The sequence below is a fragment of the Vibrio sp. 10N.222.55.C6 genome, from assembly GCF_041473395.1.
Taxonomy (GTDB): Bacteria; Pseudomonadota; Gammaproteobacteria; order Enterobacterales; family Vibrionaceae; genus Vibrio; species Vibrio crassostreae_C.
The window spans coordinates 1-40,459 of sequence record NZ_JBFRSD010000044.1 but is presented as its reverse complement, the minus strand read 5'-3'; the positions used below and the strand labels follow the sequence as shown (position 1 = coordinate 40,459).

Annotated in this window: 40 protein-coding genes; 14 read left to right on the top strand and 26 right to left on the bottom strand. The window is 45.0% G+C overall.

The genetic code is table 11. From position 1 onward, the window contains the following. Positions 1 to 112 precede the first annotated feature (112 nt). Positions 113 to 346 (top strand): phosphonate metabolism protein, encoded by a 234-nt coding sequence (locus tag AB4486_RS21280; protein WP_372118540.1) that lies wholly within the window; start codon positions 113 to 115, stop codon positions 344 to 346. 108 nt (positions 347 to 454) lie between these two features. Here AB4486_RS21280 and AB4486_RS21275 read toward each other — a convergent pair whose 3' ends face one another. Both AB4486_RS21275 and AB4486_RS21270 read right to left on the bottom strand, forming a co-directional pair. Beyond that, complete coding sequence (locus AB4486_RS21275) at positions 455 to 1,789, bottom strand: MATE family efflux transporter (RefSeq protein ID WP_372118537.1); 1,335 nt, start codon at positions 1,787 to 1,789, stop codon at positions 455 to 457. Between the two features lie 262 nt (positions 1,790 to 2,051). Further along, positions 2,052 to 3,026 carry an AraC family transcriptional regulator gene (locus AB4486_RS21270; protein WP_017071579.1) on the bottom strand — a complete coding sequence of 325 codons (975 nt, stop codon included), beginning with the start codon at positions 3,024 to 3,026 and terminating at the stop codon, positions 2,052 to 2,054. 92 nt (positions 3,027 to 3,118) lie between these two features. Here AB4486_RS21270 and AB4486_RS21265 point away from each other — a divergent pair, with 92 nt between their 5' ends. Then, on the top strand, positions 3,119 to 4,474 hold the full coding sequence (locus AB4486_RS21265) for a serine hydrolase (protein ID WP_017060556.1): 1,356 nt from the start codon (positions 3,119 to 3,121) through the stop codon (positions 4,472 to 4,474). Between the two features lie 66 nt (positions 4,475 to 4,540). Then, a complete protein-coding gene (locus AB4486_RS21260; RefSeq protein WP_017064910.1) occupies positions 4,541 to 5,332 on the top strand; it encodes a hypothetical protein in 792 nt (263 codons plus the stop codon). Between the two features lie 87 nt (positions 5,333 to 5,419). Here the strand turns inward: AB4486_RS21260 and ppsA are convergent, their stop codons facing one another. Then, positions 5,420 to 7,792: a phosphoenolpyruvate synthase gene (gene ppsA, locus AB4486_RS21255; RefSeq protein WP_372118535.1), complete on the bottom strand. Its 2,373-nt coding sequence runs from the start codon at positions 7,790 to 7,792 to the stop codon at positions 5,420 to 5,422. 178 nt (positions 7,793 to 7,970) lie between these two features. Between ppsA and AB4486_RS21250 the strand changes: the two genes are divergently transcribed. Then, positions 7,971 to 8,804 (top strand): pyruvate, water dikinase regulatory protein, encoded by an 834-nt coding sequence (locus AB4486_RS21250; RefSeq protein ID WP_017060559.1) that lies wholly within the window; start codon positions 7,971 to 7,973, stop codon positions 8,802 to 8,804. Between the two features lie 159 nt (positions 8,805 to 8,963). Here AB4486_RS21250 and grxB read toward each other — a convergent pair whose 3' ends face one another. From grxB to AB4486_RS21235, 3 genes are all read right to left on the bottom strand, one after another. Then, the gene (gene grxB / locus AB4486_RS21245) at positions 8,964 to 9,596 is read right to left on the bottom strand and encodes a glutaredoxin 2 (protein ID WP_372118533.1); all 633 of its coding nucleotides are present in this window, start codon (positions 9,594 to 9,596) and stop codon (positions 8,964 to 8,966) included. Positions 9,597 to 9,943: 347 nt separating this feature from the next. Further along, positions 9,944 to 10,102 carry a hypothetical protein gene (locus tag AB4486_RS21240; RefSeq protein ID WP_004733064.1) on the bottom strand — a complete coding sequence of 53 codons (159 nt, stop codon included), beginning with the start codon at positions 10,100 to 10,102 and terminating at the stop codon, positions 9,944 to 9,946. 164 nt (positions 10,103 to 10,266) lie between these two features. Further along, the gene (locus AB4486_RS21235; protein ID WP_017060561.1) at positions 10,267 to 11,247 is read right to left on the bottom strand and encodes a Gfo/Idh/MocA family protein; all 981 of its coding nucleotides are present in this window, start codon (positions 11,245 to 11,247) and stop codon (positions 10,267 to 10,269) included. A 219-nt stretch (positions 11,248 to 11,466) separates the two neighbouring features. Between AB4486_RS21235 and AB4486_RS21230 the strand changes: the two genes are divergently transcribed. Together AB4486_RS21230 and AB4486_RS21225 are read left to right on the top strand one after the other, a co-directional pair. Beyond that, complete coding sequence (locus AB4486_RS21230) at positions 11,467 to 11,949, top strand: GNAT family N-acetyltransferase (protein ID WP_017064907.1); 483 nt, start codon at positions 11,467 to 11,469, stop codon at positions 11,947 to 11,949. A 2-nt stretch (positions 11,950 to 11,951) separates the two neighbouring features. Next, on the top strand, positions 11,952 to 12,725 hold the full coding sequence (locus AB4486_RS21225) for a murein L,D-transpeptidase family protein (protein ID WP_372118530.1): 774 nt from the start codon (positions 11,952 to 11,954) through the stop codon (positions 12,723 to 12,725). A gap of 104 nt (positions 12,726 to 12,829) precedes the next feature. On the opposite strand, the gene AB4486_RS21220 is transcribed toward AB4486_RS21225, so the two are convergent. The 7 genes from AB4486_RS21220 to AB4486_RS21190 form a co-directional block, all read right to left on the bottom strand. Continuing rightward, positions 12,830 to 13,567, bottom strand: coding sequence for a sulfite exporter TauE/SafE family protein (locus tag AB4486_RS21220; RefSeq protein ID WP_050645840.1), 738 nt, complete (start codon positions 13,565 to 13,567; stop codon positions 12,830 to 12,832). 160 nt (positions 13,568 to 13,727) lie between these two features. Further along, complete coding sequence (locus tag AB4486_RS21215) at positions 13,728 to 14,447, bottom strand: glycerophosphodiester phosphodiesterase family protein (protein ID WP_372118526.1); 720 nt, start codon at positions 14,445 to 14,447, stop codon at positions 13,728 to 13,730. A 56-nt stretch (positions 14,448 to 14,503) separates the two neighbouring features. Next, positions 14,504 to 15,814 carry a sn-glycerol-3-phosphate ABC transporter ATP-binding protein UgpC gene (ugpC, locus tag AB4486_RS21210; protein WP_102398603.1) on the bottom strand — a complete coding sequence of 437 codons (1,311 nt, stop codon included), beginning with the start codon at positions 15,812 to 15,814 and terminating at the stop codon, positions 14,504 to 14,506. Beyond that, a complete protein-coding gene (gene ugpE / locus AB4486_RS21205; RefSeq protein WP_372118524.1) occupies positions 15,804 to 16,646 on the bottom strand; it encodes a sn-glycerol-3-phosphate ABC transporter permease UgpE in 843 nt (280 codons plus the stop codon). Before ugpE ends, ugpC begins: the two co-directional genes overlap by 11 nt. A gap of 38 nt (positions 16,647 to 16,684) precedes the next feature. Continuing rightward, positions 16,685 to 17,566, bottom strand: a complete 882-nt coding sequence (locus tag AB4486_RS21200) for an ABC transporter permease subunit (protein WP_017071586.1) — start codon at positions 17,564 to 17,566, stop codon at positions 16,685 to 16,687. Between the two features lie 242 nt (positions 17,567 to 17,808). Continuing rightward, positions 17,809 to 19,101, bottom strand: coding sequence for an extracellular solute-binding protein (locus AB4486_RS21195; RefSeq protein WP_372118521.1), 1,293 nt, complete (start codon positions 19,099 to 19,101; stop codon positions 17,809 to 17,811). A gap of 295 nt (positions 19,102 to 19,396) precedes the next feature. Then, positions 19,397 to 19,999: a 2OG-Fe(II) oxygenase gene (locus AB4486_RS21190; RefSeq protein WP_017071587.1), complete on the bottom strand. Its 603-nt coding sequence runs from the start codon at positions 19,997 to 19,999 to the stop codon at positions 19,397 to 19,399. Positions 20,000 to 20,201: 202 nt separating this feature from the next. Between AB4486_RS21190 and AB4486_RS21185 the strand changes: the two genes are divergently transcribed. Continuing rightward, positions 20,202 to 20,990 (top strand): MBL fold metallo-hydrolase, encoded by a 789-nt coding sequence (locus AB4486_RS21185; protein ID WP_104216066.1) that lies wholly within the window; start codon positions 20,202 to 20,204, stop codon positions 20,988 to 20,990. 146 nt (positions 20,991 to 21,136) lie between these two features. Here AB4486_RS21185 and AB4486_RS21180 read toward each other — a convergent pair whose 3' ends face one another. Continuing rightward, positions 21,137 to 21,565, bottom strand: a complete 429-nt coding sequence (locus tag AB4486_RS21180) for a RimK/LysX family protein (RefSeq protein ID WP_004740039.1) — start codon at positions 21,563 to 21,565, stop codon at positions 21,137 to 21,139. Between the two features lie 32 nt (positions 21,566 to 21,597). Continuing rightward, the gene (rimK, locus tag AB4486_RS21175; RefSeq protein WP_372058078.1) at positions 21,598 to 22,503 is read right to left on the bottom strand and encodes a 30S ribosomal protein S6--L-glutamate ligase; all 906 of its coding nucleotides are present in this window, start codon (positions 22,501 to 22,503) and stop codon (positions 21,598 to 21,600) included. A gap of 602 nt (positions 22,504 to 23,105) precedes the next feature. Here rimK and AB4486_RS21170 point away from each other — a divergent pair. Then, positions 23,106 to 24,890, top strand: coding sequence for an SgrR family transcriptional regulator (locus AB4486_RS21170; RefSeq protein WP_372118517.1), 1,785 nt, complete (start codon positions 23,106 to 23,108; stop codon positions 24,888 to 24,890). Positions 24,891 to 25,077: 187 nt separating this feature from the next. Further along, positions 25,078 to 26,139: an MBL fold metallo-hydrolase gene (locus AB4486_RS21165; protein ID WP_029235615.1), complete on the top strand. Its 1,062-nt coding sequence runs from the start codon at positions 25,078 to 25,080 to the stop codon at positions 26,137 to 26,139. 111 nt (positions 26,140 to 26,250) lie between these two features. Here the strand turns inward: AB4486_RS21165 and AB4486_RS21160 are convergent, their stop codons facing one another. Further along, entirely contained in the window at positions 26,251 to 26,676 is a 426-nt protein-coding gene (locus AB4486_RS21160; protein ID WP_017060573.1) for a MarR family winged helix-turn-helix transcriptional regulator, read from the bottom strand. Between the two features lie 97 nt (positions 26,677 to 26,773). Between AB4486_RS21160 and AB4486_RS21155 the strand changes: the two genes are divergently transcribed. The 4 genes from AB4486_RS21155 to AB4486_RS21140 all read left to right on the top strand — a co-directional run bounded on the left by AB4486_RS21155 (position 26,774) and on the right by AB4486_RS21140 (position 30,123). Then, positions 26,774 to 27,265, top strand: coding sequence for a DUF2798 domain-containing protein (locus AB4486_RS21155; protein ID WP_372118515.1), 492 nt, complete (start codon positions 26,774 to 26,776; stop codon positions 27,263 to 27,265). A gap of 34 nt (positions 27,266 to 27,299) precedes the next feature. Next, positions 27,300 to 27,605, top strand: coding sequence for a DUF3861 domain-containing protein (locus AB4486_RS21150; RefSeq protein WP_017060575.1), 306 nt, complete (start codon positions 27,300 to 27,302; stop codon positions 27,603 to 27,605). A 205-nt stretch (positions 27,606 to 27,810) separates the two neighbouring features. Beyond that, positions 27,811 to 28,575, top strand: coding sequence for a hydratase (locus tag AB4486_RS21145; RefSeq protein ID WP_372103359.1), 765 nt, complete (start codon positions 27,811 to 27,813; stop codon positions 28,573 to 28,575). A gap of 189 nt (positions 28,576 to 28,764) precedes the next feature. Further along, positions 28,765 to 30,123, top strand: a complete 1,359-nt coding sequence (locus AB4486_RS21140) for a Na+/H+ antiporter NhaC family protein (RefSeq protein WP_372103357.1) — start codon at positions 28,765 to 28,767, stop codon at positions 30,121 to 30,123. Between the two features lie 201 nt (positions 30,124 to 30,324). On the opposite strand, the gene AB4486_RS21135 is transcribed toward AB4486_RS21140, so the two are convergent. From AB4486_RS21135 to AB4486_RS21125, 3 genes are all read right to left on the bottom strand, one after another. Further along, a complete protein-coding gene (locus AB4486_RS21135) occupies positions 30,325 to 31,485 on the bottom strand; it encodes a multidrug effflux MFS transporter (protein ID WP_102428768.1) in 1,161 nt (386 codons plus the stop codon). A 310-nt stretch (positions 31,486 to 31,795) separates the two neighbouring features. Continuing rightward, entirely contained in the window at positions 31,796 to 32,176 is a 381-nt protein-coding gene (locus AB4486_RS21130) for a hypothetical protein (protein WP_017064884.1), read from the bottom strand. A 155-nt stretch (positions 32,177 to 32,331) separates the two neighbouring features. Then, positions 32,332 to 34,044, bottom strand: a complete 1,713-nt coding sequence (locus AB4486_RS21125) for an RluA family pseudouridine synthase (RefSeq protein ID WP_017064883.1) — start codon at positions 34,042 to 34,044, stop codon at positions 32,332 to 32,334. Positions 34,045 to 34,335: 291 nt separating this feature from the next. Between AB4486_RS21125 and AB4486_RS21120 the strand changes: the two genes are divergently transcribed. Beyond that, complete coding sequence (locus AB4486_RS21120; RefSeq protein WP_016769103.1) at positions 34,336 to 34,788, top strand: NUDIX pyrophosphatase; 453 nt, start codon at positions 34,336 to 34,338, stop codon at positions 34,786 to 34,788. 17 nt (positions 34,789 to 34,805) lie between these two features. On the opposite strand, the gene AB4486_RS21115 is transcribed toward AB4486_RS21120, so the two are convergent. From AB4486_RS21115 to AB4486_RS21085, 7 genes are all read right to left on the bottom strand, one after another. Continuing rightward, positions 34,806 to 35,243, bottom strand: a complete 438-nt coding sequence (locus tag AB4486_RS21115; protein ID WP_371725209.1) for a bifunctional diaminohydroxyphosphoribosylaminopyrimidine deaminase/5-amino-6-(5-phosphoribosylamino)uracil reductase RibD — start codon at positions 35,241 to 35,243, stop codon at positions 34,806 to 34,808. A gap of 163 nt (positions 35,244 to 35,406) precedes the next feature. Further along, positions 35,407 to 35,961: a nucleotidyltransferase family protein gene (locus AB4486_RS21110; protein WP_372118511.1), complete on the bottom strand. Its 555-nt coding sequence runs from the start codon at positions 35,959 to 35,961 to the stop codon at positions 35,407 to 35,409. Beyond that, positions 35,961 to 36,248, bottom strand: a complete 288-nt coding sequence (locus AB4486_RS21105) for a putative quinol monooxygenase (protein WP_017066682.1) — start codon at positions 36,246 to 36,248, stop codon at positions 35,961 to 35,963. The genes AB4486_RS21110 and AB4486_RS21105 overlap by 1 nt, the downstream gene beginning before the upstream one ends. A gap of 955 nt (positions 36,249 to 37,203) precedes the next feature. Continuing rightward, positions 37,204 to 38,061, bottom strand: a complete 858-nt coding sequence (locus AB4486_RS21100) for a hypothetical protein (RefSeq protein WP_017083226.1) — start codon at positions 38,059 to 38,061, stop codon at positions 37,204 to 37,206. After that, positions 38,061 to 38,915, bottom strand: a complete 855-nt coding sequence (locus tag AB4486_RS21095) for an ABC transporter ATP-binding protein (protein WP_017079596.1) — start codon at positions 38,913 to 38,915, stop codon at positions 38,061 to 38,063. Before AB4486_RS21095 ends, AB4486_RS21100 begins: the two co-directional genes overlap by 1 nt. Continuing rightward, positions 38,912 to 39,283, bottom strand: a complete 372-nt coding sequence (locus tag AB4486_RS21090; protein ID WP_004729948.1) for a GntR family transcriptional regulator — start codon at positions 39,281 to 39,283, stop codon at positions 38,912 to 38,914. The genes AB4486_RS21095 and AB4486_RS21090 overlap by 4 nt, the downstream gene beginning before the upstream one ends. Before the next feature lie 223 nt (positions 39,284 to 39,506). After that, the coding region (locus tag AB4486_RS21085) for an EAL domain-containing protein (protein WP_372118508.1) at positions 39,507 to 40,459 on the bottom strand (953 nt) is incomplete at its 5' end.

Genomic DNA, 40,459 nt, shown 5'->3' with positions numbered 1-40,459 from the left:
ATTTTTACTTTAATTGGTATAACTTCCTTTTAAAATGGTCCCGAATGAAACTGAAGTACTGCAGTTTTAGGCTGGTGAAGTACTTTGATACAATGGAATGATTAACTCATTTATGTTGGTGCAGGGCCTGAACTGCTTGATTGTTTTCGTTGGCAACCGCTGCTTAAGGCGTACCGCCATACTCGATTGCGTTTGGCAACTGCGTCCTCGGTTTGATGCTCCTAGCTATGCCGAGCGATTAGAAAGCTTTGAATGGTGGCATTGGGATGATGAAACACTAGCAGAAATATTGCCACGATTCCAAAAAGATTGCGGTGAGTTTTTGGCTTACTTTGAGCAAGTCTAACCCCAATATATTTTAAGTCTGAAACTAAAAAAGCAGCCTAAGTGGCTGCTTTTTCGTTTAATAACTTTATAGCGGTTTAGCTGGCAAGCCGTTTAGTTCGCTAACTGATTAATTATAAAGCTTAGCCTCGACTTGCCCAAGTGCGCGTTGGTACATAAACCAAGCACATGTACCGGCAAGCACATTACCCACCATGGCACCCCAGAACAGGCCTTCAATACCAGCAAGCTGCGAACCAATCCACAAGCAAGGCAAGAAGAAGGCGAACAGGCGCAGTGCTGATATCGTTAAGGCAGTATAAGACTTACCAAGCGCATTCGAGATAGAAACCATCAGCATACAGATACCCAACGGCCCTAAACTGATAGGAACGATAAGTAAGTGGTAGTTCAAAATGGTCGAGACTTCGTCTTCGCTGGTCATGAGATTTGCCAACCCGCCAGAGAACATCCAAGTTACCAGTGCGATCACCAATTGGAATCCTAATACAAACATCACGGCAATCTTCACAAGACTACGTATGTTCCCTAGGTTCTTTTCTCCCAACATTCGGCCAATCATAGGTGGCATCGACATAGTCAGAGCAAGCACTGCAACAATCGAAAAGAACTCAAAACGTGAACCTAGCGCCCAAGCTGCAACGGCTGCTGTGCCGTAGCCTGCAAGCAGTTTGGTGGCGAGCATCGAAGAGACTGGTGGCAGTAGCTGACTGATCATCGCAGGCCCCATGATGTTTCCTATAGAACGAATACTCTTGCCGATATCAAGATCGTGCCAGTCGAATGTCATCCAATGCTTCTTAGTTACCTTAGGAGCAACGATAAAGATACCCGCACCGAACGCCAAGATGGTCGCAATCGCGGCTCCGTTGATGCCCATGTCGAGCGTGAATATGAAAATCGGGTCCAATATCAAGTTGATGATGCTGGTCGCGATCATCATCGAACCGGGCAGCATGGTATTACCATTGGCACGACACACACTGTAGAAAAAGTAGAGCAGTGCGCCTGTCCAAGAGCTTACCAGCCAATAGATCCAGTAATAATCAATGATCGGCAGTACCGTCGGTGGTGCATCGAGGAGTTGTAAAATAGGACCACGCAACAGATAGATGATGACCGAGAACAGCGCGACACTCACACTGCCCATCGCAACGACTAATCCGCCGAGCTGTTTGGCATAGCGTATCTCGTTAGCCCCAATAGCTCTCGCGATCACAGCCGTTGTCGCGATGCCTAGTCCGACTTGAATCCCGATAATGATCATCTGAATTGGTAGCGTGAAGCCTTGAACCGCGAGCGGCAGTACGCCTAACTGGCCAATAAAAGCACTGTCTACAAGTTGGAAGCTCATCAGGGAGAGCACCCCAAACAGCATTGGCCATGTCATTGTATAGAGTTGTCGGCCAAGAGAAGGCGAGGGAGTTGCGGTCGTAGAATTCATAACACTCTTATCAGTCTTGAAGGTAGGTTTGTCGTAGTGACAATCCACTCAATGAAGAATTGCGTAAAGGATAACGTAACGTTAGCTCGATACCAATAAATGTCATTAAATCTATCGATATTACCTTTGCACAGTTTCATCGGTATGTGAGCATTGTGCAATGCAACTTTATGCGTTCGCTTATTGAAATTTAAGGTGTCGTATCTTGTTTCTGAGTTTTATATTAGCGGATTGGGTCTAAAGGTTTTCCATTCGACTATTTCTAATGTTTCGCTTTATCCCGATAACTTGGTGGCGTGACTCCAACCCAACCTTTGAATGCACGATTGAAATTACTCAAGTCGCTGTAACCCACTTGCCAACTGATGTCTTGAACAGAAAGGTTGGTCTCTTCAAGTAGCTGTTTTGCTTTAGCTTCCCGAACTTGTTCTTTGGCTTGTTTAAAGAGAATGTTTTTGCTCTTCAGGTTTCTCTGCAGCGTTCGTTTTGTCATGCCGAGCATGGTCGCAAACCACTCAATATTGAACCAAGGTAGAGTCGCATAGGTGTCTATTAATATCTCGACAGCGTGATGCCAATCTTGGGTACTATTTCGTTCTGAAATGGCACGATAATCATCGGGCAGCGGAATCGAGAACGCACCGTATTGCTCTTCAAACTGAATATCAGAATCAAAGAAATGCTTAGGTAATTTACGTGCGCTGTTGTTCTTAGAGACCAACTTGGCGTGTGATGGTTGCCAGCGACTGTCAATGAACTTACGGCATAGGCTAATCACGGTCAGGGCGCGAAACCATTCTGCTTGTTCAAAACCTGAGGTCGATGGGTGATAGCAACTTCGATGACACAGCCACCACAATCCATCGCTTTTTTCCGTCCATATGGTGACGTGATTACTTAAGGTCGATATTTCAGTAATCAAGCAGCGTACCGCTTGCTCGAGAGAAGTGCATTGTTCAATTTTTCGGTCTAGCTCAGGTGACAATTGCTCTAGAGAGGCCTTACGTCCAACCTCAATCCCTATCGAATAGCCAAACTTACGCTCAAGGCCATGAATGAAGCGAATCACGTCTTGTGTAGGAAGCCATTGATTGGATTGTGTCAGTTCAATGGGTAGACCGCACGCAACGGCGACGGTGCGCCAATCCAGTCTATGTTTGTCACAATACTGAATATATGGAGCAATGTTACTGGTCGAAGTGAGCAGTATGCTGGTGGTGTTCGATGATGCTTTCATTGTTTTGTGCCTACCATTAAATGTCATCAAGTGACCTAATTAAGTGTAGCGCATCTCCCTATACTTTTCCTAACCCAAACAGGAGAACAATTATGAAACTTAAACACATTGCCGTTCTAGTATCGTTAGCGACCCCATCATCATTTGCTCTTGCAGCAAACCCAGTTGAAGAAGCTCTGAAAGTTGAAGGTGCTCAAGTTACCTTGACCGTGAAAGAGGCGAGCACAGCATTTACCCCAAGTTTTACTGACTCAGCTCGTGAGTTATTCAATAACTTTCATTGGCAGATGGGCGGCGACCACAGCGTTTACTACAACATGCACATGAGTGAGTTTCTACCAACGGCACTGGCGGCTCCAAACGAAGAGTACAAGCCTTTAGTCAAAAATATCGACCCACGACTCGCTGCACTGAAAGTTGATACTGAAAGCAAAGGTCAGTTGACAATGGATGAGTACTTGGCGGATGAACAGTTCCGTACCCAAGGCTTTATGTTGATTCACAAAGGGGAGATCGTTTACGAAGCTTACCCAGGTATGAAGCCGACAGATACGCACGTTTGGGCATCTACAGCAAAAACGACGGTTGGCACAGTGATCGCAATGTTAGTGGAAGAGGGCAAAGTCGACCCTGAAAAAGAGATCGCTGAGTATGTTTCTGAATTGAAAGGAACGAACTGGGATGGCATCACAGTACACCAAGTTCTGAACATGTCGACCGCGCTAGACAATGAAGAGACATTAGAGTCTATCTTGAACCCAGACTCTGATGTGGTGCGTTTCTTTGCGGCATCGTTTAACTCACCAAGAGCAAAAACGGGTGAGATGGAAACTTGGATGGAAGTGGCTCAAGGTGCACAGAAACTGGAAGGTGAAAAAGCCGGTGACCATTTCCGTTACGCATCTATCAACACCATGGTGCTGACTAAGTTAGTTGAAAACGTTGAGAACAAAACTTGGACTCAAGTATTCGAAGATCGTGTTTGGTCAAAAGTGCACGCACGTCAACCAATGCAATTCAACTTGACGCCAGATGGCATGGCGATCGCGGTTGGCTTGGTTTCATCAACGGTAGAAGACATGGCTCGCTGGGGAACACTATTTACACCTAGCTGGAAAGCGGTGGCTGATGAGCCAGTGGTGTCACAAGCTGTGATTGATCGTATCCGCAACGGCGGTGATCCAAAAGCATTCGTAGGTACTAGCAAAGAGAGCAGTTCACTGCACGCATACAACGAAAAAGCAGACTACAACGCATACCAATTTGATTTCATTTTCAATGACGGTGCAATGTCGAAAAGTGGCAACCTAGGCCAATTTATTTACATCGATCCTGCACGTGACTTTGTGGGTGTGATGTTCTCAACCAACCCATACCACTCAGGTTTTGGTGAGAATAAAGGCCCTGCACTAATGCGTTCGGCAGCAAAACTACTTGCTGACAAGTAATCTATTTATTACCTAACAGGATGTTCCAGGCTTCAAGGAGGAAGCAAACGACTTTCGAGAGATATAATGAAAAAGTTTGCTCTATTAATCCCGTTGAGTTTAGGTCTAGCCCTTCCTGCACATGCCGATTCAGATTCCGAACGTGTTATCGATCCTGCTGATGTCACTAAAGTTTATACTCAAGCTGCATTGATGCTGAATGGTAGTTCAGATATCCAATTTCAAGGGCAAGTTTCTGGCGGTTTAGAAAACGGTCAGCAGTTTGCCCTACTGGCCGAAGGGACGTTTGTCGATGAAAGCAACACAGCACTTCGCGATCCAGACAAATTCGGTACAGAGTACAGCAACTCTAGAATTCAGTACTTCCACGTCTTTGAAACGGGGACGAAAGCTACGCCTAAAGTGGGTCTTTCATTAGATTATATTAATACGCGCAACAGTATTAAAAATGACTTATTGTCGGTTGGCGGTGTTGTTGCGATTAACCCAGCTTATACCGGTGGATTCCTGGTATTTCCAAGAGCAGGACTGATGACTGGTAGTATGGAGATCCCTGGCGTCACTTCATCTAAAGATGATTTAACGGGATACTCGCTTGGTTTGATTACCGCGAAGCATCTCGGTGACTCTGGCGCTTATGTGTCTTTGGTTCCTGAGTGGCAAGATCTTTCTGGTGATGATATCGACATGCAAAACTTCTCATTTAAAACATCGTTAAATGTGCCGATGAACACTGCAAGAACTTGGTGGTTGAATACGCGCTATGACATTACCAAAGCGGATGTTGATGTGAAAGGTGTGTCAATGCCGAATGGTTGGCAAACCGAAGCTTGGGTTGGGGTGAGATACTACTTCTAGCGCTCTAGCCAGCTAATTTGCAAAGAACCTAAAAAAGCCAGTCAATGTGACTGGCTTTTGTCGTTTAGGTACTGCGTAAAACGTTACTTATTTATTAGCAACGTTACCTAGCTTCAACCACGTATCGATAACCGTATCCGGGTTTAGTGAAACAGAGCTGATGCCTTGCTCCATTAACCACTCTGCTAGGTCGTTATGGTCAGATGGGCCTTGGCCACAAATACCCACGTATTTACCCGCTTTGGTTGCCGCATCGATCGCCATTTTCAGCATTGCTTTCACGGCTGGGTTACGCTCATCGAAGAGGTGTGCCACATCGCCTGAATCTCGGTCGAGGCCAAGTGTCAGTTGCGTCATGTCGTTTGAGCCGATAGAGAAGCCATCGAAGTACTTCAAGAACTCATCAGCCAAGATTGCGTTCGATGGTAGCTCACACATCATGATCACTTTCAGACCTTGGTCGCCACGGCGAAGGTCGAATTTAGCCAGAATGTCGATAACCGATGCCGCTTCGCTTGGAGTACGAACGAATGGGATCATGATTTCAACGTTCTTAAGGCCCATTTCGTTGCGAACGCGTTTGATCGCTTGAGTTTCTAGCTCGAAACAGTCTTCGAATACTGGTGAGATGTAACGAGATGCACCACGGAAGCCCAGCATTGGGTTCTCTTCATGCGGTTCAAACGTTTTACCGCCGACTAGGTTGCTGTACTCGTTCGACTTAAAGTCAGACATACGTACGATCACACGCTTAGGCCAGAATGCAGAAGCGATAGTCGCGATGCCTTCTGTTAATTTGCTTACGTAGAAATCGATAGGATCTTTGTAGCCACGAATACGTTCGTTGATTTCCGCTTTTAGCTCATCCGTTTGTGCATCGAAGTTAAGCAGCGCTTTAGGGTGAATACCGATCATCTTGTTGATGATGAATTCTAGACGAGCAAGGCCAACACCTTCGTTCGGGATTTGTGCAAAGTCGAAGGCACGATCTGGGTTACCCACGTTCATCATTACTTTGGTTGGTAGCATTGGTAGCTCATCAACCTCAGAACGTTTGATTTCAAAATCGAGTTCGCCGTTGTAAACGTAGCCTGTTTCGCCTTCTGAACATGACACTGTCACGGTATCGCCATCGTTTAGGCTGCTTGTTGCTGTACCACAACCAACAATCGCTGGGATACCAAGCTCGCGAGCAATGATCGCAGCGTGACAGGTACGGCCGCCACGATTAGTCACAATCGCAGACGCTTTCTTCATCACAGGTTCCCAGTCTGGGTCTGTCATGTCAGTTACCAGTACGTCGCCTTCTTGAACTAGTGACATTTGGTCTAGAGAATCAACCAAGCGAACAGGGCCAGAACCGATACGTTGACCGATAGCACGGCCTTCAACCAAGACATCAGCCTTGTTGTTTAGCTCGTAACGCTCGATAACGTTTTGGTCGCTTTGAGAACATACGGTTTCTGGGCGAGCCTGAACGATGTAAAGCTTGCCGTCGATGCCATCTTTCGCCCACTCAATGTCCATCGGACGTTGGTAGTGCTTCTCGATGATCATCGCTTGTTTCGCTAGTTCTTTGATCTCTTCATCGTTCAGTGAGAACTCGTTACGCTCTTGAGTGTCGGTGTCGATGATATCGACTTGCTTGCCGATTTCTTGATTGGTCGAGTAGATCATCTTGATCAACTTAGAACCAAACGTCTTTTTAACGATTGGGTAGTGACCCGCTTCTAACATTGGCTTGTGAACGTAGAACTCGTCTGGGTTCACTGCGCCCTGTACAACCATTTCACCCAAGCCCCAAGAAGAGGTGATGAATACCACTTGGTCGAAGCCAGACTCAGTATCAAGCGTGAACATCACACCTGAAGAGGCTTTGTCTGAGCGAACCATGCGCTGGATACCCGCAGACAATGAAATGCCACGGTGGTCAAAGCCTTGGTGTACACGGTAAGAGATAGCGCGGTCGTTAAACAGTGACGCGTAAACGTGCTTGGTTGCTTCGAGTACCGCGTCGATGCCTTTCACGTTAAGGAAGGTTTCTTGCTGGCCTGCGAAAGAAGCATCTGGAAGATCTTCTGCGGTTGCCGATGAACGAACCGCTACAGACAATTCTTCGTTGTCTTCAATTAGCTCACGGTAGTTCTCACGGATGTCTTGCTCTAGTGATTCTGGGAAGGGTGCATCTAGAACCCATTGTCGAATCGTTGCACCTGTCTTACGCAGGGCGTCAACGTCTTCAACATCAAGTTCATCAAGTAGTTGGTGAATGCGCTCATCAAGACCTTTGTAATCAAGAAAGTCGTTAAACGCATAAGAGGTGGTAGCAAAACCATTAGGTACAGAAACACCAGCATTGGACAGGTTAGAAACCATCTCGCCCAGTGAGGCGTTCTTACCGCCGACTTTGTCGACATCTTCCATGGATAGGCCATTGAACCATAGGGTATTATTTTGCATTTATTTCTCCAGAAACATAGCAAGCATTGTAGGGATTTAAAGGCAAACGATTACGTATCAGTTTAAAAAAATGTAAATTATTTTCTAAAGCTGTGGGGGACGTAATAGTCAGCAGGGTTTTATTATCTATATTATGGTTACCATCCTACTCAAAATAATTTTAAACATTAAATAAAAAATGCAAATTGATATTCAAAGTCGTGATGTATTCTATGTTTCTGATGGAACGGCCATAACATGTGAGACTTTAGGGCATGTTGTTCTAGGTCAATTCCCTTTTAAAGCCAATGAAAAAACCTTTCCGTTTGTGGAAAGTGAGGACAAACTTTCTGATTTATTAAAAGAGATTGAAATTTCGTATCGTGATACCGGATTAGAACCGCTAGTGTTCTTTTCGATTGTGATACCTGATATCAAAACCAAATTGCTAGAAGCGCCCGCGCACTGTTATGACGTGTTAGAGAGCATCGTGCAGAAAGTACAGGATGACATTCAGATGGCGCCTGTTCCTAAGTTGCAGCGCTCACGCAGTGTAAACAAGGACTCGGTGAAGTATTTCGATCGTATTGCTGCGATTGAGTACACGCTCGCGCATGATGATGGCATCACGCTAAAAGGGCTGGAAGAAGCCGACATCATCTTGTTGGGTGTTTCTCGAAGTGGCAAAACACCAACAAGTTTGTATATGGCGATGCAGTTTGGCTTACGCGTAGCAAACTACCCATTTATCCACGATGACTTGGCACGCTTAAAGCTGTTGCCAGAGTTTGAGATCTACCGACATAAGCTGTTTGGTTTGACCATTGATGCAGAAAGGCTCACTGAAATTCGTGAGAACCGCTTAGCAGGCAGCGAATACGCCAGTGACTCACAATGTTTGTATGAATTGCAAACGGTAGAGGCGATGTTCCGTCGAGAAGCGATACCTTACATCAACACCTCTTCACTATCGGTTGAAGAAATTTCGACACGAATCTTGGAGCGAACAGGTTTGAGAAGGCGTCTGCTGTAAGACAAAGCCTTAGATAAATAGAATGGCCAGATATAAGAAAATCGAAGCTCGCAGTTTACACCTGAGAGCTTCGATTTTTTGTTTGTGCTCGTTGTAGTCGCTTGCGAGTCAGAGCTTGTTTTCTTAATCAGAGCTTGCTTTCTTAATTGAGATAGCTTTCTAGCGAAGTAAAGACAGCTTTAGCGTTTCACTTTTCTTTTCTAACCAGCGTTCAAGTGCTGGTGGCCAACTGATGCTTGGTTCTACGCAAAAGCCACGAAGCATCGAGAAATACACCGCTTGATCGACTAGAGGCAGTGATGACTCACCATTCTCTAGATCCAGTAAGAGTTCGGCATCTTTCAGTAATGGGTTAATCAGTTGAACGAACTGAGGCGTCTTTTCTAACAGTTCTTCAAAGTTAAAACCTTCGGTCTCTTTACTGGCACGCCAAGCTTCTTTGGCTCCAGCAGAGCGATATTCAGCCAAGTCGAGGTTCCACCAACGTGGGCGTCCAATCTGTTGAGTAAGAGGGAATGCGCGAGTTTGGAACACAGTCACTTGCTCAGATGGCACACGCTGCTCATCGCTTGATTTCAAGTCCATGAAGTACGCGATGATATCTAGGCTCTCTGCCATGATAGAGCCATCGTCTTTTTGTAAGACGGGTACCATCTTTTTACCGATCAGATCGATAAGGGTTTGGGCATCATCATAATCGACAGAAACAAGCTCAATGTTCAAGCCTAGCGATTGAGCAATGTAGGAGACTCTTGCACAGAAAGGGCAGTGATCGTAAATGTAAAGCTTCATAGCTTCCCTCATTCGGGTCATTCTTAGTATAAGATGATGCTAATGTACCAGAAACTTTCGCAGACAATAAGCCTTTGTTAACAAGAACTATTCACTGCGATTAAGTGCACGGGAATATCAAGAGAACGATGAGAATAAGCACCTAGTGTAGAAACTCGTTGCCTAATTCTATTGTCAGTTGAGTGCGGTTTTATTGTAACGAGTAAGCTAATGAGAAAGCTGGTGGGTAAATGACGGGCATAAAAAAGGCTCTGGCTGCTTACTCTAATGCAGAAGAGTGAAGTCAGCCAAAGCCTCAATTTTGTTACCTTTAGTAGAGTGACTACTAAAAGGGCAGAGTGGTTAAACTATGCTTTTTTAAGATCTTGCGCTGGGTAAGTAAGCGTCATTGCGCCTTCTACCGTTGTAACGTGAACGTAGCCGCCACCAGCACTTAGGCCAGTTACTACCATTTCACCTAGTTCAACACCTTTTGTTGCTACAACGCGATCATCAACTGAAAACACTTTACACACCTTCAATAAATTAAATAAATACGATAGATATCGAACGCGGATTAAAACAGATGGGACCTCAATCAACTAATCCGGTTATTTGTCGTAAAGATTAAATTTAGTTATGTATAAATAATTATGTATTAAAAATCAGTTTGTTAACTTACGCTGTGACGTTATTTATCCGCTGGATACACTACACCAACTTGTTGGCGCATCTCTGTAATTAACTTCGCAACCGTTAAAGCGCGCAGTTGGGCCTGCGCTTGTGTTGCGTTGTCGCCAGCAATGCAGCTAGCAAAGGCCTGCGCTTCGTAACTCATGGAGTTTTCGCTTTGTGCTTGAGTAAGGTTTTCTACCGTGCCATCGCGGTAGCGGATCTTAACGTCAGTACATTCAGCGATGTGATCGATGATGATCGCCCCTAATTCACCTTGGATCTCGCTTGGCGCATAAGAGTCGCTGACTTTGGAGTGCGCAAGGGTCACATCAAACTCAGGGTATTGGAAGATCGCACAGCCATGAGCATCGACACCTGAATCAAGTAGCTTTGCAGAAGCCTGTGCGTTTTCAGGTTTGCCAAATAGCGCGACTGTCGCGGCAACACAGTAAAAGCCAATATCGACCAATGAGCCGTTAGAAAAAGCTGGGTTGAAGGTATTTGGGTTCTCGCCGTTTAGGTATTTTTGGTAGCGCGATGAATACTGGCAGTAGTTGATGTGTGCTTTATGTACCTTGCCAATCTTTTCTAACCCAAGTTGAACTTGCTTAAAGTTCGGTAGGAATTGAGATTTATACGCCTCAAACAGCACCACACCGTTTTTCTCAGCGACTTCGAACATGCGTGTTGCTTCATCAATATTTGATGCAACCGGCTTTTCACAGATAACATGCTTGCCGTGTTCCATCATGAAGATAGATTGCTCGCAATGCAGTGAGTTAGGGGAAGCGATGTACACGGCTTCTACAGTGTTGTCATTGGCCAATGCGTCGAGTGAGTCATACGTGGTTTCAACGTCAAATTCTTGGGCGAACTGTGCCGCGCTGTCTAGATTTCGAGAGTAAACCGCAGCAAGTTGCATCGATTGAGATTCGTGCGCAGCTTGAACAAACTTTTGTGTAATCCAATTGGTTCCAATTACAGCAAACTTAATCATATAGGTATCCAGTCGTTAGTCGTCGTTAGTATATTGATTCTGCAGAGATAGTAGCACTCAACGGCTGGCAATGTGCCTGAGATTTACGGAACAATTTCCCTAAACATAGTGCCTAATATTAATGTTCAGCCTTCACAGAGCGTCTGAGTTGACCAGTGTAACGGTGCACAACTAAGCCATTTTTGCTAAGGTGTTATTGAATTCAAACAAGGTGATGATATGCAAATCCGGACGGCCAAGGTAACTGATATTAACGCGATCTTAGCGCTCTCTGAGCAGATAAACCGTCAACATCATCTTGGTGCGCCTATGGTATTTGCACCAGCGTCACAAGGCTTGGCCGACAGTGAAGAGTATTGGTTAGGTTTGATGCTTGACCCACTTGGCGCTTTCTTGGTTGCAGTAGACGACAAGCAAGTCGTTGGCTTTTTAGCGGGTAAGGTAACGCAGAACAAAGGCGTCAGTTTTATTCAGCCGCACAAGGTGGCAAGGGTCAATACGATTGTGGTGAACGATCAGGTTCAGAGCAAAGGTGCTGGTCGAGCGTTAATGAAGTCTTTTAATCAATGGGCGCAGGCGAGAGGAGCGATAGAACTTAGGTTGGAGGTAATGGAGTTTAACCAACAAGCTCAGGGTTTCTATGAGTCGTTAGGAATGGAAACTCAGTCACGAACCATGTCCATGCGTTTTGAGGAGATCTAAAGGTGCGTCTGTTTCTGCCTTTATCACTGTGTTTACTGTTTGTGGCTTCGAACGCGAATGCTGAGCAAGTCGTGGTCGAGAAAATAGTCTCTGACGCGACCGCTATCGAAACCATCGTATTCGAGTCTGCACCGGCTCATTCTCAACGTGTCTCAACGTCTTCATCTAACTCAACCTCTTCCACGAGCTCAAACTCCGAGCATGTGATTATTGTGGATGATGTTCTTAACAGTAGCCCTGATGAAAAGGTAGCTCAGTTTTCTCAAGGGTCATCGAAACGTCCACCTCAAAGTTCCTCTCGACAGTTTTACAACGTACCGGATAGCGTATCTGAGATAGATTCGCTGTCGCAAGTGGTTACGTTAGTTAAAGTCGATAAATCGAAACGTAGGATGTATCTGCTAAAAGGTGAAGAGGTGATTCAGGAGTTTCGTATTGCGCTAGGCAAACAACCGAAAGGGCATAAACGCTTTGAAGGGGACAACCGAACGCCGGAAGGGGAATACCAGCTCGATTATGTGATGGAAGAGTCGGACTTTTATCGCTCAGTACATATTAACTATCCGCAACCTTCGGATATGCAATGGGCAGAGCAAAATGATGTAGATCCTGGAGGAAACATCAAAATCCATGGCATCAAAAACGGCGAGCGTCGTTCGCCGAGCTTTATTCAAAGTTTTGATTGGACGGATGGCTGTATCGCGTTAACCAATCAAGATATGGATGAGTTTCTCCAACTTGTAAAAATGGGTACCCCTATCCATATCGAATGGTAGTCATTGGTACCCAGTTTTCTTAATCACTTTCCGCAGTCAATTAGCGCAATCAATTCGCGAAACCAATTCATAAAAGCAACGTCCAAAATTAAACGCTAAAGCCGTTACAGTAAGACTCGACCTGCACTGAATATTGCAATCACAATCAGCAATGCAATGGTGACTGGCTTAAACTTCGCTCCACCAAATCTTTCGAACAGTTTAGAACCCACATAACCGCCAAACATGCTGCTTGGTAGAAGCGCGAGAGTCAGCCAAACTACATCGCGGTCGACTAACCCAGCGATAGATGCCGAAACAAACGCAGTGGAATCAGCCAATACAAAGAAGGCTATCAGGCCTGCTCTGGCAATGTGCGGAGCGACTGGGCTTGCTAATGCATGAGTGCCAATTGGAGGTCCTGACATCGAAGCCGCGCCGTTCATTACACCTGCAAGGCTGCCTAGAATATAGGGAGCAAATCTAGGTTCGCTTTTGTACTGGAAACCTTTGTAGATCATAAGTGCAGACGCAAAAATGAAGGCACTGATGATCAAGATGATCGTGTCTTGGCTAACGGATTTAAGCAGAAGTAAGCCGACTGGTGTGAAGGCAAAACAAGGGATAAATACCTTTAAAACCCAGCGCCAGTTAACATGCTTTCGAACTTTAGGCAGTAATTGAACATTGCCTAGGAGATCGATCAACATGAAGACGGGAACCAGTTCGATAACAGGCTCGAATAACGCACTTAATGGCAATGCCACTAAGGTGAAACCGAAACCTGAGAAGCCACGAACAATAGCGGCGAAAATGAAGATTGCACCCAAAATTGGGAAGGTTGGACTAAAAATGAGATCCATAAATTAAGTAACCAATGAAGCTGTCTGTATAGAGCGAGCTAATGAAACCAAGTGAGTAGCGGAATGTACTCCTACTCACTTGTGTTTTCTACCTAATTTTAAGGTTTCCCGAGAGTTAATTTTAAAGTCTCTCGGGGTTGTTTTTGCGGTATTTGTTTGGTCAATTTATAGAGGTAAATTGATTCGGGAAATCAGTGAATACGGCATCTACTTTTGAGATGAATTTGAAGTGAGACGGATCGTTTACTGTGTAGCACCAAGTTTGAATGTTTGCTTCACTCAGTGTATCAAGATCGCTCTGATTCATATGCTCGTAGTTCATGTGACAGCTGAACACTTTAACCTCGTCAATCAACATCAAGTCGGCTTGAGTCAGTTGCTCGGTGATCAGACCTACGCGGTATCTCGGCAGGTGACGAGCCATTTCAGAAACGACTTGATGGCTGAAACTTGAAAGCAGCACTCTGTCGGTGTCTAGATTTGAACGAATCAACTCGGTATGCAGCAAATCAACGACATGAGGCGCTTGATGTCGACTGTCGACTTTGATCTCTAAATTCACGCTGAGATCATGCTGTTCAGCAAGCGCGAGCAACTCTTCCAACGTCAATATTCTTTCACCAGCGAACTGCTCAGACTTCCAACTGCCAAAATCGAGCTGACGCAGTTCTGCAAGGGTGTGTTCGTCGACACGACCCTTGCCATCGCTGCAGCGCTCAAGGGTGTGGTCGTGACAAACCACAAGTTGATCATCCTGAGTTGGCTGAATATCTACTTCAATCCATTTCAAGCCGAGTTTAGCGGCTTGTTCAATGCTTGCTTTGGTATTTTCTGGGTGAGTACCTGCTACACCCCGATGGCCTACGATGATAGACGACATAATTAATCCTTCTTAAAGACGCACCGTAAAAACGCATTAAATATCAGTGTACTCGATTAAGCGAGAGCCGTCGTTATGCTTGTCGTCTCTTCGCGTGACTCTTGTGAAGTAAAGTTATTCGGCTGAATACGCTTCCCACGACTGTCAAAAATATGCAGGTTGGATTTATTAATGCTTACTCCGAGCGGCAGTACTTGGCATAGTGTCGTTTCTGGCGTGACGGCGATAAAGGGTTGGTCGTTCACCAGGCCATGAACCAATTGATTCGGCCCCAATGGCTCAACCACACTGATACGCAGTTCGAGAGGCAAGGTGTTCATTTTTAATTCGGAACAAACCTCAGAGTGTTCAGGGCGAATGCCAAGCGTGATAGTCGCGTTCTTAACGTGCGCGTACTCTGGCAGGTACATTTGTTGATCACCGATTTCAAGATAGCCATCATCGAGCGTGGCAGTTAGGAAGTTCATCGCGGGGCTGCCAATAAAGCTTGCCACAAAGGTACTGGCAGGCTGGTGGTAAACTTCTCTTGGTGTGCCGACTTGTTCTATCTGACCTTTGTTGAGAACCACGATTCTATCTGCCAGTGTCATGGCTTCGACTTGGTCATGAGTCACGTAAATACTGGTTACGCCTAGCTCGCGTTGTAGCTTTTTGATTTCTAACCTCATGTGAGCGCGCAATGAGGCATCTAGGTTAGACAAAGGCTCGTCAAACAGGAACAGTTGAGGGTCGCGTACAATCGCTCGTCCCATAGCAACGCGCTGGCGCTGACCACCCGAAAGCTTGGCTGGCTTGCGATCTAGGTATTCTTCGATCTTTAGTGTCTTGGCGACTTTCTCAATCTTCTCTTCAATTACGTGTTGGCTGACACCTCGGTTCTTTAAACCATAAGCGAGGTTTTTGTATACCGTCATGTGAGGGTAGAGTGCGTAATTTTGAAAGACCATTGCGATATCTCGTTGAGCTGGCTTTTCGTTATCAACACGGCGGCCACTTAAGTGAATCTCTCCGCCAGAGATACTTTCCAGCCCCGCTATTGAACGTAGGATAGAAGACTTGCCGCAACCCGATGGGCCAACCAACACAAGAAATTCACCCTTTTCGATATCAAGCGAGACATCTTTCACTGCACGATGACCGTTCTCATAAGTCTTTACCAAGTTTTTGATGCCTAACATGGTAGGTGCTTTGTGCGTATGGTTGTGAGTGGCTTGGGTGTGCCCTAACGTTTGTTTTAACTTTGGCATCGGGGTGTCCTCTGTATTTTTGTGGATAGCTTGGTGAGAATGCAGGTGAGACATCTTGTACTCAGCGAGTGATTGAATGCGGTTATCGTTCATTTGATTTTTGTCGTTATTATTTTTCACTTTCTACTAGCCCTTTTACAAACCAACGTTGAAATACAACCACCACTAAAACGGGTGGCAACATAGCTAAAATCACCATGGCAAAAACATAGTCGTAGCGCGGTAAACTGGTTTCATTGATGTTGTTGAGTACTTGTTTGATGCCCATCACGATGGTGTTGTAGCCTTCGTCCGTGGTCATCATGATTGGCCACAGATATTGGTTCCAACCCACCACAAACATGATGATGAAGATTGCGGCAATCATGGTTTTAGACAGTGGCAATAAGATGTCGACAAAGAATCGAAATGGACCTGCGTTATCTAGCTGAGCGGCTTCTAACAATTCATCGGGGATGGTTTTGAAGAACTGCCTAAAAAAGAACGTCGCGGTGGCTGAGGCGATCAAAGGCAGAATTAAACCTGTGTAGCTATTAAGAAGCCCAAGCCCAGCGACAACCTCATAGGAAGGGATAATGCGCACTTCTAATGGCAGCAAAAGCGTCACGAAGATCAACCAGAACCAAGCTGTAGCATAAGGCAGTCTGAAGTAGACCAAAGCATACGCGGCCATCATCGAAATGATGATCTTACCGATCGCAAAACCTAGCCCCATGATCATCGAGTTGGCGATCATTTTGCTGGCGGTGACTTCGCCACTGAAGCCCATGCTTTTGTTCCAAGCTTCGCTATAAATGGCCGTAAAGTTATCGCCTGGCAGCCATTGCAGGCCCTCGCTGACAATGGTGTTCGGGTTATGCGTCGAGCTGGCGAAGATTAGCCAGATAGGGACCAACATGAACAGCATCCCAGCAATTAGAATTAGGTGGTCATAGACCTTATTACTTTTCATAAATAACTCCTGTCGCGTTAAAACCTAGCTGTGGTGGGCTAGTAGTGAACACGCTTTTCTACAACGCGAAACTGGATAAATGTAAGAGTGAGTACCAGTAGCAACAACACAACTGACTGCGCAGAGCTGCCGCCTAAATCTGCGCCAACAAACCCGTCTCGATACACCTTGTACACCAACGACGTTGTGCCGCCACCTGGGCCGCCATTGGTCATGGTGTCGATCACGCCAAAGGTTTCAAAGAACGAGTAGGTGAGGTTGATGACCAGAAGAAAGAAGCCTGTAGGTGCGAGTAGCGGGAAAGTAATGGTCCAGAAACGTTTTGAGTCGCTGACGCAATCGAGCATCGCCGCTTCTTTTACGGCGTAAGAGATCGATTGAAGCCCAGCCAGAAAGTAGATGAAATTCACCGAAACCTGTTTCCAAACCGAAACCAAAATCAGAGCAAACGTGGCATCTAAAGGGTCGGTTTGGAAGCTAAAGTCCCAGCCTATAACCGCAAATATCTCGGTAAACACGCCAATGTGTGGGTTAAACAAGAAAGCACCGATTACGCCTGCAATCGCAGGAGCAACCGCGTAAACCCAAGTAAGAGTGACCTTGTAAGCGCCTTGTCCGTGAATGATGTTGTCGGCTTTAACCGCGAGCAGCAGCGCTAAGGCAAGCGATAAGAAAGAGACCACGATTGCGAACATTAATGTGAAGCCAATCGAGTTCAGATACTCGCTCGATTCGAATAGCATCTGATAGTTTTCGAACCACACGAAGATGGAAGAGGTGCCCCAAGGGTCTTCTAGCATGAAGGACAGGTAAACTGCCTTTGCCGCTGGGTAGATAAAGAAAACCGCAATGATGAGTATCTGAGGCGCCAAAAATAGGTAAGGCAGCGGAGAGTGAAAGAATTGCTGACGTCGTTCCACAGGGTAATCCCCAAAAATTAGTGACTGTTATCACTGTTAGTTACGGTGAGCACTAGCGCTATAGCAAAGGAATGCATCCAGTTGAGTTGTAGTTTTTGGAGCAAGAAATGGCGCTAGTGAAGAATCTCCTCACACCTTGCCATTACGTTTTTAATGACGCAGTGACAAGTGGTGAGGAGCAATGAACGGCTTTGGTTTATTAAGCCTTTAGCTCAGTAATCTGCTTTGGTTAAAAAGCCAAATTAGTTCATCGTACGAGCGAAGCGTTTCAGCAGTTTGCTGCTCTCATCTTCGACTTTATCTAGGCTGTTCTCGACGCTAGAGCGGTCGGCGAAGATATTGTCGAATTCACGATGCATCACTTCACGAATTTGAGGGTAGTAACCTAAGCGGTAACCTTTAGTCCATTCGCCCGATTTTAGGCTTAGCTGCTTAACGCCCACTTCTGCATCTGGTTGTTCGTTGTAGTAGCCAGACTCTTTCGCTAGCTCATAGGCAGCCGTTGTTACAGGTACATAACCAGTGGTTTTGTGCCAGTAGACTTGAGTTTCAGGCTTCGTCAGGTAATCAAAGAACGCTGCTACACCTTTGTCTTGCTGTTGGTCATGGCCATTGAGTGCAAACAGAGCAGCACCGCCAATGAAGGTTAAGCCTGCGTCTGGGTTAACCGATTTCCAGTATGGAAGGTATGTGGTGCCGAGTTCGAAAGGTACGCGATTACGTAAGCCACCGAATGAGCCTGAAGAACCCATCCACATCGCCACTTCTTGGCGCTCGAAAGGGGTTTGGTTTGCATCCCAGTCGCTGCCGTAATACTTGTAGTAACCTAGATCTGACCACTCTTTCATCTTGCTAACGTGCATCATCATGTCTTTGGTGTTGAACATGATCTTAGTGGACAAGCCATCGTAGCCGTTGTTTTGATCTGCGACTGGCAGGTTGTGGCGAGACTTAAAGTTCTCGAACATGATCCACGGCGTCAGAGATTGAGAAAACGCGATGTGTCCTTCAGCCTTCAGTTTCTTAGCGACCACTTCTAGTTCTTCATAAGTTTTAGGCGCGTCTGCACCCACTTCCGCGAGAAGATCTTTGTTGTAGTAAAGAACCGGTGTCGAACTGTTGAAAGGCATACCAACCATCTTGCCTTGGTTGTCGGCATAGAAGTTACGAACGCCCGCTAGGTAGTCGTTTGAATTAAAGTTGTAACCCGACTCAACCAGAATATCCTGTACCGGTTTCGCGACGTCTTTCGCGTTCATGATGGTTGATGCGCCTGCATCGAAGACTTGCAGAATATTGGGTGCTTCACCTGCTCGGTATGCCGCGATACCGGCTGTTAAGGTCTCTGTGTATGAACCTTTGTAGATTGGCGTGATCTCGTAATCATCTTGTGACGCATTAAAGTCGGTCGCAATCTTATTGACGGTTTCTCCAAGCTGGCCGCCCATTGCGTGCCACCAAGTGACTTGAGTCGTTGCGAACGCTGGCATTGCCGCTGTCGCAGAAAGAACGCCTGCCAAAATTAGCTTATTCATCTTCTTTTCCTTTTGGATGAAATCGATGTAGAGGTATTGAATTAGAGTATTAACGAGACGGTAGGGGTGTCGTTTGAAGCTATCTTGAACAGGCCATATTTCACTTACGTGGCTAAACCGTTTCACTGATATGAAAGATTCGTTTCGATTTTATTTAAGAGTAAAGTTATTGATGGTTTTGATGTTGAACATGTTCGGTTTTTAAGACGTTTTATTGAACAACTGTTGTTCAATAAAAAAGCCTCTCGAAGGAGAGGCTTTGAATAAGCTAGAGCTTGTTATAATCGGCTTTGTTCTAGTGTGCGATATCGAGTTGGTTGTCTTTCACGCCGTTAATACGGAACCAACCTGCAATACTGAATCGCTCTGTGTTTGTCGGCAGTACCTCGTGTGGGAACTGTTCAGATAAGAACACAAATAAGCGGCCTGACTTTGGTGGAATGGTCGCGATGTGGTTGTCTTTTAGGTCGTAAACCACAAGTTCACCAGCGTCTTCTTCTGTCCACTCATCATTCATATAGAACACAGTGGTCAGGCGGCGGTTTTCATTGCCCTTGAAACAGTCTAAGTGCTTCTGGTAGAAGTCGCCTTTTTCGTATTTAGCAAAGTGCGCTTCGTACTCGAACAGACCCAAAAAGAACGCTTGGTTTGCCGCTAAACGAATTTGTTCCATTTTGTCTAGGAACAGAGATGCTGGCTGACCCATATCGCGGCGCACCCATTGAATCTTGTCACTACGAATGGTCGACTCTCGCGTTACTTCATCGTTACGGCCAATCCTAGCCTTTTTCCAGTTCTCTGGAATGCAATCCCTCAATGCCACCACTTCTTCTTGAGTTAAGAAGTCATCCCAAACGAAATAACCTTGGGTAGAAAGAGCATCGATTAATTGGTTCATGTATAGCACTCAGACAATAAATTAGAGGCGCATATATAGTCCTAATAACTTAGGTCAACAAATCACGTATTTTGTCGTCACGATAAAAGAGCGGAAGAGCATGGTACTTTGATGTGATTTTATAGTTAACAAATTTGTTACAAATAAATGTGAGTTTGCTATGGTGTAGGTCTGACCAGTTGAATTATCACAAGGAGTGGGTTTGCAGCTGCATACCATTAAAGGTTACATCCAAGACATGTACTTGGTGGAGTATCCGGACAAATTACTGTTGCTCGATGGCGCATGTCGAGCCGATATTCCGCATTTGAAGGCTTTTATTGAAACCGAACTTATGCGTGATTTTTCTGATCTCCACACGGTTGTGGTGACACACATGCATCCTGACCATGCAGGGGCAGCGCACAAGCTCAGAAAGCTCACGAGCTGTAACTTGGTGGCAGCAAACCGAGACAAAGATTGGTATCACGGCATCGATGGCATTTTGATGCACCTGACCGACTTAGCGCTTGCTAGGTGGATGGCGAACCGCTTAGGCAAGCCTAAAGCAAACCTATGGTATTCAAGAAAGTTAAAGCCGGACTACAAGCTGTCTGATGGGGATAGTATTCCAGGGTTTGATGATTGGTTGGTTCTTGAAACACCGGGCCATACCGACCGTGATCTCTCGGTCTATTGCCCATCACACAGCGTGGCTTATGTGGCCGATTTAATGGTCGAGGTTAAGAAGAAGCTGATTCCGCCGTTTCCTATCTTTCACCCTAATAAGTATCGAGCGTCTGTATCGCGCATTTATGACATGCAGCTCGATACCTTGCTGGTGGCGCATGGTGGGCAAGTCGATTTCAGTCAGAAGGCTTTTGAACACCTGTTGATGAGTGCCCCAAGAAGGCCTGTTACACATTGGCGAGTGACGAAAATCAAAACCAAGAAATTACTTTTATCGATTGGGCGATTTGGTTTTCAATCTCATGGTAAATCGAAGAAATAGATCAGAAGCTTGAATGCAAAGTCGTGTATTCAGAGCTGAAAGTAGAAATAGAAAAATAGATAGCAATAAGGCCAGTCATGAGACTGGCCTTATATCGTTGTGAGTAGCTTTAGTTATAACCTGTGGAGCGGTTACGATGACTCGGATTAGTGAGTCAGCAGGAATTCACCCGCAGGGTCAACAATCACTTTGTCACTCATGCCTTGACGTCCAAGCAACATCATGTAAGTCATGTCTTGACGGTTGCTTAGCGTGATATCGATCGGCCATTGTTGGCCACCGATTCTTAGCATGGTTTCAATCACGCAACGGTGTTCAACTTCGCCGTTAGATGATTTAATTTTCTTACTTGTTTTCAGTTTCGCCTTGCAGCGCACCGTCTCTTCTAGGTGATAAACGTCTGGGTGAAGGTCGAACTCTACGAATTTCTCACCATTTGATTTAACACATAGTAGATTGTCTACGTGTAGAGAAGAGGTTTTAGCCCCTGTATCAACACGTGTATGTAGTCCAGTTATCCCTAACTCTGGTAAGCAAAGTGCTTCGGTATTCCCTATGATCATTTTATTGTTCATTTTCTTTCCAATCATGAGTTATCGGTATTCAATCAGCCCTTGCCACGAGTACGGTTAGCGTTTGGTTTTGCATTCTTCTCGATGAATTCGAAAATCATGTCTGCTACATCTTTACCCGTTGCTTTCTCGATGCCTTCTAGGCCTGGAGAAGAGTTTACTTCCATTATTACTGGGCCGTTCTTAGATTGTAGGATATCTACACCACATAGGTTTAATCCCATGATTTTCGCTGCATTGATTGCTGTTGCGCGCTCTTCTTTGGTTAGTTTAACCAGCTGAGCAGTGCCGCCACGGTGCAGGTTAGAGCGGAATTCACCTTCACCAGCTTGACGCTTCATTGCAGCAATTACTTTGTTGCCAACAACAAAACAACGGATGTCTGCGCCATTTGCTTCTTCAATGAACTCTTGAACCAAGATGTTCGCTTTTAGGCCCATGAACGCTTCGATAACGCTTTCTGCTGCTTTGTTTGTTTCTGCTAGTACAACGCCGATACCTTGAGTGCCTTCAAGAAGCTTGATCACAAGTGGCGCGCCGCCTACGTTTTTGATCAGGTCTTGAATCTTGTCTGGGCGGCTAGCGAAACCTGTTTTTGGTAAGCCAATACCTTTACGAGACAACAGTTGTAGTGAGCGCAGTTTGTCGCGAGAGCGACTGATTGCTACTGACTCATTGATACAAAAAGTGCCCATCATTTCAAATTGGCGAACAACCGCAGTTCCGTAAAAGGTAATGGAAGCGCCAATACGTGGAATAACAGCATCGTATTGAGGTAGCTCTTCACCCATGTAGCGAATCTTCGGATTGTTACTCGCGATATCTATATCACAGTGCAACGTGTCGATAACATCGACCTGATGACCACGTGCTTCTCCAGCCTGCTTTAGACGAGCGGTAGAGTATAGATTTTCGTTGCGAGAAAGAATTGCGATACGCATGGCGTTTCCTTAGTTAATACCTGATTGGTAACTGCAAATAAATTAGTTGTTAGCTGAGCTTTCAGTTTTTTCTGAGGCTCCTTGCTTGCTTCGGGGCGAACCTTAAGGCTTTTCGTTCAACTAAGAAAACGAATTAAATTTGTCGAGTCGACAACGGAAATTTATCGATTGTGTGAGCTATTGGTACAGCAGGCTTGAGAGGGGAATTGGAATGGAAAAGCGAGTTGAGACCTAACTCATATTGGGGGTAGGAGCATATTAGGTTGTACCCAACTCGCGTTTACTCGGTGCTAAAAAGTGTACTAATAACGCCAGTTACATAGATCTAAAAGTGTTCGTAGTGCTTCTCTTTCGAGCTTACTGCAGGTGCTTTTTAGCTTGTTAAGATAGTATTTTCTCATGGTCATTACTCTCTCTGGTTAGGCTTTATTTACAACCTATGGTTTGTTGCTGACCCGTTCATTATGGATAATTAAGAGGAACTAAAAAACAGATGGTATTTTTATTGGTTGTTCCTGTTTTGGTCGCATTACACTACTTTTTGATGAATGTGTTTTATAATGAGCTTAATTAGGAAGAGCTATCTTTAAAAGGTTCACTATTTGTCTGATCTAAACATGATGCGTTACTACACGCGGCTAGAATCATTCGAGCCAAACATTTCTCATTCAGTCACCCTAGCCGAAGTAGCGGATATGCTGTTTACAAGCTTGCGTCACGCTCGAACTTTACTTGGTAAGATGCATCAAGCTGAATGGGTGGTGTGGGAGCCAAAAGTCGGTAGGAATCAACGTTCAAATTTGACTTTGCGCTTTAGTAATCAACAACTGACTCAACACGTTGCCGGTAAACTGATAGAGCAGGGTAAGTACGAAAAAGCGCTCTCACTTTTAGACAATGACCGCGCTGTATTTGGTTCTCTCCTTCAAGAAACCTCTGGCGCGACGATGCGTGAAGGATTGCTGCACGTTCAATTGACCTATAAGCGTAAGTTTGAAGACCTGTTCCCACATCATATTCACCGCAGTAGCGAACGCTTTTTGATCAGGCAAGTGTTCAGTTGCTTAGTCACTTGTAATGGTAAGGGCGAGTTGAAGCCTGAACTGGCACACCATTGGGAATATGATGCTGAAAAATTAGTTTGGACTTTCTATTTGCGCCCCGGCCTAACCTTTCACGATGGGCAACCCGTCGACGCCAAGCAACTCGTTTCGTTGTTTTCAGCCTTGCAACCCCTACCTTTCTATCAGATAGAGTTAGCCCATGTCGCTTCGGTTTACAGTGAACAGCCATTGAGGATCAGCTTTCAACTCACCAAAGCAGATACGGGCTTTGCTGGCTTATTGGCTGGCGTTAAGTATTCGATTCAACCTGCTGCGCAAGTCACACGAGAGCCATCGCCATTAAATTCGGTCTCTCATGCTGTGATTGGAACCGGCCCCTTCAAAGTGGTTGAGACCAATAATGAACGAATCAAGCTTGCCGCATTTGAACACTATTATGGTTGCCGCTCGTTAACCGATGAGGTGACTATCTGGCAGTTTGAGGAATCAATGACGGGCACTGCTCGTTTCGATGACAGCCAAATGCACGTATCGCCTTATGGAAATTCTTCTTGTTTCCATCAATTAGGGAAAAGCGATGCGGAACTTGTTTCAGCAGACACAGACGGCCTTCGTAGCCGAGTCGAGGATGGATGCTTGTTTATCCTGTTCAATCAGAACTCAGCGGCTAACCCACTAAATAATGAGCAGCGCAAATACCTTTCACAACTGACCAACCCACAAGCGATTTTGTCACAGTTGGAACATAACAAGGGCCTGTTTAGTGTCTCTTTAGCTCAAAATATACTGCCAAGTTGGCAGAAATTGTATCGAACGCCTTCGAAAGAGACACAACTTCCGAAAAAGATGAGTATAGCGGTTTACGATTATTATGCGTTGTATCGATGTGCGATTTGCGTATCTGACATACTCAAACGATATGGTGTGGAAGTTGAGGTGAACACCTACAGTTTTCGAGAATTGGCTCAGTTATCTCAGAGTGGCGAGTTAAAGGAGGACTTGGTGCTGTGTAACTTGAACCTCGATGACAATGCTCCGTCTTCGCTGTTCTCGTGGATGATGAACGATCCTGTTTTGCACTCTGCTTTAGGAGAGATGAACAGCGATTGGCTCAAGCAGCGCTTGGATAGTCATAAAGCATCCGTGGAACTGCCTAATTACTTGGCAGAGTTGGAGCCTGTTGCATCGACGTTGATTTCTGATTATTGGCTAGTGCCTATGTTCCATCACCTACAAACCGTGCGTTTTCAAGGGATTCTTAAAAACGTAGCCATCACCAACTGGGGATGGCCAGATTTCAAGAATGTATGGTCTGCTGATTAACCTTTCTGACTAGCTAAATAACTAAGTTAACTCGTTGCCAAAGTTGGTTTTTCCAAAATCGACTTTGACACGCTTACGTCTAGATAAATTAAAAATTACACTCTGTGGTTTACTTTTTGGTTTTGGTATGTAAACTAGTCAGTGTAGTTTTTGAGTTGGGTCTTTCCCAACGGTTGAAGAGATACCAATGAAAAAATATCTATTACCGATTTTAGGAGTACTTGCCGTGGTCGCTATCGTAAGCACAGGTTCACAATCAAATGACAATCTAGATAAGCTTCCAAAGAAGTTTGCTAACAGTGAGTTAGAGTACAAATCGGGCATGTCTGATATTTTTTCAATCTTGAAAGCGTATGTAACCGTGGAAAGAAATGAGCCAGTGCCACGTGCTGCATTGCCTTTGATTCCGATGACAGCCGAGCAATTGATCGAAGAGACAGAAGACGTTGCGTACCGCTTAGGTCACTCAAGTGTGATGATGAAGCTAGATGGCAAGCTAGTGATGACTGACCCTGTGTTCAGTGATCGAGCATCACCAGTGCAATGGATGGGGCCAAAGCGCTTTCACCCAACCCCAATCTCACTGCAAGATCTACCTGACATCGATGTGGTAGTGATCAGCCATGATCACTACGACCATTTAGACAAAGGTGCCGTGAAGGTATTAGCCGACAAAGTAGGGACGTTCTTAGTGCCATTAAGAGTGGGCGCACTGTTGGAAAAGTGGGGCGTGGATAAAGAGAAGATCATCGAATTGAACTGGTGGGAATCGGCAACGGCCTCAGACATTGAGTTCACGTTGACACCGACACAGCATTTCTCTGGTCGTGGCTTGCTTGATCGTGACCAAACACTGTGGGGCAGTTGGGTTATTAACGCTTCAGACAAGAAAGTCTTCTTTAGCGGTGATTCTGGTTACTTCAATGGCTTTAAAGAGATTGGCGACCGTTTTGGGCCGTTTGATTTAACCATGGTTGAAACGGGTGCGTATAACTCACTTTGGGCGGATATTCATATGTTCCCAGAACAGAGTGTTCAGGCACACATTGATCTGCAAGGTAAGGTGATGATGCCAATCCACAACAGTACCTTCGACCTTTCTATGCATGATTGGCAAGACCCAATGGAACAAGCACTGGCGATAAGCAAAGAGCGAGATGTACAAATGGTAAGCCCGGTGATGGGTGAACGTTTGGTGATCTCAGAGCCTGTACCTGTTCAGGCATGGTGGAAACTAGCATCGAATTAGAGCTGTCATCCAAATAGACATAGCTAAACCACTAAGCTGTACAACCCAACTTATACACGAAACGCCACCGATCTTACGATTCGGTGGCGTTTTTTCGTTTTATTTTTAAGATCAGCTTTCTAAGTTCTGCGCCATTTTCTTCGCAATTTTTCTGAATTGTTCTAACTCGTCTTCGGCCATGCCTTTGGTCATTCTCTTCAGCATGTCTCGATCGATATCCGAGACCTTACTCATGATCTCTTGACCCTTATCAGTCAGAACCAATAACTGGCTGCGCTTGTCTTCCGGGTTCGGAGACTTCTTCACAAGTTCCTGATTGATCAAGGCATTAATGAGCCGAGTGACCTGTGCTTTATCACGATCTAGGAAGTGTGCGATATCGATAGCGGTACATGGAGACTTCTTAGTAATGATCTTCATGACACGAATGTTCATAGGTGCGATCTCTGAGTCTAAGCTCTCAATCTGTTCGCTCATTTGACGTTTCAAAGAGTGCACTAGACGAAAGATTGATTCTAGCGATGTGTTATCAGACATAAACGATCCTTAGAAATATAGTTGACATTATCAACTACTGTATTTATAGTTGACATTATCAACTTAATTGTTCGTAAATTCAAGACAGGAAATAGATATGACGATTCAAGCAACTCTAACGCCAACTCTTCCTGAGCAAAAAGGCACACCGGTTTTATACAAAGTTTTGGTCATGATGAGCTTAATGCTGACGATTGGCGGCAGTTTAACGGCTGTGATGACTTACATGAATGTCGGATTCGGCGAGGAATTTATTGGCAACTGGCTTTCTTCGTTAGCCCTTGTTGTCGTGATCATGATTCCAATGGGCACGGTGATGATGGCTTTAGTCACCAAAGCCGTTGCTAGAGTGTTCACAACTTATAGCGAGAAAGTTCGCAACCTGATCGTAGGACTGATCATGGCATTCATAATGGAGTCCATGATGGCATTTGTAACAGCGGCAAATAACATTGGATTTTCGGATACATCGGCGTTTACCAGTGGATGGTTTAATGGATTTATTGCCGCACTTCCCATTGGCCTTGCGATCATGGTCGTGATGTCGATGACGGTTAAACCTAAGCTCGAACGATTCATGAAGAGCTAACCAAAACACTTTTTAAGCATTTTAGGAGGTCCAAATGAAAGCATTCACAGGCAAACACAATAACTACCGTATCACTATCGAAGAAGTGAACATCAAAGAAGATCGTGAACTTCAAACCATGCAGTTTGAAATTGAAGACAGAGAAGATATGTTCGCGATTGTTGAGAAGATCAAACATGACAGCGGCTTAGATGAGCAATCAGCAGCGCGACTAGGAGTGAGCATTCGCTTGTTAGGCCCATTGATGATGCAAGATAGAAAACACCCTCTGTTTGTTGATTTTATGCCTCACTTCAGAAACTTCATGCAGAATTTGAAGAAGACGTTGAAAGGGCAGTAAAGCCTAACCATCAGCAACACATCGAAAAGCCAGTAACGAACTTACTGGCTTTTTTACATTTAAATCAAAATAGTTTCAGTTGTTTGCGTCTAGAATATGCGAAAATTGATGGCTGAATTTTCGGTGTAGCACCGTTGTTGAATTGTCTATTCAAGCTTTAAGAAATCCGATATTATACTGGTCATAAAACTAAAGGTGGTATTATATGACAAATGTATTTAAACAAGCAGCTGAAGAACTGTTGAGTCGTCGTGTTGCTGGCACCAAAGCACCAAGATTGGACGAACAGTACCGTCCGAATAACTTGGAAGATGCGCTAAAGATCCAATCTTCAATGATCGATTTGAAAAGCGATAAAGTCGGCGGTTGGAAGTGCTTACTTCCTCTGGCTGAAGACAAGTTTGTTGTTGCGCCAATCTTCTCGGGCAGCGTTCAACAAGGCGAAGTTTGTGAACTGTTTGCTGACAACGGCGTAGTACGCGTTGAGCCTGAAATCGCATTTACGCTTGCTAAGAGCCTGCCTGCAAGCCAAGAAGGCTACAGCGAAGAGCAAATCAACGAAGCGATTGGTTCTTGCCACATGGCACTTGAGTTAATGCAGTCTCGTTTTGCGGATGACAGCGGCGCTGAGTTCTATGAAAAGCTGGCCGATGGCCTAGTAAACCAAGGTCTATTTATTGGCTCTGAGATTGATCGCGAAAAAGCGTTCACTTCTGCAGAGATCAGTATTGAAGTGACTCAAGGCGAGCAAGTTCAAGCATTCGACGGTAAGCACCCGAATACACTGCCACCAAGCCCAATTTACTGGCTGATTAATTACATGACACGTCGTGGTGTTGATTTCCAAGCGGGTGAAGCCATTATCACGGGCTCTTACTGCGGTATTGTAGAAATGGGATTCGATAAGCCAACGACCTTCCACTACGAAGGCATTGGTGAATACCAAGTAACGTTCAAGCAGAAACGCTAACTTCTAGCGGCGCACTATCTGTTATCGAAAGGCTGTTTACTGATGAGTAAATAGCCTTTTTTATTACGTGATGCTTAATAGGGTTCTTATTACTTTGCATTAAATTAGGCGTTTAGACGTCTAGACGTTGACAAGTTCTAAGTGTGACATTAGTCTGCTCACCTTCCTGTTCTATTGTGTTGTCGTTCCATGTCCAATTCAAAAAATTCTAACGCGGTAATTGCCCCTTCTGCAGTGGCGCTTATCCCTCTGATCGTTTTCCTTGCGCTGTTTATTGGCGTGGGTACATACCTGTCGCTACAAGGCGTCGATTTTGCTTTCTATCAGCTTCCAGCTCCGATTGCGGCTCTGCCTGCCGTGATGTTAGCGTTGCTATTGAGCAAAGATAAATTGAACCGTGCGATCGAGCAGTTCTTAGGTGGTGTGGGTCACAAAGACATTATTGCAATGTGTATGATCTACCTATTGGCGGGTGCTTTTGCGGCTGTAGCTAAAGCTTCTGGTGGCGTGGACGCGACGGTAAATCTTGGTCTATCTGCTATCCCAACGAGCATGATCCTACCGGGCATCTTCCTTATTTCGGCGTTCATTGCGACGGCAATGGGTACTTCTATGGGTACTATCGCTGCGGTTGCTCCTGTTGCACTAGGCATTGCTGACTCAGCTGGCATGAGTATTCCTCTAACCGCTGGCGTAGTGCTAAGTGGCGCTATGTTTGGTGACAACCTTTCTATCATCTCTGATACCACGATTGCCGCGACACGCTCGCAAGGCTGTGAGATGAGAGATAAGTTTAAAGAGAACATCCGCATTGCACTTCCTGCTGCACTTATCGCGATTGTTATCTTTGCTTTCAACAGCACGGCAACTCAGGTTCCTGAAACAGGTCCAATCGAGTGGCTAAAAGTCCTTCCGTACATCACTATCTTGATTCTTGCGGTATCGGGCATGAATGTCTTTGTCGTGTTGGCGATTGGTATCTTGCTGGCGGGTGGCGTGAGCCTAGGTTCTGTTGAGAACTACGGTATGACTGATTACGCTCAAGATATCTATGCAGGCTTCGGCAACATGCAGGAGATTTTCTTATTGTCGATGCTAATTGGCGGTTTGAGTGAGCTAATGCGTCGTCAAGGTGGATTGGCGTTCCTGACTAACTTAGTAAGTGGTGTGATTCGTGCGTTTGGCTCTTCACACTCTAAGCAAGCGAATGGTCGTGCGAGTGAGCTAGGCATTGCTGGCTTGGTATCTATGGTGAACCTATGTACTGCAAACAACACGGTAGCGATTATTGTGTCTGGTAGTGTGGCTCGTCAATTGGCGGAAGAGAACAATGTGTCTCCACGTCGTTCTGCAAGCTTGTTGGATATCTTCTCTTGTGTGATTCAAGGCGTGTTGCCTTACGGTGCGCAGGTATTGCTGTTAGGTTCGGTATTTAACCTATCGCCTTTGGATATTGTAGCTAACTCTTACTACTGTTTTGCTCTTGCAATCGTGGCTGTGGTTGCTGTGTTTATTAAACACCCAGCACGTCAAGTGGCTCAAGCTTAGTAACAATTGACCAAACTGAGTGCTCACTGGCTCTGATAAGAAGGCTCCTTAATAGGAGCTTTTTTGTGCGTGAAACTCATGGCTTGAAAATTCAATGTACGTCTTCAAATACAAGAAAACCGCCTATGTAGACGGTTTCTAATTTCGTTATAGCGGTTTTCAAGTTTATTGTAGTGTGAATGACAATTAGGCTTGAGAGCTTTAATTCAGCTTATTAGTCACGAACTCTTTGTTTCTGACCATTAGCCACATCAGGCCGCCTAGCGTACCGATGGATAATTGGATAAAGCCTAGGTTTTCAATCAGTGACTCTGGGCGGATTGAAACTAATACCATGCCAAGCGAGCCACAAATCATGCTGAAGAACTGTATCAGTGCGACGGCAGAGCCCGTGTCATGATCTTGTTGATTCAACATCAAGTTGGTCCCCGGTACTCGCATGATGATCGCCATTAATGTCGCTGGTGCAGCGATGAACATGAAGAACCAAGGGGACAGGTCGCCAATGGTTAGGGTGAAGATTCCCGCAAGCGCTAATAAAGCAAAACATCCTGAGATGACCTTTTGAACCGGCATTCGGTAGGACAACTTCATGTAAATTGTTGGACCAAATGAGGCGCACAGTGCATTGAATGCGAACGCGTAACTAAACTGTTGTTCGGTCAATCCAAAGTGATCGATGTAGATATAAGAACCCGCCGCAAGAAAGCCCATCAACGCCATCGGTATGATAGAGAAAATGACCAGCAGCTTGACGAACGAGCGGTTTTTCATGACCACGCCCATTCTTCCCCATGATCGGAATATAGAACCTTGGTATTTGTTTTCGAGTGTTTCTCGGTAGCAGCAAGCTAATACTGACGCAAATGCACCAAAAATGGCGAGCGTGACAAACATCATTCGCCAAGAAGCAATTTTCAGTAGAAAGGCACCAAATACAGGCGCAACCATTGGCGCGATGATCACCAGTGACATGATAGTCGCCATGATCTTTTCACGTTCTCGGCCGTCATAAAGATCTTTGACAATGGCGGTAGCGATAACGGTGATAGCACTGCCAGCAAAGGCTTGGAATACACGAGCACTAATCAACTGTTCGATGCTATTGGTCATCGCGCACAATATGCTCGCGACCATATAGCTCGCTAATCCAATTAATAGGATCGGCTTACGACCAAATTTTTCGCTGAGCGGCCCCCAGAACAAAAGACCGATGGCGTAAGTAACGAAGTAGCTGCTCAGGGTTAGGTTGACCATTGATCGGTCAGTATTAAACACCTCGACCATCTGCGGAAGCGCAGGTAAGTAAAGGTCGATGGTCAATGGAGGGAAAGCACTTATTATGACGAGAAAAAATAGCATACCGGTCTTTCCCAGTACTGGTTGTGGTCTCTTCAAGGTCGCTCTCCGTTGTCCAAGGTAGGTTTCTAATTGATGTGATATTGATATACAGAAGGTTAAGGCACGTCAGACAAGAAGGATAGAGTTGTTCAAGAATATGGTGAAAGTATCGATGAACTTATCTCTATGAGTCCGAATCTACGAAGTCGGTCTGTATACTGAATTGTATTACAAAACATTATTACTTTTATAGCTAACGAGTTCAATCAGTTAGTAGCAGGGTAGCTTGTGATCGCCAACGACACATTGTAATGATTATCGAGTTGGCTTGTTATCTTTTCTTTGGGCGCTTTTCGACTAAACCGTTACGCTCTAAACCGCGTCTAACACTGCTGCATAGCTTACCAAAGCGGCGCAGTTCCTCGAAGTTGGGGCCTTGGCCAATGGAAATACTGTGCTCCCAATACATTAACTCACTGTCGACCATCTCTAGTAGTTTCTTAGAGCAACCCGAGCAATTTCCTTTTGGACCACAGATAAACGTCTCTGACTCGTAAAGTGGGAGTTCGTTTTTAACTTCTTCAATTAAGTTAAGCATTGCCGAGTTTAAGTCTGGCTTTTTGGATGTAAGTGGCTTCAAGCTCGGTGCTTGAGTCGCAATTAATGGGGAAGTCAGTTTGTTAGGTTGTAAATTCAAAGCAGCTGATGACATATCAAAGGCCTCAAGGAGAGAAGAAGGTGGGCATGCTACTCTTCACAACAAAGTGAATCTTGATGTAGTGCAATAAGCGTGGATATATACCCAAAAGAGGTAGGAGCCACAAGCGGTTGTGACTCCTTATCAAAGCTCGGTACTAATGAGAGATTTTAGAATTCGGCGTCGAACTGGAATTCCATCCACTCTTTGGTGACTGGGTGGTGCAGCGCAAGTCTTTCTGCGTGTAAGTGCAATCGGTCGGCTTTATTGCCATACAAGCCGTCACCGACGATAGGCATGTTAAGGCCTTCTTGGTGTGAACAGTGAACACGCAACTGGTGTGTACGCCCTGTTTTAGGATGCAGGTAAACCTTAGTGGTTTGCCCGTTTCGCTCAATCACTTCCCATTTGGTTTCTGCTGGCTTGCCGTGTTCGAAGCAGACAATTTGACGAGGGCGGTCATACAAATCACCACGCAATGGCAGTCGAACATAGCCTTCATTTTCTGTTAGAACGCCTTCAATCATTGCCACGTAACGCTTTTCGACTTCACGAGTAATGAACTGCTTCTGTAAGCTCTTGTTCGCACGTCGTGTGAGAGCGAAGATTAGAATGCCAGAGGTCGCCATGTCTAAGCGATGAATCACAAATGGGCCTTCAACATCGGGATGCATTTCTTGAACACGTGTGTAGGCGGAATCTTTGATGGTTTTACCCGGCACGGATAGAAAACCTGCTGGCTTGTGTACTACCACGATGTGCTCATCTTGGAACAGAATATCCAGCTCTTTGCCTTCTGCTGGGTTCTCTAGCAATGGGTTTGGATCGACTTCTAGGCCTTTCATCATATGGCCTAAAATCGGCACACATTTACTCTGACAAGAAGCGTAGTATTTCTTGTGCTTGCGGATTTCCGACTTTGGAGAGCGGCCCCACCAAAATTCAGCCAATGCCAGTGGCGTGTAACCATGTAAGTACGCGTATTGCAGCAATTTAGGCGCAGCGCATTCGCCAGAGCCAGCTGGTGGTATCTTGTTTGGCGTGTTTTCAAAGATTTGGTTAAGGTCTTCAACGCTTCCTTCCGCATTTTGGAAAGCGTATTGTGAAAACAACTTGTGTTGAAGCTGATGAGAAATGTGTGCTCTTTGCTCTTTTAGCTCAGCCAGTTGAGTGTTGAACACATCAACTTTAGCTTGCAACACTTGCAGGGTCTGTTCCCAGTTAAGTTTTAGGTACTTCTGCTGGTTCTTGTCGGCAACACTGGCTTTGTTTAGCTCATTATTTAGCTGTTCGAAAGTTTGCTCATCAAGGTTTTCTTTACCTTGTTCACGTTGTTCTTTACGCGTTTTTCGGCCTTCAATAATCAATAGACGTTGAGCTTCAATCTCTTGCTCGGCTTGCGCTTTTTGCTGTGCCAGTTGCTCGCACAATTCAAGGTATTCAGTATTTGCTTGCAGCGCTTTAAACTCAGCGTTGACAGCCATCATGTCGGCTGTGTCTTGATGGAAAAAGCTGTCGCTGCTGAGCATGTCGAACACGGGCGGTACAAAGTGAGGCAGTAGGTTTTGGTCGGCGATTTTCCCTGAAAAAGCAGAGAAGTACCCCAATTCACCTTCAGGGCTTTTCACCAATAACACACCAAACATTTTGCCGCGACCAGCGTCAGAATCCAGTCCGAAGTCATGCTGCCAGTCGGTTTGAGTTTCTAGATATTGTTGAAGCTGATGAGAAGCGATTTCACACAGTGGGTGCGGTTCGTAGTAGAACGGGAATGTGAAACGCTCAGGCAACGAATATGACTCGATCGGCTGTTGAAAACGAGTGAAGCAATGCTCAGGTGTGTGGCTGTTTTCTGAGTCGTGCGTTGGTTTTGATGAGTGCATAGTCGTATTAATACTTATATCGTGGTGATAAATGGTTGTGAGTCTACTGTGTATGTTTAGAGACGTTAAACACAGTACAAGGCGGCGATTCTACTCTTTATCGAAAAGCGCCTCAAATAAGAAATGGTTCTATTACTGGATAGCTAAGCGAGACGGTTAATACTGAACCCATGAGTTATAGCTTGAACACCATTAATTGATGAGTAACTTCTCGTTTTTAATCATAGAAGACAATTTAACAAACCAAGGGTGGTAGCCTTGCTGCCCTCTTATGAAAACTAAGGTAACGTTATGATTCCACTCAATACTTCGATTGTTTCCGGTGTCGCTATTTCAGAGATCGACGGACAAATGAAAATGCTATTAATGAAGCGTGTTAAAGGCGAATTTTGGTGCCATGTCGCAGGCTCGATTGAAGCGGGCGAAACAGGTTGGCAGGCTATCGTGCGCGAATTTGAAGAAGAGACCCAAATTAAAGTGGAAGCTTTGTATAACGCGCAGTTTCTGGAGCAGTTTTACGAGGCGCACGTTAATGTAATTCAGCTAATCCCTGTGTTTGCGGTGCTATGCCCACCCAACCAAGCGATTGAACTGAATGACGAACACACCGAGTACCGCTGGTGTAATTTAGAAGAAGCAAAAGCGTTAGCGCCGTTCCCCAACCAACATGCCGTCTACGATCATATTTGGTCGTATTTTGTCGATAAGCCAGTCAATCCGCTTTACCGAGTGAAATTGAACTAATACTGGCTGTTTAAGATCTAGGACTTACCAAGGTAAGGGGTTAAAAAGGCGCTCACTTGCGCTTGGCATAACCCCACATCCACCTTCACGCCGTGCGATTCAAGGATGGCAACTCCACGACCATTATTACGAGGGTCTGGGTCTAGCATCGCCACGACTACGTGTTTTACACCTGCTTTAACCAATGTATTGGCGCAAGCGGGTGTTCTGCCGACAAACGAACATGGCTCTAAAGTTACGTAAGCGGTAACCCCTTCCATTGTTCCGTCCGTTTTGTCGTTATAGTTATTGAGTGCTTCAACCTCGGCGTGGTTTCCGCCGACTTTTTGCGTGTATCCAACAGACACCACCTTATCGTCTTTCACCAAAACACACCCTACTGGCGGGTTTGGTTGGCAATCGGGTAGGGCTTGGCGCGAAGCTTCAAGAGCTTGCTGCATGTATTGTTGGTTCATGGTCGTTACTCAGTATGACGAGAGAGCGCAGCAGTTAGTGGTCGCGTGCGGTTGATGAGTTGATTAGTTACTAAGCTAATAAATTAATAAGCTAACAAGTGGGGGCATGTTCGATCTGATTGGGCTTTTAGTCAATGGTTTTAGCTTTGAATTCGAAAGCTAGTTAACTGTGACTAATCGTTAACTTGAACCACTGGGTCAGCCAGTTCTTGGATTGTACTCTTTGATCAAAGATATCTCGGTTACGCTTTGGGTTGGGTGTGATTTGCAAATCAAACAAACTCTCTAAACCAAAAGACGAAATACATTCGATGTCTCCATTGAGGCTTTGCTTTACGGCCACTGCGGTCTCTTTCTCTGGCCAGTAACTCATCGCATCCAATGAGCTTTGGTAAGACTCATCCCCATTTCTGGTGTGCATGTTGGCTTGATTGCGAACTTGCCAATTCAATTCAGGTAACCGTTGTTTAAGCTGAGCCTCGTATCGAAGATCCGATTCGTAAGAGGTATCAATGGGATCAAAGTAGATCACATCAATATCATTGAGTGGAGTCGGGGAGGCATAACCATGTAGGTGATCCCAAACGAGGTTTCTCACAAAGCCCGCAGCAACATAGCACTGCGGCAAATCCAGGTGAGCGACACAGTCTAAAACCTGCATTCGTAAGGGATCTTGTTTGATCAACGTGACGATGTGGTTGGCTAGCGGATGTATCATTATGATGTCGGAACGTCGGTGACTTGGTAGTGACGTGTCACGTTCTGGGAGATTTCACCCCATTCAGAGGCTTTTACTCGCTGTTGGTGCATTTCGAATGCTTCTCGGCTAGTGAATTCTTCATACACTTCAAAGCGATTAGGTTGAAGCGTGCTTTGACTGACTCGAAACACGATACAACCAGGTTCTTCCAGTGTCAGTTCTTTGTGTACAATCAAGGCTTGTGTGACGGCTTTTAGGTCGTTGTCTGGCACTAGAATATGCCCTTGCAGAATTACTTTACTCATAATTACGTCCATTTAATTACGTCTATTTAATTTTGTCCACTACGGCTTTTTTCTATAAAAAGCTTTACCCGTTACAAACATAATCCCATTTTGATGTTGTGACGTATAGGCTAATGTGGCGATTAATTGTTCACATTGAATACATCTTTGGTTACAGCGTAACTTTAGGGGCGATGTGAGCAATAAAAAATAAGACGTTGGAACTAAATCCGCGTTGGTCCGGTCTATTAAATTAGTATCATTGAACTGTATTGATACTGAAATGAATTTGTCATCTGAGAGAACTAACCTTAATTTTGAAGAGCGGCTCATAGGATTGAATTGAGCCATAGTTGATATCTAGGTCATACTTTGATGTAAATGGTACTCAAAACTCTATAAATTTTGTGATTTGTATCATTGATCTGGACATCAAACACCGTTAGATTCGAATGGTTGGCAATAAAAATAGCTCATGAAGAGCAGTTAAAGAAAAGGAAATATCCCTTATGAAAAAAATGAGAAGAGCACAGCTTCATCGCGTTCGTATCCAATACTGGAAAGACACGTCAAAAGAAGCATCAAAGAAATAAGCTTTAATCGTAGAGCTTTAAAAGCTGAAAAGCTTAATCAAATGTAAAACGCAACAAACTGATTTCATTAGCACTCTCAAGGACCTTCATCTGGTCGGCGACTAACGAAATCATCCCCAAAGAGCTGGCAGGCATTAACAACAATGCAATTCAATGTCAGCTCATTAATACCTCCTCTAAGTTTATCTTCGTTTGTTAAACCTGTTACCCCAAACTAAAGCTTGTTCCTTGTTCCTTGTTCCTTGTTCCTTGTTCCTTGTTATCGCATCCCTGTACTCGTTAACGTCTTGATAATAAAAAAGCTCCCGATTTCTCAGAAGCTTTGATTTAGATTTTGATATCTGATGTGACTGCCCGATAAAGGCTCGTGCTTAGGATAGACTCTAACGTTGGAACAGCGTCTTTAAGCTCACATCGTCCGTTCTATTTAGCTTTAGGCTCAGTAGATAGCCACCAACACCGATCAGTGCGTAAATACCTAAAGATAAAATCGGCGCTTCTGCAATCGCACTTAATGGGTTGCTTGCTATGAGTACATTCATTGGTAATGACGCGATGAGAGATAGGAAGTCATTGATGCCATAGAACCCAAACACTGCGACAGAGAGGAACTTAATCGCATAGCTTGAGATGAAAATGACAAGCAATGGAGAGTTTACCAGCTGCGAAATCGCTAGAGTGACGGTTGCCAGTGGCAATAAAACCAGTGCAACTAACATCATTCGTCCAAAAAACACGACCCAGTTGCTCAGCACATAAAACAGAGATTGCTGCTCAACCAATAGCGCCAGTTGTTGTTCACTTGAGACGTTCAATATCCAGAATAGAAAATCTGCGAACAGCACTAACAATGCACAGATAGCCGGAATAACCACTAAACCGAATCCTAGCTTCACGCCGTGAGTCATTGCGTTAGATACCGGCATACTTCTCCAAAACATCGAACTGCCTTCTTGGCGCTCTTTACGCAGCGTTTTAGGGATATATAGCGTCGACAGGATCAGTGAAATAAGGCCCGCGCCAAAGTAGATCACTGAGTTGAGATCTTGTGCGAACTCTCTGTGGATGTCGCTCACGTCACCGTTCACTTGCATTTCAAAGAAAAACTCATGTTGTGCTGCGCCATTAAAGAACAGACCAACGAACAGTAAGAAACCACATAACGCGACAAACAGAGGCAATCGAGTGTTAACTTTGTGCTCGATGAGTTCTTTTTCTAGCATGTAAAAACTTGGATGCATTATGCCTTCTCCATCTGTGTTGCAAGGAATAGATCTGCGAGACCAACGTTATAGATGTTACCCAGTGATTCAACCTGCGCTTTGTATTGACCTTCCAATAACCACTTAGTAGTGCCTAGCCCTGATTGTGAGGTCAGTGGGTTGAGTTTCTGAATCTCGCTTGAATGGTTGTTTGCGACTTCAATAATGAAATAGTCGCTCTCGATGTCTTCCATGCTTTTTTGCAGTACACAATGACCTTGCTTCAAAATCAGTACATCCGTTAATAGGTGTTCAATTTCTGAAACCTCATGGCTTGCAATGATCATGGCGCGTTCGCCGTCGTGGAACCATTCTAGTAGGTGGCGATAAAAAGTATCGCGGTACAGCAAATCTAAGCCCAGTGTAGGCTCATCTAAGATCAACACTTGAGTGTCAGTCGCGATGATGATCGCAAGGTGAAGTTGTACTTTCATCCCTTTAGAAAGCTGCTTGATAGTAGAAGACAACTTAATATTGGTGCTGCTTAACGTCTGCTCTGCTTTTTGCTTGTTGAAGCTAGGGTGCACACCTTGTGTGTATCGAAGCAGTTGTTTAACCGTCATCCACTCTGGTAACACGTTAACATCTGAGATGTACGACAAGTGCTGCATGAGCTCTGCGTGCTGGTGGATAGGGTGGTAGCCGTTTACTTCAATCTCACCTTGATAGTTGTGTCCACCAAGCAGTGATTTGATCAGAGTCGATTTACCCGCGCCATTGTGGCCAAGCAGACCAAGTACTTGTCCTGGCTTTAACTCAAAGCTGATGTTTTCGACACCCACTTGATTTGAATAGGTTTTGGTTACGTTTTTCACGGAAAGTAACGTACTCATGACTTGTCCTTTATATGTTGTGCTAGCTGTTTCACGAGTTCTTCGACACTCATATCAATGATGCCTAGCGTCTCAGCGATGGCTGGGATCTGTGTGTTGATGAATGATTGGTGTGCAGACTCTTTCAATTTTTGAAGTGCCCCTTCGGCCACATACATGCCTTGGCCGCGTTTTTTCTCTACCAAGTCTTCATCCACCAGTAACTGATAGCTTTTCATGACAGTAAGGTGGTTGATCTTGAGATCGGCAGCAACCGCACGCACAGAGGGTAATGCTTGTTGCTCTAACCAAACACCTTGAAGAATTTGGTCACTGATCTTTGCGGCAAGTTGCCTAAAGATCGGTTGGTCGTCTTTCCATTCGGTCATAATTAAAACTGCATGGTGATATACATGTGTATAACACTAACCTTTTTATACGAATTGGCAAGGGTTTTATGAAAATGGATCGGATATTTTTATAGTTGGATAAAGCATGTTTGGCGGGGAGGGTACTTGAAGCCTACTTCCTTGTGGGCTTTCAAGCAGCTGTATGAGCGATGATTATTTGAATAGGAAATGGTTGCTCATCAAGATTTCTATTAGGCAGGGCTTATTGCTCCTCTGAGTCATTAGGCCGGCTATACAGATAGCCTTGATGTAAGTTGTAGCCTAGCTGACACAAGATATATTGCTGCCTGCGCGTCTCGACACCTTCATAAATCATCGTGATATTTGATAAGCGTCCAATCTCAGAGATATTAAGCAATACACCCTGATGGTGCTCTCCTGACTCGATATCCTTAACAAAGCAACGATCCAGTTTTAGATAGGCCGGAGAGATAACATTGATGATTTCGATGTTGTTATTGCCCGTACCAAAGTCATCCAGAGCGATAGTAATACCAAGCTTTTTGATATCCTTAATGTTATCGATAACCTCACATCCATAGCCAATGTTCGAATATTCAGTAATCTCGACGACAAATTCATTCGCTTCCATCGCGGCTAAATGCTCTCTGAGCCTTGCGAAGTTCGACCCCACCAAAGCGCTCGGACACACGTTGACACCATAGATCTCATGGCTGTTGTGTAATTTGGCTTTTCTGACCGTCTCGATGAGCAAGATAGTGTGAAAGGTGAGTAAATTGGTGCGTCTCATGGTGTTGATGAAGCTTAAAACGCCAACGTTACGCACACGAGATAGCAACTCGTAATACAGGACGCTGTTGTCTTCGGTGTTGATGATGGGCTCTTCTTCAAAGGAGATGTGTTTCCAACGAAACAGGTAGATCACGAAACCCAGAATATAGGAGCGATAAAGCAGGGTGGCGAGTATCAGAGAAAGCGCAATCCATAGTGCAACAATGTCGTCACTGTAGAAGGTGATGGTTGCACCCGTTGGTAGGGAGGTTTGATAGATAGATTTACTCTCTTCGCCAAGGTTTAAGATGTGGTAACCATTCTTCTGGATGGAAATCGAATCGACTAATAGAGGCAATAGTGAGTTCTTGTATCGAGCTTCGATAGATCGTTTAGATATTCGAACGGCGTTGTTGATCAAAT

Bases quoted from the DNA above. Each gene is read 5' to 3' on its own strand.
- AB4486_RS21155 (WP_372118515.1), top strand. From the start codon at position 26,774: ATGACGATTCAAGCAACTCTAACGCCAACTCTTCCTGAGCAAAAAGGC.
- AB4486_RS21135 (WP_102428768.1), bottom strand. From the start codon at position 31,485: ATGCTATTTTTTCTCGTCATAATAAGTGCTTTCCCTCCATTGACCATC.
- AB4486_RS21250 (WP_017060559.1), top strand. From the start codon at position 7,971: ATGCAAATTGATATTCAAAGTCGTGATGTATTCTATGTTTCTGATGGA.
- AB4486_RS21145 (WP_372103359.1), top strand. From the start codon at position 27,811: ATGACAAATGTATTTAAACAAGCAGCTGAAGAACTGTTGAGTCGTCGT.
- AB4486_RS21215 (WP_372118526.1), bottom strand. From the start codon at position 14,447: ATGTCGTCTATCATCGTAGGCCATCGGGGTGTAGCAGGTACTCACCCA.
- AB4486_RS21165 (WP_029235615.1), top strand. From the start codon at position 25,078: ATGAAAAAATATCTATTACCGATTTTAGGAGTACTTGCCGTGGTCGCT.
- grxB (WP_372118533.1), bottom strand. From the start codon at position 9,596: ATGAAGCTTTACATTTACGATCACTGCCCTTTCTGTGCAAGAGTCTCC.
- AB4486_RS21090 (WP_004729948.1), bottom strand. From the start codon at position 39,283: ATGACCGAATGGAAAGACGACCAACCGATCTTTAGGCAACTTGCCGCA.
- rimK (WP_372058078.1), bottom strand. From the start codon at position 22,503: ATGCGTATCGCAATTCTTTCTCGCAACGAAAATCTATACTCTACCGCT.
- AB4486_RS21220 (WP_050645840.1), bottom strand. From the start codon at position 13,567: ATGGATCTCATTTTTAGTCCAACCTTCCCAATTTTGGGTGCAATCTTC.
- AB4486_RS21235 (WP_017060561.1), bottom strand. From the start codon at position 11,247: ATGATTAAGTTTGCTGTAATTGGAACCAATTGGATTACACAAAAGTTT.
- AB4486_RS21265 (WP_017060556.1), top strand. From the start codon at position 3,119: ATGAAACTTAAACACATTGCCGTTCTAGTATCGTTAGCGACCCCATCA.
- AB4486_RS21150 (WP_017060575.1), top strand. From the start codon at position 27,300: ATGAAAGCATTCACAGGCAAACACAATAACTACCGTATCACTATCGAA.
- AB4486_RS21120 (WP_016769103.1), top strand. From the start codon at position 34,336: ATGATTCCACTCAATACTTCGATTGTTTCCGGTGTCGCTATTTCAGAG.
- AB4486_RS21180 (WP_004740039.1), bottom strand. From the start codon at position 21,565: ATGAACAATAAAATGATCATAGGGAATACCGAAGCACTTTGCTTACCA.
- AB4486_RS21100 (WP_017083226.1), bottom strand. From the start codon at position 38,061: ATGCATCCAAGTTTTTACATGCTAGAAAAAGAACTCATCGAGCACAAA.
- AB4486_RS21260 (WP_017064910.1), top strand. From the start codon at position 4,541: ATGAAAAAGTTTGCTCTATTAATCCCGTTGAGTTTAGGTCTAGCCCTT.
- AB4486_RS21190 (WP_017071587.1), bottom strand. From the start codon at position 19,999: ATGAACCAATTAATCGATGCTCTTTCTACCCAAGGTTATTTCGTTTGG.
- AB4486_RS21125 (WP_017064883.1), bottom strand. From the start codon at position 34,044: ATGCACTCATCAAAACCAACGCACGACTCAGAAAACAGCCACACACCT.
- AB4486_RS21110 (WP_372118511.1), bottom strand. From the start codon at position 35,961: ATGATACATCCGCTAGCCAACCACATCGTCACGTTGATCAAACAAGAT.
- AB4486_RS21275 (WP_372118537.1), bottom strand. From the start codon at position 1,789: ATGAATTCTACGACCGCAACTCCCTCGCCTTCTCTTGGCCGACAACTC.
- ppsA (WP_372118535.1), bottom strand. From the start codon at position 7,792: ATGCAAAATAATACCCTATGGTTCAATGGCCTATCCATGGAAGATGTC.
- AB4486_RS21195 (WP_372118521.1), bottom strand. From the start codon at position 19,101: ATGAATAAGCTAATTTTGGCAGGCGTTCTTTCTGCGACAGCGGCAATG.
- AB4486_RS21105 (WP_017066682.1), bottom strand. From the start codon at position 36,248: ATGAGTAAAGTAATTCTGCAAGGGCATATTCTAGTGCCAGACAACGAC.
- AB4486_RS21230 (WP_017064907.1), top strand. From the start codon at position 11,467: ATGCAAATCCGGACGGCCAAGGTAACTGATATTAACGCGATCTTAGCG.
- AB4486_RS21270 (WP_017071579.1), bottom strand. From the start codon at position 3,026: ATGAAAGCATCATCGAACACCACCAGCATACTGCTCACTTCGACCAGT.
- AB4486_RS21280 (WP_372118540.1), top strand. From the start codon at position 113: ATGTTGGTGCAGGGCCTGAACTGCTTGATTGTTTTCGTTGGCAACCGC.
- ugpE (WP_372118524.1), bottom strand. From the start codon at position 16,646: ATGAAAAGTAATAAGGTCTATGACCACCTAATTCTAATTGCTGGGATG.
- AB4486_RS21160 (WP_017060573.1), bottom strand. From the start codon at position 26,676: ATGTCTGATAACACATCGCTAGAATCAATCTTTCGTCTAGTGCACTCT.
- AB4486_RS21140 (WP_372103357.1), top strand. From the start codon at position 28,765: ATGTCCAATTCAAAAAATTCTAACGCGGTAATTGCCCCTTCTGCAGTG.
- AB4486_RS21095 (WP_017079596.1), bottom strand. From the start codon at position 38,915: ATGAGTACGTTACTTTCCGTGAAAAACGTAACCAAAACCTATTCAAAT.
- AB4486_RS21130 (WP_017064884.1), bottom strand. From the start codon at position 32,176: ATGTCATCAGCTGCTTTGAATTTACAACCTAACAAACTGACTTCCCCA.
- AB4486_RS21115 (WP_371725209.1), bottom strand. From the start codon at position 35,243: ATGAACCAACAATACATGCAGCAAGCTCTTGAAGCTTCGCGCCAAGCC.